Below are 57,671 nucleotides of genomic sequence, written 5' to 3' on the forward strand. Positions count from 1 at the left end.
GGGTAGTACCGAGTCGCCGTCCTGACATTGCTCGTCTAGGTTTCAAAGCCATTTTTGCTGCGACGCTGGCAAACCTAATGAGCGCAACCATTGCTGGTGTGTTTCTATCTGTGTAGTTGCAGGATAGACCCTTTTAATGGTTCGTGATGTTTTGATCAGGGAACACACAAAAAAACAGAGTGCGCCGCACTCTGTTTTTGTATATCAGCACCATAGTATTAATACCTTGGCACCTAAACTGCGTATAAGACCTAAGGACAAGTTAATCTTAGTAAGATATGATGCGGGAAACTGTCTCACCATTGATATTTTTGAAAAGTAGAAGCTGAAATGAAGTCTGATGTTGATAAGTTATTGAGTAATCACCGTGATCTTGTGCACTCCGAAGGCATGAAGGTGGCCTCGCATACTCAGCGAGAAGACGGTGATTGGGTGCTCCATACTTTGATGTTGGATGGCGTCGATGCGCCGTTTAAGTTTAAACGGCAAAAGAAATATAAAAACCTGAAAGGGGCAAAGGTCAATTTAACCTATTACCCCACTGTTGAGCAGGTTGCAGGCTTTGAAGTCGAAGTCATGAAAGTGGTACGTATTAAGCTGTATTGATATTGAACCTAAGTATAAGTATTTAACTTATTGTTCAAAAGAGCACTTACGGCCTTTTTCGTATCGGATGTTCCGATAATGTGCAGTATGGGTCGTGCGGCTATCAACATCGAATTCACCGGCCCAATTAGAAATTCGGTTATCTGTGGCCCACACGTTAGCCATGATTCTTAGCTTGCTATCGGCTTGTGATGGAATGGCGGTTGCCGCGGTTTTGTTACGCACTTTGTAAACCATTTTGCCATCGATGTACCATTTAATGGCCTTTTTAGTCCACTTGATACCATAGCGGTGGAAGTCTTCAGATGCATCAAAATCCAAGTAGATAAGATGCTCATTACTGTTTTCATAACGATCATCGTTAGTCCAGTAGTTTACCTGTAACAAATTGGTGTTGTTGCCAAGAAATTCAATATCAATTTCATTGTGCATGCCATTGCCGCCTTCTGGCGTATCGTAGGGGCCTGCAAATAAAAAGAACGAGGTGATAACACCTGACTCAGAAATCGGTTTGATTTCAGCTTCAAAACACCCATAACCGTAATATGTGTGGCTTCTAAGTTCGCCGGATCGAAACTCAACATCATTTCCGGCTTCGGGAGCATGCTCTAATGTGATCGCCATGCCTTCAGGACTGTTGACTATGGTTTCGCCTTCCCAGCGACTGTAAAACGGAAAACCATTACTCCATCCGTCAGATTTCCACCAAATAGCATGATTAAATTCGGATAGATCATCATTAAAACTATCTGCTGCCATACTTGTCCCTGAAAATAAACCGACTGCAAGTGCGATAAATGGTTTTACCAAAAACTGCTTTAACATAATGGATTCACTTCTTATTTATTTACCACCAAGGCAGTAATAAAGCTAGCAGTTATTAAATGGCTTTCACCCTCAAAGATGTCTCATATCTAAGATAGATTTCCATTTTGAGAAATACTTTGCAACGATGGCTAATTATTATTTTCAAAATGCAAATTTATTAATGAAATTGTTATTATATCAATGCATTTAATGAGTAATTTGAAATTAATTATTTTTAGGTACAATAAGGGGAATGTAGTTACGATGTTTGAACCAAAGGGAGGCTAAAACTAACGAGTTAGTGTTGATATTAAAGGCGGCGTTAGGCGCATTGTTTTCATAAAGGCCGGTAGGAATAGAACGGTAGGATAGGCTGTTGTTAACAACTTGATTATGTAGAGATTTTGCAAAATCATCGTAAGGGTAAAGCACACTCAGCCCTTGGGCGACCTTGTTACTAAAAACCTGTGGATTCTCAACGGGTTTTCCACCAGGCGAGGTGCTGACCCAGCTACGCCCATAAATAAAGATGTTGTTATAGGAAAACCACGGGGCTTTACTCATCGCATCTTCAGCAAACACCCAAAGTTGATTTTCTTGAGCTGATTTAGTTTTTTGTAATGTAAATAGAGTATCAAGTTGATCCCACCATTCATCTTTGCGTCCAAGCTCTATCGCATTCAACACATAAGGATCGGTAGTAAAATAGGGTAAATTACGCGTATCGATAAAAACAAGCTCATCATCTATTATTTCTGGCGAGATGTTTCTTATTTTATAAGCATCACTAACATCATAACCTGACAGTTGAAAGCCTTGCGCCGCATACTGTAGATAACCAAGCCGCCCTTCTTGGCGGTAGTGTTTCCTCTTACCAGACTTAAGCTCACCATATAACGTCTTATTATTTACCGCGTCTGCGAGTTGCCAAGTCTCTTTGATTGTCTCAATTTGTTCAGAAAATTGTGGCTTGTGTCTTGCGGTTATCTCCAGCCAGATCAGCAAGCGGCCCACATCCAATGCTGACCAACCATTGCCATTTGAACTCGAAGCACTATAACGCCCTGAAGGCAGTCCATCCACCGTACTGTACTCGCGGTTTGGTAGGCGGTCATCATATAAGGGAAGGTTCTCTAAGGTGTCTAATGTAATACTGAGTTTGCTGCTCACTTCTCGGCTTGGGATCATGCCAATCCCCTCTAACGATAAGATAGCAGCGATGGCACTGCCAACATCCCACATAGTGCTGTGATGGTAGCCTTGTACAGAGTCAATAAGCCCGGTTTCTTTATTCCAATTGCGGTCGATGTATTGCTTGGCCTTACTGGCAAGTAAAAGCTCCTTTCGAGTGAGAGGAATGGTCTTGCTTGCGATGGGCAAGACTTGCTTTGTCTGGTTTCCTTTTGCACTGCTGTCATTAGCTGTGTTTCCTTTTGCACTGCTGTCATTAGCTGTGTTTTCTATTGCGTTGTTAGCAGCCTTACTTGCGAGTTCTGTTTTTTTCTCTTTAGCCACTAATTCTTCTTTGGAACGCTCGGGAAGGATCGGCGGTGCAATTGAGCGTCGCTGGAATTCAATTTTTATTGTATTGGTTTGATTGGGGCTTTTTGTGACAGCCCTACTACCATAGAAACTCGGAGAATCATCTTCTTCAGTGGGACTTGGCTGCTCTAGGGCAGAGAGACTTGGTGCTTCTAACGTAGCGTAAACAGGTAAAGCAGCAACAGCACCACTTATTAGTAAGAACTGTAAACCTTGTTTTAAAAGTGAATGGCGAATCCCTTTTGCCATTGTTACTCCCTGCTGCTAGGAAACACCAATATAATTCAATCAATTATAAGTGATTAGTTTTATATAAGGTTAATCATTATTTTAATAACAACCAAAATTGTGACTGAATTCAACACGAGTAGAAACTAAAACTGTGACTTGCTTCTTGATTTCATAAACTAATGAAATTTATTAACTAATTTGCACCCATGTCTTTTTTTTCGTCATCTTAGCCTATAATTCATATACCACTAGTAGCTTATGGGGCGAGACTTTGCTCAAGGACAGATTAAGCCATGCCATGAAGGCATGTAAAAGGGATTTGCTTTTCGTTGCTGTATTCAGTTTGGCAATCAACTTTTTGGTTTTAACGTTACCGATATACAGTTTGCAGCTGTTTGATCGTGTATTGGGCAGCTCTAGCTTAGACACTTTGATGGCTTTGTTTGTTGTGGCAATAGGTTTGTTAACGGCCCAAGCTGTTATTGAGCATGTCAGAACACTCTTGCTACAGCGCTCTGGCCTAAAGCTGGATGTGGCATTAAGTGCTGATCTATTAGCAGATAGTATTCGACGATCTTCCAAGCTCAATCGAATCGAAAAACAAGGATTGCAAGACTTAACCGAGCTGCGTCAGTTTTTGGTGACACCGTCAACTTCGGCGATTTTTGATATACCGTGGGTGCCACTGTTCTTGCTTATCCTGTTTATCCTTCATCCGTACATCGGCGCAGTCGCGATGATCGGTTGTGCGATTTTTTGTGTATTAGCAGTACTAATGATGCTAACCGTGCGTAAGCCTACCGAAGAAGCGCAAGAGCTGGGCATCAAGACCAGCATGGAGCTGAACGACTTCTTACGAAATGCCCCTACGCTTAGAGCGATGGGCATGGCTGACAGCGTAGGTAATCTTTGGAATAAGCGTAATTTCCGGCTGCTAGATTTACAGTGGAAGCTGAACGCTAAAACCGGTCAACTATTGGCGGTGAGCCGCTATTTCCGAGCTATTTTACAAGCCATTATTTTAACCGTCGGTGTTGCTTTGGTGCTGCAAAACGAACTAGGCGCCGGGGCGATCATTGCCAGCTCGATCATCATGGCACGGGTCTTATCGCCTTTTGAGCAGGCCGTAAGTGGCTGGAAAAGCTGGTTCAGTGCGTTCCAAGCTTATCGTCGCTTGAAACAATACGATAACGCTCAATTGGCTGAACCGCAGACAGAGTTGCCTGAGCCCCGGGGAGAATTATTGCTCCATAACGTTGGCTTGAGATTTAACACCCATAGCCAACCAGTATTGCAAAATATCAGCTTTAAGCTGGGAGCGGGTAATGCACTGGCCATTATGGGCAATAGTGGCTCAGGAAAATCAACATTGGCCGCCTTGATCATGGGGATCCACAAACCCAGTATGGGATCGATAAAGATTGACGGCGCGGCTATCGATCTTTGGCCTGAAGAACAATTTGGTAAGCATATCGGTTACTTACCGCAAGAAGTTGGATTGCTGGCCGGTACTGTTGCAGAAAATATCTGCCGTTTTTCCGGTGCGCCCGCGGAAGATATCGTTCATGCGGCAAGGCTTGCTTGTATCCATGAGTTAATTATTTCGTTGCCACAAGGATATGACACTTATCTTGGTGAGGGTGGGGTACAGCTTTCTGGTGGTCAGAAACAGCGGATTGGTTTGGCTAGGGCCATCTTTTCTAACCCGAGCGTGTTGGTGTTGGATGAACCGAACTCCAACCTCGACCCTGAAGGTGAAGTGGCCTTGGCGATTGTGCTGCAGTATTGCAAAGAGAATAAAATCACTGTGGTGATGATTAGCCACCGTCCAGGTTTCTTGCGGCAAATGGACTGGGTCGTGGTGTTAAAAGAAGGAAAAATTGAAAAAGCAGGTACTTGCGACAAGTTCCTAGGGGCAATGTCAGAAGTTGATGCAATGGGCAATACCGGCCAGCCAGTTGAGAGTTCATCGCCACAATCTTCGCAGGTTAAGCAAGGAGCAAAGCATGGATAACTCACGGTTTAGCACTCGCAACATTATCCTTTTCGGCTGCTTTTTTATTGCTATGACCGTTGGGGGCTTTTTTGTGTGGTCGACAACGGCTGAACTGAGTTCGGCATCGATTGCCCAAGGTACGCTGGTTGTTGAATCCCAGCGTAAGAAAGTGCAGCACTTGCAAGGCGGGTGGGTAAAAGCCATTTATGTTCATGAAGGGCAGCACGTAAAAGCGGGCGATATACTTATTGAGCTTGCTAACAGCAAAGCTGAATCTGACTTTAGGCGACTATTGCTGCGCTCTGCCTCATTGCAAGCACAACATGACCGCATTAATACCGAGCTAGGCGGTGGCAAGCAGATTAATTGGTCACTGCAAGATCTAGCAATATACGATCAAGTGGATTCGGCAGAATTAAACAACATTCTTAATACTCAGCAATTGCAGTTCCAACAGTCATTGCTGAGGCAGGATTTACGCAATGGTCAATATAACCAACGCAAAGTACTTCTTGAGGAACAATTACGTGGCACCAGGTTTCAGCTAAAGGCTATTTCTCGTCAATTGGATCTTGTGACCCAAGAGATCACAATGACATCCGGTTTATTAGAGAAAGGCTTTGTATCGAAAACGCGCATGTTGGAGTTGCAGCGCCACCAAGCCGGAATTGAGGCCCAGGCAGCGGAGTTGAGTGCTGAATCTGAAGTATTGAATAAACAACTGTTGTCGCTTGAGCAGGAATTTAAAACCGAGTTGGTGGAGCAGGAGCAGCAACTTTCCAATGAGTTGGCCGCGGTAGAAAAAGAATGGCGTGATGTTAGCCAATCGCTGAAAGCGGCTCGAGATGTGCGTGCTCGCGTTACCATTCGCAGTGAGCATAACGGCACCGTAGTGGGTTTAAATGTTCATAGCATTGGTGGTGTCATTAATGCGGGCGATGTGATCATGGAAATTGTCCCCGATAGTGACGAGCTAATAGTTGAAGCCTTGGTTAAGCCAGAAGACATTGACGTGGTTCATGATGGGCTTGAAGCAAAAGTACGCTTAAGTGCCTACAACGTAAGGCGTACACCACCAGTTAACGGTGAAGTGATTCACGTAGCAGCAGATAGGTTGCAAACCCAGTCTAAAGATCAGCCAACCGGGTATTTGGTGAAGGTAAGGTTGAGTGTTGATGAGGTGGCGGCGCTAGGGGATATTGAGCTATATCCTGGGATGCCAACAGAGGTCTTTATCCTGTTAGAAGAGCAGACGCTTTGGGACTATTTTACCGCACCACTGTTCAATTCTTATTATCGCGCATTCAGAGAGTCTTAAATTTGGAGTCGTTAAAATGGAATTTAATATCTTTTTTTGGTTTTGTTTCTATTTGGTTTTCTTCTGTATCTCTGTTGCCATTGGTTATCAAAAAGGAAATCTAATAGCTGGTGTCCTATTGGGGTATGTACTTGGTCCTGTTGGCGCCTTGTTGATGTACATGAGCAAAGACAGGAAGCACATTGAATGTCCTGAATGTCATCAATCTATTCATAAGAATTCTTATTATTGTCCTAAGTGCCAGCATAAGGTGCGATTGAAGACGGCGCAGTAGTTAGGGGGAAGCAGGGTATGGCAGGTAAAAGAAGGCAGCGTCAGCAAAATCGTCAAGAGCAGCGTCAGGCGCAGTTTAAAACGGGGTTGGAACAGAACAGTCTACAGGTGCAGTCGCCGCTCAGTGATGGTGTGCTGTTGCTCCCGAAAAGAAAAGTACAATCAATTGGTGCAGTCATCACCGTTGCCTTTGGGGTATTGGTGTTCTCCTTGGCTTGGCAAGATCATAAACATGACCAAGCGATTCTTTCAAAAAAAGTACAGTTGGAAGAGCAGCAGTTGGTCATCGATGAACTGGATGATAGGCTGCTGGCATTTGATGAAAAGTATGAGTCACTTAAGAAAGAAATAAGTTCGGGGAGTATGCTAGCCGCAGATAAGAATAATGAGATTGCGTTGTTAAAAGAGGAGCTAAGGCGAACCAGACGTGCATTAAACAATAAATCGAATCAGTTGGTCGCTTACAAGAAAAACTACCAATCTGAGTTAAATCGTGAACTTGCAACTGAGCGTGAAACACTGGCTACTGTTCAATCACAATTAGAAAGTAAGCTTGCCGTGGTTCAGCAGCAAGAAGAAGAAGTGAATGCGAAAATTTCCGATGTTGATGAATGGGAGAAAAAGCGTGCCGAGTTCGATAAGCTTTATGCAAACTCTGCGTTAGAAGCTCAGAACGAAGAGCGGGTAAACGAGTTGATGGGGCAGTTTAACCAACTCCGTGTTGACCTTGATGTCATTAATGAGTGCGACAAAGATTACTTGTACCGCTATAACGAGGCTAAGAGCTTGCTGAATAATATTCGTACCTTTATTCAGAAGTATGAAATGGAGCAAGACTTTTACTTTTACGTCATTTCAAATGACAGCCTGATTAGCGCGCAGAACCGAAAGCTTTGCTTGACTGACTAGCTAAAAGCTAAAAACATAATGTCACTCTGCAATCTAATCCCGGGAAAATGAGCTAGATAATTTATCTAGCTCATTTTTTATTGCTATTCATTAAGTGCTAAGTGCTAAGTGCTAAGTGCTAAGTGCTAAGTGCTAAGTGCTGTTATCTAATAAGGAAGCCGTGTGCCAAATTTGTTAGCTTTCGGGTGTAGTAATACTTTAGCTACAAATAGGTATAGAGCGGGGGGGGAGTAACAACAGCAAGTAGCGTGAGGTTACCAGGGCTCGGCAACAAAAAGCCCAGACCGAAGTCTGGGCTAACTACACTTCATGAGACTAGGTAGTATTTAGATATCAGTACCATTGAAGCTGATTTCATCGCTGTTGTTATCACTCCATACCGTGACTTCTTTACCTTCATTGTTGGTGAAGGTATAGCCCTGCAGCGATGCCGTATCAATGTTGCTGGCTTCGTAGGCCTCACGCAATTCGGCAGACATTTCAGGGGCGTCTTGTGCCATTTCCCAACCGTAACCTTCCAGATCCAGCTTGCCAGCACCGGTACAAACGAATTGTCCGTTGCCTTCTTCTGCGGTGTCATTGGCAAGGATCTTATCTAAGCCAACTTTCAGCTCTGCATCTGTGGCGTTAACCACAACGGCTTCAAGCTCTTGGTAGGCGGTAGCTGTCATATCAATGATTTGACCATCAGCATCGCTACCAATCTCTAGTCGGTCGAAGCCTGCGCCACCACTGAAATGAACGGTAGAACCATCGGTACCATTGATGTCATCAGTATCAAAGATCAAGATGTCGTTACCGCTACCGGCAAAGATTTGGTCGACACCCTCACCACCATCAAGGGTATCATTGCCTTCCTGGCCGAACAGCAGGTCAGAACCTGAGCCGCCATCAAGGTTATCGTTACCGATACCACCATCCAGGTTGTCGTCGTTGTTGCCACCAAGCAGGGTATCGTCACCTTCAGCGCCACTAAGGGTATCGTTACCTGAACCACCGTCTAGTCGGTCATTACCTTCTGCGCCAAATAGGGTGTCAGCACCACCGTCACCATAGAGTTTGTCGTCGCCAGTTTCACCAAATAAGGTATCGTTATTACCGCCACCTTTCAGGGTATCGTTGCCTTCACCGCCGTAAAGCGTATCGTTGCCGCCGTCACCTTTGATGAAGTCATTACCTTCTTGGCCAAGCAACAAGTCATCACCAGAGCCACCGTACATGGAGTCATTATCGGCGCCACCTTCAAGGTTATCGTTACCAGACTCACCGTACAGCTTGTCTGCGCCAGCACCGCCTTTGATGATGTCATCGCCGCTGCCAGCTCGGATGGTGTCGTTACCTTCACCACCGTCGATATTATCGCTGCCGTTTTCGGTAGTAATGTTATCGTTGCCAAGGCCACCAAGTACGGTGTTGTCGCCGTTGCCGGTCGTGATCTTATCGTTACCATCACCTGCATCGATATAGTTCTGGCCGTCACCTACAGTGATGGTGTCAGCGCCAGCGCCTGCAGTAATGACATTGTTACCGTCGCCAGCGGATACGGTGTTAGTACCATCGCCCGTGATAATGGTGTCGTTGCCGTCACCGGTGGTGATATTGTCGTTACCACTACCTGCGGTCACCGTGTTGTCACCATCACCAGCAGACACGGTATTGTTACCTTCAGTAATATCGATGGTGTCGTTGCCGCTACCCGTGGTAATGCTATCGTTACCCGCACCCGCGGTAATTTGGTTATGGCCATCGCCAGCTTTGATGGTGTCATTACCGTCGCCGCCGTCAATAATGTCATGACCTGCGCCGGTAGTAATGTTGTCGGTACCACTGCCTGTCGTCACGGTGTTGTTACCGTCACCTAGGCTAACCGTGTTATCACCACTTAAGTCGTTGACTGTGTTGTTGCCATCTGCTGCTACGATGCTGTCGTTTCCTAGGCCGCCGTCGATGATGTTATCGCCAGCGCCGGCATCGATAGTATCGTCACCTTCGTTGCCTTGGATATTGTCATCGCCAGCAAACGTCTCGATTTTATCGTTGCCAGTACCGCCATCAACGGTATCAGCACCAGTGCCACCATAAATGGTATCGGCACCTGCACCGCCATCAAGGGTATTGGTACCCGCCGTGCCATGCAGCTCATCGTCGCCCTCACCACCAGAAAGTGAGTCGTTACCTTCACCTGCAAACAGCTTATCGTTGCCGATACCACCTGTGATTGTGTCATTGCCTTCGCCGCCGACTAACGTATCGTCGCCTTCGGCTCCTGCCATGGTGTCGTTGCCTTCACCACCTTCGATAAGGTCATTACCCGCGCCACCATCTAGGTTGTCGTTGCCGCCTGCCCCGTAAAGGGTATCATCGCCAGCACCTGCAACTGCGGTGTCTTTTCCAGCACCGCCATACAGGGTGTTGGTACCTTCACCTAGGTCAATGGTATTGTTGCCTGCTTCGCCATAGACAACATCATCGCCTGAGCCTGCTGTCACCGTATCGTTACCATCGCCTGCGTAAAGAATGTTGTTACCTTCACCGCCGGAGATCGTATCGTTGTCGGCGCCACCATAAAGGGTGTCAGCTGCATCGCTTCCGATAAGGGTATCGTCACCTTCACCACCGTAAATCTGATGGCTACCACCGGCTGCGGCAATCAGGGTATCGTCACCACCTTCACCCAGTACGGTATCTGTACCGTCATCGGCAATTAAATCGTTACCTTCACCCCCGGCGAGGTAGTCGGCACCCGCACCACCCATCAAGTTATCGTTACCGGCACCGCCAAACACCGTATCGTCGCCTTCACCTGCGTTGATGGTGTCATTACCTGCGCCAGCATCAATGTGGTCAGTACCCACACCGGTACTGATGTTATCGGCTCCGTCTCCGGAAAAGACTTGGTCGTCACCCTCGCTGGTTGAGATAGTGTCTGCATTGATACCACCGTAGACGGTATCGTTGCCTTCACCTGTTTCGATTTGGTTGGCACCCGACTCACCGTAGACAGTATCGTCACCGTCACCGGTATCAATGATGTCATCACCCGCGCCAGCATAGACGGTATCGTTACCTGCGTTGGCAGTGATGGTATCGTTGCCTGTACCACCGCCAAGGATATCGTCCTCATCACCACTGATCAGGATATCGTTGCCATCTTCACCATACAGTTGAGAAACACCTGTACCGCCATCAAGAGTATCGTTACCCGTGCCACCAATCAGCACATCTTCACCAGCACCACCGGAGATGACATCATCACCAGCATCACCCAGAATAACGTCGTTACCTTCACCCGCAGTGATAGTATCGTCGCCACTACCAGCTTCGACATAGTCGTTGCCTGTGCCAGTATCGACCGTGTCATTACCGTCACCGGCCAGTACCGTGTCGTTTCCGGTGCCAGTGGTAATGTCATCTTCATCTATACCACCATAAACGGTGTCGTCGCCTTCACCCGTATTGATGGTGTTTTTACCCGCGTCACCAAATACGGTGTCATTACCTGTGCCTGAATCGATAACATCATCGCCTTCACCAGCGAAAATGGTATCGTCACCGGCATTTGAAGTGATGGTGTCGTTACCCGTACCACCACTCAATAAATCGCTTTCGTCACTACTGATGAGGGTATCGTTACCTGCATCGCCGTAGAGTTCAGAAATGCCTTCGCCGCCGTCGAGTAAGTCGTTGCCTGCACCACCTGCGATGATGTCTTTGCCTTCTTCACCGTAGAGTTTGTCATCACCCGTGCCACCAACTAGGGTATCGTCGCCAGTGCCACCAGTGACAGTATCATCCCCAGTACCGGCAAGTAGGATGTCATTACCTTCACCACCGCTCATGGTGTCGTCGCCAGCGGCCCCCTCAAGGGTGTCATTACCTTTGTTGCCGATCAGGACATCATTGTCTTTTCCGCCATGCAGGTAGTCGTTTTCGTCGGAGCCGGTAAGGGTGTCTTCACCCTGGCCGCCGTATAGAATAGAGGAGTTGGCTCCGGCATTGATGGTATCGTTGCCGTCTTCACCGAATAGTTCATTGTTACCAGAAACGCCCTCGATAACATCGTCGCCAGCACCTGCGTATACTTGGTCGTTGCCGCTACCCGCATTAATGGTATCGTTGCCCGCACCAGTAAAGACTTGGTCGTCACCCGCACCGGCTTGGATGTCGTCGACACCTTCGCCAGAGAAAATTTGATCATTACCAGCGCCAGCTGTCACTGTGTTGTCACCGTCGCCGGCATAAGCGATGTTGTGGCCTTCACCCAGATCAATGGTGTCATCGCCAGACTCACTGTATACGGTGTCGTTATCAGCGCCTGTAGCGATCTGATTGTTACCAGCGCCAGCGTAGACAGTATCGTGGCCATCACCAGTATCAATGGTGTCATCACCCATATCGGTGTAAACGGTATCGTCACCCGTACCCGCGGTCACCGTATTGTTACCTGTTTCACCAAAGATAGTATCGTGACCAGCACCACCATCGATGATGTCGTTACCGTCTCCAGCGAAGACAAAGTCATCACCATCGCCCGCACTGATGACGTCATCCCCTTCATTGGCGTGAAGGTTATCGCTGCCTTCTCCGCCATCAAGTACGTCATTGCCTTCACCACCGAACAGGGTATCGTGGCCTGTGCCCCCTGTTAGTCGGTCATTACCGAGGCCACCGTAGACTTCGTCGTCACCTGCGCCCCCGTCCACAATATCATCGCCGACTTCACCCAAGACCTGATCGTTACCTTCACCGCCGAGGATAGTATCGTTACCATCACCACCAAGTACGAGATCATTGTCAGCGCCGCCGTCAAGGGTGTCGTTACCGTCGCCGCCCATGATGAAGTCTTCACCCGCACCACCGGCAATCTGGTCATCACCGGCGTCACCGTGGATTTCATCTTTACCTTCGCCACCGGTCGCAATGTCGTTGCCTAAACCACCAAACAGCTTGTCATCGCCAGTGCCGCCAGAAAGAATATCGTTGCCATCATCACCGACAAGAATATCGGCACCCGCACCACCTTCTAGTCGATCGTCACCCAGCTCACCGAGTAGTAGGTCATCGCCGTCGCCACCGTAAATGGTGTCATTCCCGTCACTACCAAGCAGGGTATCGGCACCTTCGTCGCCATGAAGGACATCATCACCACTACCGCCGATAATGACGTCATCACCTTCGCCGCCATGGAGGGTATCGTCGTTGATGTCACCATCTAGGAAGTCGTTGCCTTCACCGCCGAAGATGGTGTCTGAGCCTTGCTGGCCGAAAATCGTGTCATCACCTTCACCACCAGTAATGGTATCGTCGTAAATGTTATTGGCGATGATTTCAACAGAGTCGATGTCAGTGATTGGGTTGTTATCACCATCAACAAGGTTGAAGGCTATCAGTTCATCACCGCTAAATTTTTCGTTGGTGTAGGTATAATCAAGTGAGAGTGAACCGTCTTCTTCAACGGTAGCGGGAACAGTGTCAATGACAGTGCCATTGCTGTCGACGAGTTCGACGAACACCGCATCGTAGGCATTCGTGGTAGTAAACTTGGCATTGATAGAACCCGTATTGTCAACCAAGTAGTTGCCAAGGCGAACACTGTGGGTAACTTCTTCTGCTTCCTCTGCAGGCGCGGAATATTCATAAACAGATTGCGCGTTACCCCAGCTGTCGTCTGGTGCCGGTTCGGCTGGTGGTTCTTCACCGTATTGAACATCACCGAAAATGGTATCGTTGCCGGCATTTCCGTCGAGCTTATCGCTGCCTTCACCGCCAACGACAAAATCATCACCGCCTTTCGCTTCAACTTCATCACTACCTGATAAAACATCAATGCTATCGTCGTTGTCCGTGCCAGTGACTTTATCGTTGTACTTTGTTCCTTCCATAATGAACCTCACTTGGTGTTAGCATCCGATATGTGTTTAGTGTTACTAAGCATATAGGCATATAGTGTGCCTAAATTTAAATCGTGTTAACGAAGGTGGAGTTAAGGTCCTGATTTGAAAATCAAAAAATAATTAAAACCTAACTTTTTACAACCCTTATGCAACTTGATTTATAACTATCTAAATCAAGAATAGACGGATTAATAGACATTGCTATATGGTTTTTTGCAATTTGCATCATCATTTTGCAAAAGTGCTCGAGAGGAGAGGGGCATACCGGGTTTTTATTGATAAATCAGAAAGAAAACGAATAAGCGATGGTAATGGAGCCGTCTTTTAACCGTCCTGTGCCTTCACCTCGCTCAGATGGGTGCCAGCGGTTACCAGAGTAGTTGTTATATTGGATGGTTATGGTACCAGGGCGCCAGTCGAAATAACCGAAGCCATAGGTGAAATCAGGGTTCCAAGGTTGTTTTTGGCTACTGTCAAAATAGTAGAAGGCTGTGCCGTTCACATACCAGTTACCGACGATGGAGTATTTACACCCTAAACTGAGGGTTTGGTGCCCCTTCATATAGGAGGTGGTGGCAAGGTCGAAATACTCGGGGGTATAGTTGTAATCAACCTGGCAGCCGATTGCACCTTCATCGGTAAACGACAGCCAGTCGACAAAAGGTTCACCAACCGGAAACTTCCAGCCCAAAGACCATGTTCCCTGATTAAAATTAGTGACAGGTTGTTCGTCTGTTGCCTTAAATCGGTTCCCACCATAGTTGGCGTACATTAGGCTAAACGTATATGGCCGCCAGTCGCTATAGCCAAAGACATAGGTGAAATCGGGGTTCCATGGTTGCTGTTGATCGGAATCGTAATAGTAGTAGAGCGTACCAGAGACAAACCAGTTACCCAAGATCGTGTATTTTAGCGAAAGGGTGGTAGTAATGTTGTTGTTTGTCGGGCCATTGGTTGCGTTGGCTGGAATATTGGCGGCAGCGGTTTCAAGCAGTGGATAGCCTAAGCCAAGGTTACCACTTAACCCGTCAAGAAAAGAGGTATCCTCTTTTTCTGCCCACTCCTCAAAAGGAAGTGAGAATGAACTAGATACCCCTTTCCATATCAAGTCCGTTTCAGTTTCTTCTTCGTCGTCAGCATCAAAAACCCGAATTTTGCTTGGGTCGGTCAGGTTTGGCGATTGAGGATCAGGCGCACGTTTGCGTGACTCAGTAAGGTACTCACTGGCCAAGCTAGATGTTGATGTTATGACGCTAATTAAAACCAATACTCGATAGAGCATATGACATCCATATCAGGCCAATTCAGAAGATCAATGAGTTACGTGAAAATTTGTGGCACGTTATACATCCGTGAATTCCAAAGTCGGCGAAAAAATACTGACCTTCCTATCAGTAACATAAGTGACTGATAAAATTGGAAATTTGATATCAGCAGGCCATCATGGCCTTGTACCATTTACTAACAATATCCTGATCTTTTTGCAATCATTTGTTGTGCAAATATATGCCTAATTCATTGTTTGCGTGTTGAATTTTTGATGCTACGAACAAATTATGACTATTTTTTTGTGACTACTTGTAAATGTTACTAGACTGTTGAGTATAAGGGAGTTGTTGTATATGAACTAGTGGGATGCTAACGTTATGTGCAACTTGATGATTATTTGCTGTAAATATAAGCGGAAGGGTGTTTCAGAATGAAGAATATCCTGTTAGTGGATGATAACAGAACCATGCTGCTTTTTATGGAGAAGATGCTTTCCAAAAGAGGTTATGAAATTACCACAGCAAGTGATGGAGCCCAAGCTTTACAGATTTTAGAACAACGTCCAGATATTCAGTTTGTATTGAGTGACTGGATGATGCCGGAAATGGACGGCATCGAGCTTTGTCATCGCGTAAAATCGGCTGATTATTCGCGCTATTTATTTTTCGTTCTGCTATCAGGTAAGGATGATCAACAATCAATAATTAGTGGCATTAATGCTGGTGCTGATGATTTTGTAGTTAAAGATACCCATGTTGATGAATTGGTGGCCCGCATAAAGGCAGGCTTTCGAACCCTCGCACTGCACAATGAAATAACTAACAAGAATAACCAACTCGATAATGCCTACGCCACAATGAAGAAAGATTTAGAGTCGGCAGGGGATTTATTAAAACGTTTATTACCCACTGAGAATAAACTGTCGGGTGTTGAATTAAGTTATGTATCAATACCAAGTGCCCAAATAGGCGGGGATATGCTGGGCTACATGCAGCTTGACGAAGACAATGTGGGCTTTTACTTGCTCGATGTTGCCGGGCATGGGGTGTCTTCAGCGTTAATGTCTTTTTCCGTTCAGCAAAGTATCACGGTGAACTCAGATAAAGGGTCAATTATAAAATCATCAATACCTGAGCCTCCTTACTATCGATTAAATGAGCCTCATGAAGTGCTCAAGCAATTAAATGATTTATATCTCAGCGATGATCAGAACCTGCTTTATTTCACCATGGCCTATGCCAAATTAAATATCAAAACGGGCAAGCTGGCTTTTTCTATCGCGGGACACCCACCGCTGGTGTGGTTACATAGTAAAACCGGTGAGGCCGAATTTATTGGTCAAGATAGCTTTGTTGTCGGCGCCTTTGACTTTGTTGACTATGAGAGTGCTTATCTTCAATTAGAGCCAGGCGACAAAATTTGGATTTACTCAGATGGAATTACTGAGGCAGAAAAAGGAACAGCTCAGTTTTCGGAAGAAGGATTTAAAAATGCGGTGGTTGAGTTAAAAGACCACCCAACAACCGTGCAAACGGAATTGCTCGTAAACAGAGTAAGAGACTGGCAGCAGGCCGTACAATTTGATGATGACGTCAGTGTGCTTGTTGTGGAATGGACCGGTTATCCAAAAGGGGAAGAACCATGCAATACGAGATTATCAACCAAGGTCAATGCACAATTCTTCAAATAAAAGAAGAACGTTTTGATGCGAAGTTAGCGCCAAGTTTTCGTAGTGAGCTTGAGCAGTTATCTGAGTCAATTGGCACACATCTAGTAATGGATTTATCAGAAGTACGTTTTATGGATAGCAGTGGTCTTGGTGCTGTGATGGCTGTCTACAAAATGCTTCGTGGTAAGAAAATCAGTGTGGTAAATCCACAGCGTGCAGTCAAAGAGCTTTTAAAGCTTACTCGCATGGATAAGCTGATCACCAGCTTTGATTCCATCGAAGATGCTGTTGCAACTGTTGCGTAAAGGAGTCTCTGATGAAAGGAATGATCCTTGCGGCAGGGAAGGGGACAAGGGTTAAACCCATTACCCATACCATACCAAAGCCGATGATCCCAATTTTAGGCAAGCCTGTGATGGAATCGATGATTCAACTATTTGCATCACATGGCATTGATAAAATTGTCGTGAATACGAGCCATTTAGCTGAGGTCATCGAAAACTATTTCAGTGATGGTCACCACTTTAATGTTCAACTTTCATATTCTTATGAAGGTGAAATGGTGGATGGCAAGTTCGTGAGTAAGGCTTTGGGCTCTGCTGGCGGTATGCGAAAAATCCAAGACTTCTCGGGATTTTTTAATGAAACCTTCGTCGTAGTTTGTGGTGATGCTTGGATCGATCTTGATTTGACTGAAGCGGTGCGACGCCACAAAGAGCGTGGTGGTATCGCGACCATTGTGACTCGCGAAGTGGATATTGATGAAGTTAACAAATACGGTGTTGTCGTGACTGACTCTCACGGCAAAGTCACCAGTTTTCAAGAAAAACCAGCCAAAGAAGAAGCACTATCGACTCAGATAAATACGGGTATCTATATTTTTGAGCCGGCCATTTTCGACTTTATACCGGAAGGCCAAGAGTATGATATTGGTAGTGAACTGTTCCCGCGCCTGGTGGAAGAGAATATCAACTTCTATGCAACCAGTATGGAATTCCAGTGGCTAGATGTCGGTAATATTAGTGATATCTGGACGGTGACCAGCGATATTCTTCATGGCAAAGTGCCCGGTTATCCGATCCCTGGTACTCAGGTAAAGCCTGGTGTATGGGTGGGCATTAACACCGTGTTTGACTATAACCAGTGTGAAGTGACTCCGCCTGTGATTATCAGCAGTGGTTGTGAGGTTCAAAGTGGCTCTGTGATTGAAGGACCGGTTGTTATCGGTGCTAACTGTAAAGTCGAAACCGGTGCTGTCGTTAAACAAAGCCTTGTCAGTGATTATATTCATGTTGCTGCCAATGCGTTTGTCGAGAATAAAACGGTCTTTGGTGATTACTTCATCAGTCATGATGGCTTTACCCAATCACTGGCTGAGCTGGATGCCGTGCATATGCTCAAAGATAGGCGTCAAGTCCAACCTATTGTTGGCTCAATTGGTAGCATTCCGGCTTATGTTTCTTCCTCCAAAGCGAGTTTAGAGGAAAAAATATTAACTAAGTAATAGGGGCTGCCTGATGGAAATGACAACCGAACGTTTTAGCAAGCAGTATAATAGTTCACCTGAAGTATCTCGCTTAATTGCGGATGATATGCAACGTTATTTAAATGATCATGCTGTGACTCAGGATGTTATCGACCAAGTAGAGTTGTGCTTAGTTGAAGTAGTCAATAATGCTTATGAGCATGCATATCAATATTCTGATCAATGTCCTATCGAATTCTCGTGTTTTTTTAATGCAGAGCAGGAGTTAGTGATAGAAGTATCAGACTATGGACAGTCGATGACACAAGACGAATTTAGCCGCGCGATTAAAGGGGAATTTATTGAACCGGATCCTGACGATCCGGAAACATGGACCACATCTGGGCGAGGGTTTATTATTGTTGTCCAGCTTACTGATGATCTTGAATATACAACATCCGGAAAGAAGAATACGTTTAAGTTTTTAAAGCGGGCTGAAAGTTAGTAAATTAAACGAAGGGAAATATGAGAATAATATTATTATTGACGTTATTCTCATTATCTTCTTGTGCGTTAAATTCCCATAAGAGTGAATGGACTATTCAAACTCAATCTTTAGATGGAACATGGCGACTTGAGATAATTGATGAAGAACAAGGACGTTCTGACATTCATGATGTCACTGTACCGGGAAACTGGCAGTCTTCGGGAATTGAACATGCTGGTGTAGGTTATTACAGTCGCAGTTTTAGTATTGACAATAAACACATTAAATCGCGTTATTGGATAAAGTTTGATGCAGTAGATTATGAATCTGCTGTGAGTGTAAATGGTAAACTGCTTAATCGACAAACTGGCTATTTTATTCCCCTCGAAACAGAAATTAGTCACGTCATCAGTGAAGGCGATAACGATCTTAATGTATGGGTCAACAGCCCTGACGAACCATTGGTTCAAGATTGGTCGCTACACAAATCACTCGTTAAAGGTGTACTAAACCATCACGACACTCGTCCTGGAGGCGCTTGGTCTGATCGTGGACAAGATATGAACTCAGGCGGGATCTGGGGGAGTGTCAATTTACGTGAAACAGGGCCAATCGCGATTACTCAGTTGAAAGCCTTGCCTACAGTAATTGACGCAGCTAACAGAACGACGGGGGGGCAAGTTTCGTTATCCCTTGATAGCCGATTAACTCAGTCTGTTGTTGTTGAATTATCTTTGACGTTGAATGGGGAAAAAACAGCAGAAAGTTATCGTTATGAACGTCAGGTTAAATACGGTAAGCAGGATTTAATTATCCACTTACCTCAAACCACAAGGAAGCTATGGTGGCCTTGGGATTGGGGCAAGCCAAATTTATATCAACTAGAAGCCAGGGTTTTATTGGATGGCCATGCTTCAGATGTTGCAATAGACACAATAGGTTTTCGTAAGGTACAGCTGGATGAGCAAGCTAAACGCTTCTATATCAATGACAAGCCCTATTTTATCCGTGGAACCAACTATATCGCCAGCCAGTGGCTAGGCGAAGTCACATCTCAGGATTACCAAGACGATCTCGCCTTGATGCGCGAAGCAAATATCAATAGTGTTCGCGTGCATGCCCATGTGGCGGGTCAGTCGTTTTATGATGCTGCTGATAAGGCGGGCATTATTGTTTGGCAAGACTTCCCATTGCAGTGGGGGTATAGCGATGATCCTGTTTTCATTGCAGAGGCATCGCGCCAAGCGCATGCGATGACCGAACTGCTTTATAATCATCCATCGATAGCATTTTGGTGTGGTCATAATGAACCCCCGTGGGATGCAACCTGGATGCAATATAAATACGAGAGCTATCGCCCTGAACAAAACCTTACTCTGACAGAAAATGTGTATCAGCAGCTACAAAAAGCACAGGATGGACGCGTTGTTCGTAAAGCCTCTTATACCTATGAGCATCCATGGCTGGGCTGGTACTCAGGCCACTTTACCGATTATGCCACTTATCAGCCGTCAATGATCGTGAGTGAGTTTGGTGCTCAGGCTATGCCTAGTTGGGCGATAATCGAGGATATCGTTGAAGATGTTAGGCAATGGCCGTTGAGCTCCGAAACAATAGCTGAGTTGCAGTACCATAACTACCAACCACATGAAACATTGAAACTTGCTGCTGTGCAACAAGGTGAATCTCTGTCACACTTTTGGACAAATTCTCAGGAATATCAAAGGGTAGTCACGAAATTTGCGGCCGAACATCTAAGATTAAATAAAGATGAAGGTGTCGCAGCTATCTACCAATTTATGTTTGTAGACAGTTGGCCTTCTATTACATGGTCTGTGATGGATGTCGGACGAGACGCTAAGCCTGGTTATGATGCGCTGAAAAAAGCATACCAACCCGTATTAGCAGTAGTTCAGTTGGATAAGAAACGCTTGAGTCCTGAATTTTCTCTCACAATCATTAATGACACTTTGCAAGCATTTGATGGCGCCAAAATTATCGTATCGAATGCTTACAATGATGATGAATGGGTATTTGAAAACATCTTAATACCGTCAAACACCAAAATAAAAGTGGTTGAAAGTGAGTTAATTGCTGGTTTGTCTGAGTATCTAATTATTCAAATCTTAGATAAACAAGGAAACCTGATAAGCAGCAACCAGTATCAACCTAAAGATTTTAAAGGCTAGGTAATTATGACAAGGATGTTGGCTATAATCTGTGGCGTTTTAGCCTCGGGTGCATTACAGGCTGAAACCATCGCCGTGAACCAATTGGGTTATTTCCCAACAGGCGATAAGCATGCCTATATTATGTCGAGCAACATCAAAACAGTCGCTTTGCACTCGTTGGAAACAGGCAAGGATGTACTTGAATTAGATGTTGTTGATACCACCACATTGCCCGATGAAAGGTCGCTAGGAAAAATTAAATTCTCAGATTTTTCTCAACCGGGTTGGTACCAACTCACTAACGGTGATTTTCAATCTGTCCCATTTTTGATTGCCTCGGATGCGTATCGAGACCTCAATCAGCGTTTGGTGCACGCTTTATATTTGCAGCGTTCAGGTGTTGCAGTGAATGATACGTCGACAGGTATGCGTCGCCCTGAGAGTCATATGGCGGATGGCTTGATATTCCGTTCGGATAGTTTCCATAAGCAGGGGGCATTCCTGGATGTAACAGGCGGTTGGTATGACGCGGGTGATTTCGGTAAATATGTGGCTACAACGACGATAACAGTTGCCCGTTTACTTGAAGCCTACCGTCAATCACCAACATTGTATTCGTCTGGCGATACCATGCCAGCGGTGTTGCAAGAAGCTGTCTACGGGTTGGATTGGCTGCTCAAAATGCAGCGAGAAGACGGCGCTGTTTACCGCAAAGTGTCAGGTTCGAAATGGCCAGCGAAAATCGGCCCATGGCAAGATTTACAAACTCGTTATATTTATGGGGTCAGCTCACCAGAGACCGGAAAATTTGCAGGTGTCATGGCATTTGCCTCTCGTATTTTAGCGCCTTACGACGCGCAATTAGCTCGCCAGTACTTGAAGGCGTCAATTCATGCTGCCAATTACTTAGAATTACAGCCTGAGCAATACATTGACTGGCAGGCGGGTGATGACAGCGGCTCTGGGCCTTATGTTAAAAATAAAATTGATATCGAAGACTCGTTAGAAACTGATGCCGATGACCGTTTATGGGCATTTGCCGAGCTTTATATCACGACAGGTCAGAGTAAGTACCTAGACCTCTTCAAGCAAAATTACGATCCGAAATGGATTGATATTTTTGAATGGAAAAACCCAGCCTTAATGGGAGTTTGGCACCTGATCCTTGAAGAGCAGGGCGAGTTTCGAGATACGCTAGCAAAAGATTTGCAAGTGGTGGCGGATCGCTATGTCGCGCAAGCAAAATCGTCACCATTCCAGATTGCTAACCAACGATTTATTTGGGGATCGAACAAGATGACAGCTGAGGCTGGCATTTTGGTGGCATGGTCAGACTTCGCTAATGCGGATAAAGCGAATCGTACTACGGTGCAAGCCCAAATTGATTACCTACTCGGTGCGAATGCATTTGATATGAGCTTTGTTACCCAGAGTGGTACATATGCGGTTCGTAACCTACATCACCTTTATCAAATCGGCACAGGTGTGAGCTTACCTGGCTTCATGGTCGGAGGCCCTAATGAACTCGCTCAGGCGGGTGTTGCCCCGAAAAATATGGGCATGCTCAGTTATGTCGATAGTAATAAGTCTTATGCGGTAAATGAGTTTGCAATTGACTACAACGCGAGCCTAATCGGCTTGCTTGCGGTGCATAAAGCGTACTTTAACTAATAATAACCGGAGTTAAAGAAATGGATTTTTATTTTAAGGAGTTTGAGCATCGTAAGCCGCCCGAGCCGGTGCCTCACAGCATTCCGAGGGAGTTGCTATATCAGTATCTGGCAACCTGTAACCTCACCCTTGGTATTTGGTACTTATGGTGGCGATGGACGTATGCCCTAAACTACGACGCGATGTGGTTTTCATTCCCGTTAGTTTTTGCCGAGTCGTGTGCGTTTATTGGTTCGGTGTTGTTTACATTTAACCTATGGAAAACCAAAGACGAGCCGAAGCGTCCGCCGCCGCATACCATCGATGAGTGTGTGGGAGAGGGGAGCCCTGAAAGCGGTGAACAGCGACCAATCAGCATTGATGTGTTCTTTCCTTCCTACGATGAGGAGCCGGAACTGGTTCGCTTGAGTATCGAAGATGCACAGAAGATCCGGTATCCCCATGATATTGACATCAAGATCTTTATTCTTGATGACGGTAAGCGACCGGCTATGAAGGCCTTGGCTGAAGAAATGGGCGTGGAATACATTACCCGTGAGAGCAATATTGGTTTCAAAGCGGGTAACTTACGTAATGCACTAGAGCAGACGTATGGTGACTTCATAGTTATTTGTGATGCAGATACCCGTCCTTTCCCATCAATTCTAGAAAACACCATGGGCTATTTCCGAGACCCTGATGTGGCTTGGGTTCAGACGCCACAGTGGTTCTTTGATCTTCCTGCGGGTGAGCGTTTACCAAAATGGTTGAATCGCAAGGTAGGTAAAATCGGTGCCATGTTTGGTCGTGGTGTTGAGAAGGTATACGGCCCAGTCACTCTCGGTGAAGACCCGTATGTTAACGATCCGCAAATGTTCTATGACGTTATCCAGCGCCGCCGTAACTGGGTAAACGCATCGTTTTGTTGTGGCGCAGGTTCGATTCACCGCCGTGAAGCAGTAATGGAAGCGGCTCTTCGTAGTTACAGTGAGCAGATCAGCAAAGAACATCGCGAAGTCGAGAAGCAGATCCGTAAGATCACTAAAGAAAAACGGGTTGATCAGGATGTGTCAGATAACTTGCGTCAGGAAATTATCTTCGACACAGAATTTACCCCGTATAAATTCCACGTATCGGAAGATATCTACACATCCATTGTTTTGCACTCAGATACTGAGCGTAATTGGCGTTCGGTTCAGCACCCTGAGGTAGAAAGTAAGATGCTATCGCCGCAGGATCTGCAAACATGGACCGTACAGCGCTTTAAATATTCGGGTGGTTCCATTGATATTTTCATGAATGATAACCCGTTGTTTAGAAAGGGTATGAACTGGAAGCAAAAAATGATGTATGGCGCGAGCTTCTGGTCAAATCTCTCGGCCATCTGGAACATCATTTTCTTGTTATGTCCAATAGTCTATTTCTTCACCAGTATTGCGCCGGTGAGTGCCTATGATGTGACGTTCTATTTGCACTTTATTCCATTTGTACTGACTGCGGAATTGGCAATGATGGTCGGTACATGGGGGGTTGCTGGCTATAAGGGTAAAACCAACTTCTTGTCTTTTTTCCCGGTCAATATGCGGGCACTTTGGACTGTATTGCGAGGCCGCAAGATCAGCTTCCCGACCACGCCAAAAGAGCGACAAGACGGAACATTTGGCCAGCTAGTGTATCCGCAAAAAATAGTCTTCGGCCTTAGCCTAATCAGTATGGTTTTCGCGTGGGTTTGTTATTTCACCGGTGCGTTTGGTAACTATTCATTGGGTGGGCTTATTTTTAATAGCTTCTGGACCATTAATAACATGATGGCGATGTGGGGAATGATCGCAGCCGCTTACTGGACACCGCCGCCAGCAGACGAAGAGCAGGAACAGCAGGAATCTGAGGAATTAGAATATGGAATTTAAACAAGCATTTGTTAATGCCCGGCACCATGTTGTGTTTTTATTGGGGCTATTCACTGCTCTTGTCATCGCTTTTAGTATCGAAACGCGTGATTACGGGCGTATTTTAGGCAACATTACCTTTGAGTCCACGGAAGAAATTCCGGTAAGGGAAAGCCGTGTACTAAGCGAAGAAGAGTTTGTCTGGGCCAATACCGCATGGGTGTATTTTGAAAATAACTACCAAGAAAATACGGGGTTGGTGAACTCGGTAGATGGTTACCCATCAACCACCATGTGGGACACCGCTTCTTACCTGATGGGGTTGCTTGCGGCTCAAAAGCTTAATGTGATCAGTAATGCGGAGTTCGAGCTTCGAATGGAAAAAGCGTTACACACATTAGCACGTATTCCATTGATTGACGGTAAGTTACCTAACAAAGCCTATAACACACAAACCCTTGAAATGGTGGACTATTCCAACAAACCGGTAGAAAACGGCATTGGTTGGTCGGCCATCGATATCGGCCGTATTTTGGTCCCGCTTAATATCATGGTTTGGCAGTACCCTGAATTTAATAAACACGTCAACGATGTGCTTAACCACTGGGACGTGAGCGTGATGATTAAAGATGGTTATCTATATGGTTCTCGACCAGCTGCTGATGGCGAAGGCATGGAGTTGGTGCAAGAAGGTCGTATTGGTTATGAAGAATATGCCTCAAAAGCCATGTCATTGATGGGACGTGACGTATTCAACGCCATGAAATACATCGATTACCTTGAGCTGGTGGAAATTGATGGTGTGGACATCCCAACCGACTTGCGAGACCCAGCCAAATACCACGCACATAACTATGTGGTAAGCGAATCATACATCTTGGACAGCCTAGAGTTTGGTGCTGATAGTGTGTCAAAAATCTTTGCTCACCGTGTCTACAAGGCACAAGAAAATCGTTATGAGCGCACAGGTATCTTAACGGCAGTCAGTGAGGATAACGTCGATGAAGCACCTTACTTCGTCTACAACACGGTGTTCTCTGACGGTAAAGAATGGAATGCTATCTCGGATCAGGGGGATGATGCTTCGCATTTAAAAACCCTGTCGACTAAAGCCGCATTTGGTTGGTATGCACTTTATGATACACCTTATACAGACCTGCTAATTGAGGATGCACAAGAGCTGTTCTCTGATGAAAAGGGCTGGTATTCAGGTCGTTATGAAATAGATGGTCGAGTAAACAAAGCAATTACAGCAAACACCAATGGGATTGTTCTGGAGTCTTTGGCTTATATCGAAAACGGAGCACTGTTGAGTGTTGGCGCGAAGTAAACCGCAACTATGATAGGGAGTGTCGTATGCGTTATATCATTGTTTGCCTTTTAGGGGTATTGGCTGCCGGTTGTGGTAATAAATACAACCAATTTTCTGATGATGTGGTGGAAAGGAAGAGTCACTGGACCACGCCTAAAGCTCGTCAGGGGAAATTGACAGAGAAAGAAATGGATATGGCTCGGATTGCCTGGAAGTATTTTGAAAATAACTACCAGGAATCAACAGGGCTTGTAAATGCGGTAAATAATTACCCTTCTGTGACCTGGTGGGATGCTGCCTCGTACATGGCGGGAATGGTAAGCGCATACGAGTTAGGAATCATTGAAAAAGAGGAATTTGACCGCCGCTTTATTCGAATGCTTACGACGTTGAACACGCTTGATCTGTTTATGAACGAGCTGCCCAATAAGGCGTATAACACACAAACTGCTGCGAAGGTGGATTACGGTAACCAACCTGGTGAGATTGGCTATTCTGCACTCGACCTTGGTCGCTTGCTGATTTGGCTACATATTATTAAGCATCGTTATCCTGAATACGCCACGGGTATTGACTCGGCAGTGCTGCGTTGGAACTTCTGTAATGTTGTCGATGAAAACGGCACCATGTTCGGTGCGCTGCTTGAAAAAGACAAGCCCGTTCAGTACTTACAGGAAGGGCGCTTGGGCTATGAGGAATATGCGGCGAAAGGTTTCCAATTATGGGGCTTTGACACTACTCAAGCTTCACTTGCAGAACCCTATAGCACCATCAACCTCTATGGTTACGATGTACCTTATGACACCCGAGACCCGCGTAAGCTGAAAGCGCACAGTTACGTTGTAACGGAAAGCTATGTCTTGGATGGTATTGAGATGGGGTGGGATGAAGTCGACGATCGTTCACCGCACGACTATAACTATTCAAGTGACTGGATTGCGGAGTTTGCCCTGCAGATCTATCGTGTTCAGGAAGAACGTTATAAGCAGACGGGTATCATCACGGCACGTACCGAGCATCAGTTAGCCGGGCCTCCATACTTCGTTTATGACACCATCTACACCGATGGCTTTGCCTGGAATACCATTTCAGAAACCGGTGAATTCCTTCCTCAATTCTCTGCTGTCGCGATAAAAGGTGCGATGGGAATGTGGGTATTGTGGGACACAGAATATACCGACTTACTTTTCGACCATATTTCGCACCTTTATGATCGTGAAAAGGGTTTTTATGAAGGGATATTTGAAAATGGTACTGGCTTAATCGATACCTTCACTTCGAATAATAACGGTATTACGCTGGAAATCTTGCTTTATAAAGAGCAAGGGAAATTACTTCAATATCAAGACAATGTTGCACCAAGCTTATGGGAGAAAGCACTAGAATCACCATTTGGCTACGAAGGCCAGTGTTTACCGCGTAAAAAACGGCAGCAATAAACTGTTGTTTCTCAGTTAAAGGGATGTAGATGTTGAGAAAAGCAGTCATTGTCGCTTCGGTATTCTACCTCGCATCATGCGGGGTAGTTTACCAAGGCGTGCAAAGTGGTATAACGAGCATGAACGAATCCCAAGTGATTCGCCAAGGCCGATACGGCGAGCTTACAGAGCAAGAACTAGAATGGGCAGAAATTGCCTGGACCTATGTTGAAAATAATACCGACCTCACTACGGGGTTGGTAAACTCCCTCGATAATTTTCCCACTACCAATTTGTCTAACCTTGCTGACTATCTTATTGCGCTGATGGCAGCACGAGAATTTGAATTTATTACCAGTAAAGAGCACGACGAGCGTTTGACACTCGTGCTTTCTTTTCTTAATGAAATGCCCCTAGGACTTACCGGTGTCCCTAATAAGGTATACAGCACGGGTACAGGCATGATGGTGGACTACGGTAATCAGCCTGGAGAAGTGGGGTGGTCATCGATTGATATTGGCCGGTTATTGATTGTGCTGGCGATGACGAAGCAGCGTAACCCAGAATTTTCTGAATATGTTGATAAAGCTGTGCTTCGCTGGAATTTCTGTGAGCTGGTCACTGAAGATGGCGAGCTATACGGTGGTGTTGTTAATAACGGCCAAGTACAACGCTTCAAAGAAGGCCGACTAGGTATCGAAGAGTACACTTCGTATGGTTACCTGGATTGGCAGATAGTGCCCGAAAAAGCCATGATGCTTGATCCTTATGAAGTCGTGACAATTAACGGCATCGACCTGCTATTCGATGGCCGTGACCCAAGGCACTATGATGTACTTCGGCCTGTGTATAGCACGCCTTATTTATTGTTAGGGTTAGAGTTTAACTGGGACAATATTGCAGATACACAGTCGAACGATTCGCAACACAGCAATGAAGTATTGGCGGCGATGGCAGATTCGATTTACCGGATACAAGAATCTCGCTGGGAAGTCGATAGGATCTATACCGCAAGAGGAGAACATATCGTAACGGGTGAGCCGTACTTTGTATATGACAGTATTTATGCTCTTGGTACACCTTGGATAACGGTGGCAGAAGACGGCAGTGATCACGACGAGAAAGCCTTGGTATCTACCCGTGTTGCATTCCAGATGTGGGCATTGTGGAAAACGGACTACACCAAGCGGTTAATGACTTTGGTCAGGGAGCTCTATGATCCTGAGCGGGGCTGGTATGAAGGCCGTTATGAGCTTACAAGTAGCTATGAAAAAAGTATTTCCTTGCAAACCAATGCCGGGGTATTGGAAGCGTTGATGTACAAGGCGAACGGTAAACTTTATCAACCACGTGGAGATAAAGAGTATCGTGATGTGCAGTTTGATTCGCGTTTTTATCATCCAGGCCGCTGTTTGGTGGAGACATTCCGATGAGAATATACGTGTTATTCGCTTTTATTTCGGTTCTTGTTATTACACCTGTTTCTGGCGTTAAGGCAGCTGCTGTTGATGTGGAGCTTTCCCATTATGCTAAGGCGACCCACCTTGCGAACCTTGGACGGTATCAGCAAGCATCGGAGCAATGGCATCGGTTGACCATTATATTTTTAAGCTCGGAAGCCAAGTTAGGGCGTAAGCGTATGTGGCAATATGCTGGCCTATCAGAGGCTCTAGCTGCTGCCGCGGCGGATAAAGCGAATAGTGCTGATGCCTACCAGTATTGGGCCGACAGTACCCGTTACCTAATGACAGGGGGAACCAACTGGGATCAAATGCGCAAGAAATTACACCGGCGGTATGAAAGGGCCAATACCTTGTTATCGACCCAATTGCAGGTAGCAGATCTTGCCTCGAGTGTGGATGCGGAGTGGCAACAAGAGTTAAGTACACTACAAACATGGGACGAAAAGCTGGGCTTATATCGCTTTAGCAGTCCAAAGTTAGGACTACAAGATACGCGACATGATCAGGCGGTTAAAGAGGCTATTCCACCGCCAAAGCCAATGACGACCTATCAACCGCGCGGCGGGGCAAAAAAACTAAGTGGTCTAAGCAAAACGTTCAGTAACGAACAGCAGTTTGTTCCTGTGGTCGCACCTTCGGCTTCTGCATCTGCCCAAGAAGAGGAAGGAATTATTACCCCAACGCTCAAACAGAATCGCCCCCAGCAAGTTAATAATACTGTTTCGATTGAACTTGCCGAAACGTCGGTGACTCGCCACTTGGTGGTCTCTGATGCTGACATCAAACTTGATACCGCGCCCGTGATGAGCAAAGGGATAGTTATTTCCTCGCCAACGTCATCAGCAGCGGGCACGAGGCAGAAAACGATTTCACTTCTTCCTGATAATGGGGATCTTGACGAAGTAGTACCTGAGAAAATCTTGCCAAAGAAAGTGGTGAAAGCTAACTCAATAGACGCTGCACCGGTCCAAGCTCCTGTTGAGCAAACAGCGGAAGTCGCGACTGGGCAAGCCATTGAAAGCGAAGCGAGCAATGGGGTGGTTGTGACGCCAATAGAGGCCATTGAATATGATGAGCAAGTCGTTACGTCACCAGTATCAAATGTATCACCGACGATAGATCTTCAACAAACAGATACAAGCCCTGAAACGGAGAATAAGACGGATAGTATTGTTAATCCGGTCCTTCCCCGCGCCAATATTGCAAGTGAAGAAAGCCGAGGTGTTGAAGCCCAACAAAGAAGAAGCTTTGCCCCAGTGAGCTCAAACTAGATACTCTTTTTCAGTGTTAAGCATCGAGTGAAGCTTTAGCTATTAACTAAGCTGATGATTGCATAATGATAAAGAAGTGTGATGGCTTTATCGTTTCAGTAACTATATGAAATTAGTTGTGTAATTTTTTTGTCTTTATAGTCCCTCTTACTATGATTAATTTAAGCCCTGTTGTCGTTGTGGGTGAGTACCTAAGGAGTTAGTTAAGAAGGAATATAGGCAATGACAGCATCAGAGAAAATAGTGCACACTGCATTGAACGAGGCGAGCGATTATTTTGATTTAACCGATTCAAGTCACCAAAAGAGGTTATTAGCGTTAGCCAATACGCTTTATTGCCTGAAAGATATTTCTAATAGCTACTATCAAGAATTGCTTGCCAAACAACAATGTCCATTAGAGTTTAGACTCGCTGTTAAATTAGTTGAATCTCGTCGTTATATTTTAAAATTGACGAAGCCTGTTACTGTTGGCGTTGTATTTGCCATGTGGGGTGAACATAATCGCCTGAATGAAAAAAATGTCACCAACCCAAATGGGGAAGATTCGTTACGCGTTAAAATCAACCAACTTAACTGGGTGACCCAAGGCACAGTGGTTGATTGGCATTTATATCCTGTCGATGACGGATGCCCTCATGGCAGTGCCAATATTGCCGAAGGGATCTTGAATGACCATCCAGACAAGCAAAAAGTAACCGTTTTACGCTTAGCTGACGCACTGCCTGCTGAAAGTGGCCCGCTAAGCAACTTAGCGAGTGCGGATGATTCACGTAAAGGTGGGGCAATCATTTATGGTTGTGATCAAGCAATTAAAGATGGCGCAGATTGTGTCATGTATACCGATGCTGATAACTCAGTTCACCTTGGTCAACTTGGCCTCTTGCTGAAACCTTATGTAAGCGACAATGCCCAAGTTGTATTAGGTAATCGCAAACACCAAGACTCAATATTGGTTAAGCAAGAAGAACGTTGGGGTGTCGGCATTAAAACCTTGCGTCATATGCAACGTATGTTAGGTAGGGCCATTTTCTCTAATGGTATCAAAGACACCCAAGCTGCATTTAAACTTTACGATAAGCAAGTGATCAAAGACATTCTTGTAGCGCCTTCGGTATACGACTTCTCGTTTGATACTGATTGGATCTTTGCCGCGATGAAAGGGGATTACGATTTACAAACCGTACCATTTGCTTTCATCGATTCTGCTGCCGAGTCAGCTTCGATTGTGCAGGGGCCAATGACAACATGGTATACGCTGCTAAGTGGTTTGGTCAAAGCAGCACAAGATAGAGATGTTGATCATAATATTCATATGGCAGCGATATTTGATGAACAAATCAAAAGCCATAAAGATCTTGAGCTAATTATTGATATTTTGCCGCCAGCTTTGGCTGAGATAGATGATCAATTACTTGGCGATCCTTTGGTATTTTCTCCTACCGAGCTGGAAGCTTGGTTGGAGGAAATAAAACAGGCGGATGTTGCCACCGTTTCTTAATTATTTTGTGTGATCACTACGTGTAGAAGTGAGTTTGTAACTATAAAAATAACAAAGAAAACAAAGCGTATAGATGAACTCTATACGCTTTTTCTTTTTATACTTACTGGTCAGGGTAGAGAATATCGTTGTATTGGTCTGCTTTGACATCGGAGAACCGGTCTTCAAGACAAACCGCCTCTTTGGCGTCACAGTAGACCTTGTTACTTAATGAGTAGCGTGTGGTATCAAAATTATCGCTGCCCACATCGTTAATGAGCTTCATCATTTTATCTTGTGCTTCTTGACCCAAGTACTCTTTGGTAAACCCCATCGAGATACCGTAGCTATCAACGCAAAAGCCTGCTTTCTTATCACAAATTACCCCACTATCAGGCGAATAAACGTTCTCTGACAGGGTTGCTTGGGCCTGAACCAGCCCGTAACTGAAGAAAAACGCAAGGTGAAAAAAGAGTAGGATGATCACTTTCATACCGCCACCAATTAGCAATGCCAAACCTTGTTAATAATAGCGTTTATAATGAGTACAAGTGAACGGAGGGCAAAATGATGAACTGGTATCTGTTGGTTTTAAAGAAATATGCGGTGTTTTCAGGGCGAGCGAGACGCCAGGAGTATTGGTATTTCATTCTTATCAATATGGTGATTGGCTTTATTCTGCAAGTGATTAACCAGCAGTTCATTAACCCTGCGGATGCCGGAGGCGGTGTACTTGGAATGATCTATTCACTGGCAGTGTTAGTGCCAACACTGGCTGTTGGTGTACGTCGATTGCACGATACTGGCCGGGCTGGTTGGTGGCTACTGCTTGGCCTCATACCTGTTATTGGGATCCTTGTTCTTATTTTCTTTTTTATTCAGGATAGCGAGGCGGGAAACAATGAATATGGTGCTAACCCTAAGCAAGAAGATAGCGCGCATATGAGTGTGTAAGTTGAACTCAATATACTGATCTCGCCATAATCGTAATTTGTGTTTTTACTAAGAATCTATTCTCAATTACGAGAATAGAGACAGTTATTTCATATTTAAGTAAGCCTTTCTGAAGGCTTACTTTGTTGAGAATCAATAAGCTAGCAGTTTGGGCTGCCAATCTGCCTTCGCATAGGCATATTCTACATTCTTCTACACTTAAGCAGGAAAATTGCACACATGTTCTGTCATGCAGGCTGCATGGCGAAGTAACATGCTTTAGTTGGCTGAAAAGATGCTACAGATTTCTGTGGAGTATCAAATGAAGATTAACAAGATAACCCTGACGTTGTTGGCGACTTTTATTGGTTTTTCCTCCCATGCGATAGCTTCTGGCAAATATGGTGGTCATTACGATAGTGGAGATGGTGATTCGTATCATAGTGAGCACGACACCAGCAAAGGGAATTACTACAAGAAAAAAACCTATAAGCATAAAGAACATTACTATTACGAGTCTTATTCTGAGTATGTCTATCCTTATGGTGATGATAGCCATGTTAGCGGCTCAGGCGATGATAGCTCTGGCGATCATTATAATGATCACGATAATGGGCATGAGCCAGATGACTCAGGGGCGGGAGATGGGTACTCTCACAGTGATGGAGAAGATACAACGAAACGTTTAGCGCTTCGTTTGATTGGGGCTGGTGAAATGAAAGAAGGGACAGTGCCTGATTACGATGGTGATAAATATCCCGACCCGGCCATTTGCTTCGATGTTGATCTACAAGATATTGCCACAGGAGAGGTGATAGGTAGCGCAACAGATTGTTTATCTGAAATCATGAACGTGGGTGATGGGCTTAAACTTATCGGCACCACATTCTTTTACCTTGATGGTGGCACTATCATTACGCGCGGAATCACGACAGTTCAGCCTGTTGCTGATGAACCGGGCACAGATCCAAGTTCAATCATTACCCCAGAAGGCCGTGAAATCACCCATATTACGGGGGCATCCAGCACCGAAAATGCTGTTTTGAAAGCATATGGTGATTATGCTTGGCACCAAGGTACGGTGCGTTTATCTGGCATGGTGGACATGGCGAATTTCACGGGTGCGGTTGGTTCAGAAATCTACTTTGATTGCTTGTTCTTGCTGAATCTGGAAGAGAAGAAACAGACCAAGCCGTATTGGTGGAACTGGTATCGTCGCCATTACTACCAAGATAACCATTATGATGAGAAAGGTGACGATAGCAAAGGCAGCTATAAACATGAAAGTTACTCATCAAGCTCGAATGGTAACCACAGCTATCGCTCGTCTACGACATATAGTTCAAGTTCTTCAAAAGGCTATTAGTTGCTTTTGATCTTTAGCTAGATAGTTGAGTGAAATAAAACAGAGCCCCAGATGTTGTCTGGGGCTTTGTGGTTATTAGCGATTGCCGCTAAAAATAATTAGGCTTTAGCAAACTTATAGGTACGGTAACCACCAATTAGGTTACGTGCCTTATAGTCGTTGTTAACCAGCTGGCGGTACGCGACGTTGCCTCGTAAGCCAACTTGGCAGTAAATCACGATTTCTTTGTCTTTTGGCAGCTCATTCATTCGGTCACGTAATTGATCGACAGGAATGTTGATTGCGCCTTCCAAGTAGCCGACATTTTTCAGCTCGTTAGGGTTGCGAACATCAAGTAGCAGTTGGTCTTCTGACAAGTTGTCGATTTCGTCGAAGTGGATAGGTGTCGCATCGCCTTTGATGATGTTGTTGGCGACAAAGGCAGCTTGGTTGATCACATCTTTGGCGCTGCCAAACGGTGGTGCATAGGTCAGCTCTAGGTGTTGGAGTTGTTCTACGGTCATGCCCGCGCGTTGGGCGACGGCCATAATATCAATGCGCTTATCGACGCCGTCTTTACCTGCGGCTTGGGCACCCAAGATCTTACCGTTCTCAGGATCAAACAACATTTTGAATGAAACCACTTCAGCGCCAGGGTAGTAGCTCGCATGACTTGCAGTGTGAACGTAAACCTTCTCGTAACGAACATTGTCGCGCTTAAGCTGCTTTTCATTCTTACCGGTAGAGGCAATCGCTAAGTCAAAAACTTTACAGATAGCTGTGCCCTGAGTGCCTTGATAGGTTTCTTGGCGACCCAGCATATTGTCGGCAGCCATACGGCCTTGTCGGTTAGCCGGACCTGCAAGTGGTACCAGTGTTTGTTCACCAGTGACAAAATCGTGTTCTTCGACAGCATCACCCACTGCATAAATCGCGGGATCATTGGTCTGCATAAACTCATTAGTACGAATACCACCAAGCTCACCTAAATCGAGTCCGGCATCGACGGCCAGCTTAGTTTCGGGTTTCACCCCGATAGCCATGATCAGAATATCAGTATTAAGGGTATCGCCATTACTGAGTGTCAGTGCCAGTTCGCCCGTTAAGTGCTGGTGGTCACTGTCTTCACCAGCATCTTCGTTGGCAACAGATTGAGTAGGCTTATACTCGACAGCTTCCAAGGCAACACCCAAACGAAGATCGACACCCTGATCTTTGATGGTTTGGTGAACAAACCCTGCCATTTCACGATCAACTGGGGTCATGACTTGATCGGCCATCTCGATAAGCGATGTGTTGATCCCCAATTGGTGGAAGGCTTCCATCATCTCTAAACCGATAAAACCACCGCCGACAACCGTGGCGTGTTCAGGCTTGTTTACCGAGATAGTCTGAATGATCTTATCCATATCTGGAATATTGCGCAGCGAGTGGGTCAGCGGGTTATCGATACCCGGAATGATTGGGATAATTGGGGCTGCGCCTGGGCTAAGTAGCAAGAAGTCATAGCTTTCTTGGTATTCGGTATTATCAAGCGTGTTGCGAACAGTTACGCACTTTTCTTCACGGTTAATAGCAACGACCTCGTTCATGACACGAACATCAACATTGAATCGAGCCAAGAAGCTTGCTGGTGTTTGAAGAAGCAATTTGCTGCGATCCTGAATATCGCCACCGATGTGGTACGGTAGACCACAGTTGGCAAAGGATACAAACTCACCACGCTCGAACATGATGATTTCTGCATCTTCACTTAAGCGCCTTGCGCGGGCCGCTGCCGAGGCACCACCTGCAACGCCACCAACAATCAGAATCTTACTCATTTTATTCTCCATTCAATCTAAAGTGATATCACTATCAAGTATCTAAACTATCAATATCACAGCATTGTATCCGATTACTATAAAACCTTAAATTAGCAATGTCTAATTTAAATTTTGCTTAATTAGTGTTGACTGAATAAATAATTTTAGTAACCTCTAATATATAGAGTTAAGCATTAGGGCTAAAGACATGAATTTTACTATTCCATGGGATGCATTACTCGGCGGCATGTTGCTAGGGGTCTCTGCAGTGTTGTTGTTACTAATGAGTGGCAGAATCGCAGGGATCAGCGGGATTGTATCGGGGTTGTTACAGCCTAAGTCAGGGGAGACGAGCTGGCGGGGACTGTTTGTGATCGGTATGGTTGCCAGTGGTGCCGCCGCGCCGTTGATTGGGTTTTCATTACCAGAAGCTCTGCCGGTATCTTCACTATTGTGGGTCTCGCTAGCAGGCTTGCTTGTTGGCTTTGGCAGTAAGCTGGGTAATGGTTGTACCAGCGGTCATGGTATTTGTGGCATGGGACGGTTCTCAACGCGATCTATTATCGCGACATGCACATTTATGGTAGTCGCGATGGTAACCGTTTTTGTTCGACTGCACGTGTTAGGGAAGTAGTGATGATGAAGAAATTTGTACCTAATTTGGTGGCATTGTTCGCTGGCCTGCTGTTTGGTTTGGGCATGATGGTCTCGGGCATGGTTGATCCCGAGCGAGTGATTGGTTTTTTGGATGTTGCAGGAAACTGGGATCCTAGTTTGGCATTTGTGATGGGGGGAGCACTGCTGGTGTTTGTACCAAGCTACCAGTTGTTGATAAAACCCCGCCAATCACCGGTTTGCAGCGCTGAATTTAAAGTATCAAAAAGTAAAACAGTGGATAGCCGATTAGTAACAGGCGCAGCGTTGTTTGGCTTGGGGTGGGGGATTGCCGGAGTCTGCCCGGGCCCTGCAGTTACTTCACTGTCAGGTTTTAATCCCGCGATGATCTTGTTTATTGCCACTATGCTAGCCGGCATGCTGGTTGGAAACTATGTTACTAAGGCGAAGGGTTGAATACCTTATTCACAGGATTACTGGCTTAGATAAACGGGCAAAGAATAACCAGAGGCACCCATGAAGAGCCGTGGGTGCCCCTCGGGTTTCACGAAATCGCTTCAAAATTGTTGTTGAACCACTGCAATGGCTCGCTCAGTTTGGTGACACTACCGATGACAATCAGGGCGGGGCTGACTGCTGTTTTGGCTGCCCTTGGTAAGTTAGCCAAGTTAGCGGTTATCACACGTTGCTCTTTGCGGGTGCCGTTTTCGATGATGGCACAGGGGGTATCAGGGGCAAGGCCGTGAGTGATCAGCTTGTCGCAAATGTGCCCACTTTGCTTAAGGCCCATGTAGAACACCAAGGTGTTGTTGGATTGCGCCAGCGATGACCATTCAATTTCGCGGCCATCTTTTTGCACGTGGCCAGTAATAAACTGGACACTCTGCGCATGGTCACGGTGGGTGAGCGGGATCCCGGCATAGGCAGTTGCGCCTGCTGCGGCTGTGATCCCCGGCACAACTTCATATTCAATACCGTGTTGAGCAAGTTCTTCCAACTCTTCGCCACCGCGACCGAAAATAAAGGAATCGCCGCCTTTCAGGCGCACTACATGCTTACCTTCTTTGGCTTTTTCGACCAAAATTTGGTTGATCTGATCTTGCGGTACACAGTGGAAATCAAGTTTCTTGCCAACATAAACCATTTCTGCGGATGTATCTGCCAGCGCCAGGATCTCTTTAGATACGAGTCGGTCATAGACGACCACGTCTGCAGCTTGTATGACCCTCAAGCCTTTCACCGTCAGTAGGTCAGGATCGCCTGGACCTGCACCAACAAGGGATACGAAACCGTTATTTAATGATGTGTGGTTGATGGTCATAGCAAGGCCTGTCATTTGAAATTTGAATATACCAAAATCACTTTGCTTGTTATAAAAGTGACTTTGGTATAGATAAAATCAAAACTCGGCAAGCTACCACAAGGGCTACTACTTTATACTTTAAAAACAATATAATACGCCAGTATGTTTAGTGGCCCCACCAAGTTGAGGCCACTTGATGTAGATTATCGAGTGCTTAATGCAGGCTCAGCATTCACATCCGCTTCAGTGTTAAGAGCTGGTGCTGTTTTTGCGTGAGTCAGGTAAAGTGGGATACACGTAAATAGCAGGCCACCGACTAGGTTACCTAGAATGGTCGGGATAAGGTTGAAGTTCAACCAGGTTGCAATGCCGAAGTCAGCGCCTAGCATCATGCCCAGCGGGAACAAGAACATGTTGACGACTGCATGCTCGAATACCAATGCGAAGAAGATAAAGATGGGTAGCCACATTGCCGCAATTTTGCCTGCGACACTGCGTGCCGTCATGTTACCAATCACACCTAGGCAGACCATCAAGTTGCAAAGGATGCCGCGTACGAAACAAGTGATCCAGCCGTTTGCGCCCAACTCTTCAAAGCCCACTGTACGTGCTGTTGCGGCTTTAATGAAAGTTTGGCCGACGGCGCCAGGTTCAACGCTGAAGTTCATCGTGAACGACAGGGCGATGAGGAAGGCAACAAGCAGTGAACCGATTAGGTTACCAAGGCCAACCAACCCCCAGCAGCGAAGGACACGGCTCCACGTTATTCCCGGGCGGTTTTCAAATTTCGCCAACGGGGCGAGTCCAAACACCCCCGTGACGAGGTCGTAGCCCATCAGGCTCAAGATACAAAAGCCAACAGGGAAGACAATAGCGCCCACCACGCCAATGCCGGTTTGGGTAATGGTGGTGATCGCGACCACCACCGCTAATGAGAGAATGATGCCTGCCATCGTGCCGCGTAAAATCAAATCACGTGCCGAGGTCCGTACCTTTGCTTCGCCAGTGTTGATCATCGTCTGGATGAATTCAGCAGGTTTTGAGTAAGACATAATCTTCCTTATTGTCTAAAGTTTAAAATTTAAAAATTAAGATTGAATAGACAAAGGCTCCAAGCACCGAACTTTCATTCCGAATCAACGTTACTCCCGAATCAATACGGGTTCGGATCAAGAAGCCTTTTTGCTATTGAATCTCAGCGATTAAGCGGCGATTTCCACCTTACTATCGCTAACACGGGCTTTGAACGCTTTGATATTAAAGCGCTCGTCTTCCATGCAAGCACCGGTTGCGAGGTTAAAACGTTGCTTTTTCAATGGGCTTGCTACCCAAAGCTCGCCCTGGTGCTCGCAAATCATACCGCGTGACAACACGTTAGAGCGAGCAAACGGGTCCATATTGCTGATAGCAAATACCTTTTCTTCGCCGCTTGGACGAAATACCGCTACCTGCTGGCCTTTTACGAGTGCACAAACCCCAGTGCCTGGAATGATGTCATTGATGTTGCAGATGTGTTCGAATGCCATGATTAGTTCTCCAGTTCCACGTGCAGGATGTCGCCTTTGGCTTCAGGGTTTTTCTCGGTGAAGGTGGCAGGGCGGTGCTGGTCACGCTCAGAAACGAATACCACGTTGTCATCGCGCTTATCAGAGTTGATGAAGTGGCTGAAGCGCTTCAACTGGTCTTCGCTGTCTAGCGTTGACGTCCACTCACACTGGTAAGTGTCGATGAGCTTGTTGATGTCCGCTTCAAGCTGGTTATTGATACCCAGTTTGTCGTCGATAACCACTTCACGCAGGTATTCAATACCGCCCTCAAGGTTTTCCAACCATACCGATGTACGCTGCAGCTTGTCAGCGGTGCGAACGTAGAACATCAGGTAACGGTCGATGTACTTGAGCAGGGTTTCTTTATCCAAATCGGTTGCTAACAACTCTGCATGGCGCGGCGTCATACCGCCGTTGCCGCCAACATACATGTTCCAGCCCGCATCGGTAGCAATCACACCTAGGTCTTTGCCTTGTGCTTCAGCGCACTCACGGGTACAACCCGATACACCGAACTTCATCTTGTGCGGGGTACGGATACCCTTGTAGCGGTTCTCTAGCTCGACCCCCAAGCCAACGCTGTCTTGCACGCCGTAACGGCACCAAGTGCTACCGACACAGGTTTTCGCCATGCGAAGGGCTTTCGCATATGCTTGGCCAGTCTCGAAGCCTGCACCGATGAGCTTTTCCCAGATGGAAGGAAGGTCATCTTTTTGGGCGCCAAATAGGCCGATACGTTGTGCGCCGGTGATTTTGGTGTATAGGCTGTATTCGCTTGCCACTTCCGCCACTGCCTTCAAGCCCTCTGGCGTGACTTCACCGCCTGCCATACGCGGAATGACTGAGTAGGTGCCGTCTTTTTGCATGTTGCCAAGGAAGATATCATTGGTATCTTGCAGTGGGGTGTTCTGTGGCGTCAGTACGTAATCGTTCCAGCTAGAAGCGAGGATAGAGCCCACAGCTGGTTTACACACTTCACAGCCATAGCCTTTGCCGTATTTCTCAAGCAGCTCATCGAAAGATTTAATTTCTTCCACGCGGATCAGGTGGAATAGCTCTTGGCGAGAGTATTCGAAGTGTTCACAAAGGTGGTTGTTAACCTCGATACCGGCTTTGGCAAGTTCGGCATTAAGCACTTGGGTGATTAACGGCAAACAACCGCCACAGCCGGTACCGGCACCTGTTACCGACTTGATTTCGCCCAATGTGGTGTGGCCATCAGCCACAGCAGCGGCCACTTTTCCCTTGGTCACGTCAAAGCAAGAACAGATGACCGCGGTATCCGGCAGAGAGTCAGCGCCCATTGCCGGCTTTTCGGCACCCGCGTGGGCAGGGAGAATGAGCGTGTCTGGGTGCTTTGGTAGTTCAATTTCGTTCAGTTTAAGCTGAAGTAGGTTACCGTAGTCAGAGGTATCGCCAACCAGTACCGCGCCTAATAGCTTCTTGCCGTCTTCAGACACGATGATGCGCTTATAGACTTCTTCGCTCTCATCGAGGTAAACATAGCTTTTGCAGTTCGGTGTACGGCCATTGGCATCGCCGATACTCCCGACTTTCACACCCAGCAGCTTAAGCTTGGCGCTCATGTCTGCACCCTCGAACTGGTTGTCTTCACCAATGAGGTGGCTCACCGCGACCTGCGCCATTTTGTAGCCCGGTGCAACCAGGCCGTAGAATGTTTCGTTCCATGAAGCACACTCACCGATAGCGTAGACGTCTGGGTCTGAAGTCACACAGCTATCGTTAACCGCAATACCGCCACGGCGACCCGTTGCTAGGCCGCATTGCATGGCAAGTTTGTCTTGAGGGCGAATACCGGTAGAGAACACGATGAAGTCCACTTCTAGTGACGTGCCATCGGCAAAGTTCATGGTATTTCGGGCATTGTCGCCAGATGCGACGATTTCGGTGGTGTTTTTGCTGGTGTGGACATTCACGCCAAGCTTTTCGATTTTCTTGCGAAGCTGCTCGCCGCCTTGAGGGTCGAGCTGCTCAGCCATTAGTACAGGGGCAAATTCGATAATGTGAGTTTCTACCCCAAGGGCTTTGAGCGCGCCAGCGGCTTCTAGGCCGAGTAAGCCGCCGCCAACCACGACGCCGCTCTTACTGCGTTTGGCTGTTGCTTCGATAGCTTTGAGATCTTCGATGGTGCGATATACAAAGCAATCTTTGCCTTCGTTTCCTTTGATTGGTGGAACCCATGGGTATGAGCCGGTAGCCATGATGAGCTTGTCGTAGCGCACTTCGCGGCCAGAGCTGGAGTGGATGATTTTTTGTGCTCTGTTGATGGTGATGGCACGTTCGCCAATTAAGACATTGATGCCGTGTTTTTCGTAGTAGCCTTCTTTGACTAGAGAAAGCTCATCAGCGGTGTGGTGGGAGAAGTAGGAGGAGAGGTGGACGCGGTCATAAGCGACCCGGGGTTCTTCACAAAAAACGGTAACGTCAAAATTATCCAGTTCCGCTTTATCGACTAACTCCTCGATATAGCGATGGCCTACCATGCCGTTGCCTATTACAACCAATCTGACTTTGCTCATAAGATCCTCTAGTAACAAAGACTGCCAATATTTATTTTGCGCAGTGTAATAATTCAGATTGTGTAAAAAAATGATGCAAATCAATTGCAATTTCAAATAGCCCCAAAGGGGTAATTGTCTTACAATTCAGCTGGTTGTGCTAATGGTTGCAAGTATTAAATTGTTGCATATGAAGAGGGGTGGCTAAATTGTGAGCGATAAGTGTTGCACAGTATATTAAGTCATACATGCAAATTAGTCACCTGTGTTTGTTTTTTGTACAAAAAGTGATTTTTTACAATCTAAAAATATAAAATATAAAATATAAATTAAATCATCGTGTTATGAGCGGTATTTTACACCTCTCTGACCATTTTAAGGTAGGGTACCCATGCGTCTGAAAATAGTCTCATAAGCAAATGGAACCCGAATATAATGACTAAGAACAAATTAGCACTTTGTATGATCCCACTGATGGCGGGATCGTTGACAGCTTGTCTCGATGAGGAACTCACCTCAGATACAAGCCAGTTTGTGCCTTACAACCTTGATAATGTCACTTATCCGAACGACCTGTTAAAAACAGATGCTGACGGTACGTTAGAACTGCCAGTTGAGTCGAGTGGCGACGAAGTTGATTATCGCAACTATGAGAATGTGTATGGTGCCCTCGATGGCTGGTCGACTGGCTACCCAATCGTACTGCCGATTTCTGGTCCAAGTGTTGAGTTAGAGACCGCTACTTTAACAGCCAACACCTATATTCTTAATGCCAAAACCGGTGAGTTACTTGTACCGAATGACGATTATGTCGTCGAAGTAACAGAGTCTGGTGATATTCAGATCCTGCCTAAAATTGTACTGCCTGAGTCTACACCGTTTATTATTGCCCTATCAGATGGCATAACTGATATTGCTGGTACAGGATTAAAGCGTTCGAATGACTACCAGCGCTTGCTTGATGGTAATAATCTAGGCCACTCAAAGGGCGATGCTGCCGTTACTCAAGTTCAGAGTAACCACAGCCAGCTAGAGGCTGCTGGTGTACAGGGCGAGATTGTCTACAGTGCACAGTTCACTACCCAGAGCATTTATCCAGTAATGGATGCGGCGATTGGTAATATTCCAGATCAAGCTGTAGAAAATGTTGCAGCAATAAATAACAAGCCTAATGCTAAAGTATGGTCGTATTCGGCCACCATTAAGGTGCCTTATTACCTTGAACTACCTGAAAGAAATGGTGAAAACGGCACTTGCGAAGTTCCTCAATTGTACAGTGATAATACTGACGGTATTCAGTATAAGACGGTTGCAGCCGATAAGGTAAGCCACTGTGAGGCTCTGTATAGCTGGTGGAAGGGCGCAAACGGCGAGTTTGTCCATAGTGGTAATCCAGAGCCAGTTGCAACCATTGAAGAGCTAGAAATCCCGGTGATTATCTATGCGCCAAATGGCTGGACACCTGGTGCTTCAGCACTACCTGCCACGATTATTGTCCATGGTATTACCGGTACGAAAGAAGCGGCTATGACAATGACTGAGCGAGGGACAGGGGCCGATGACCAAGACCCTACGAATGATCGTTTGGTGATTGCTATCGATCAGCCTCTGCATGGTGAGCGTGGTATCGACCTAGATAAAGATGGCACAATTGATATTACCGCTTCAGCTGGAGAAGTTAATCAAGAAAAGTCGGTATACCTTAATTTGCTAAGTGCTTTGACCCTACGCGATAACCAGCGCCAGGCAGTACTTGATCAGCTAGTATTGAGAAAAGCACTTAACAATACTGGCTTTGTTGACTCAACAGATGTTAGCTTAATCGGCCACTCTTTGGGTGGGATTATCTCAACCATGGTGAGTGATTTATCTCAGAATCAGCCTGAGCTTAACTTTAACACGGTTACCCTGGTTGTTCCGGGCATGCACCTAACCGACTTGGTGATGAACTCACCACTGCTCGGCGGTGAAGTTGAAAATGAAATTAGAAGTTCAAGCGATATTCAGCTAGCCGTTGCTAGCATGGTTGGGGTCTATGATGAAGAGACGCAAACTAAGGTTGAAGGCTTAGATGCCCTGGAAGCCTACAAGGCGGAAAGCACGGAAAACGCAGAAAACGCTGCTGGAATTGAAGATATGGTGTTCGATATGGTGGCGGCAGAGATGTACCCTGGCGTGCAAACAGCAGTCGATGGTGGTGATCCAGCGAACTTTATTAAGCGTCAGTTTGAGAATAAGCAACAGCCTATTTTGTTAGTTGAAGCAGCCGGTACTTGTGATTATCACAACCCAGAGACTTGTGAAGAAGGCGTGGACTACATTCCGGATAATGTTGTAGTGAATGATGTACCGGGTAAGCCACTGGTAGGTACCGAGCCTTTGATTAAGCACTTAGAGCTTGAAGCTATTTCGGAAACAACGAGCAGTGTAACCAATACTGGGCTTCGCGGTGTGCTTCGTGCTAAGCACGGTGGTCATGGTACTTATCTGTTCCCGTATGAAGGGCCAGTAACCTACAAAGATCCGCTATATCCACAAGGCCGTCCGATGACGTATGGTGATACAGGCTTTACGGGTCACCTTGGTGATATTAATGCTTCAATGTCAATGCAGCAGCAAGCGATTGTTAGCTTCATTGAATCTGGTGGTAAAACTATCGAAATTGAAGACAGCAACATTGTACACTAAGCACAATATTGGTAAAAACTAGCTAGTGAATCGTCTTGGGGTAATCACGGACGTGATTATCCCTTGCAACTCAGCATGATTTTGGTAAAACATCAGAATAGTTGAGTAATACGGAGACAGGGATGACTGCGACAGCCAAGTCAGTGGCGGAGAAGTTATTAAGCCCAGCAATTTTAGAGCAGGTAAAAAAGCAAGGTGCAGTGAATGCCCTTGAGGAAGTCTATAGCAAAGCACGCTATGCCAGATTTACACGCGTGAAGTGGGGAGCCAACTTTTACGATGGCCTTCAGTTTGATGACGGTAGCACAATCAGTGTATATCCAACGTCATTTAACAAGCTTACGCTGATTGCTTCTAAAGTCGGTATTGCAGTAACGTCGTAACCGTATTCAATAAGCAAAAAACGTCAATCTATTGAGCCCTTTAATGGTTTTATGCCACTAAAGGGCTTTTTTATAACTGGTATAAATCAATGCGCATCAAATTCGAAAACAAAGATTTCATTTTTGGTGGTTGAGGTTAAGTGCTATGCAATATAAGTTGCTCCATGACCAAACAAAATCAGGGCAATCAACGGAAGGTTGCTGAAAATTTAGGGAAATATTGTGTATTTGGAGTACAATAAATGACCATTCTACTGCAGGGGCAAATGCTGCCGCTGGCAACGGATGTTTGCGCACATCTCAATGCTAACAACCCGCTTTCTCTTTCCCAATCTTCTGATTCTCAGTATTTCGGCTATTTTGCCGCATTTCGATTTAGCACTTCTCGCTATTAATCACTGTTACCTTTGTTGGTAATTGTGTTTGAAATCAAATAACTCATTCTTTTTATTATCTATTGGCGTAGCGTTTGAGCGATAGGCTAGGGCGCGATGGCGGATAGAGTTTATCTCGAGTAAATATTGTGAATCTTAAACTTCTTGGAAGCTCTCTTATTATCGCAGGTACCGCGCTTGGTGCCGGTATGTTGGCAATCCCTATGGTTTTGGCCCAGTTCGGCCTTGTCTGGGGGACATTATTGATGCTCGTCATCTGGCTTGGTACAACTTACGCAGCATTATTGTTGCTTGAAGCGAGTATCAAAGCCGGTGGTGGCCTCGGTATGAACACCATTGCCCGTAAAACCCTAGGCAAGGGTGGGCAGGCGATTACCAACGGTTTGCTATATGCACTGTTGGTTTGTCTGTTAATGGCCTACATCATTGGAGCTGGCGACTTAGTGGTTAAGTTGCTCGATGGCATTGGTGTAGAAGTCAGTATGATGCAAGCACAAATTGCATTTACTCTATTGGCTGGCCTGGTTGTTGCTGCTGGTACTGGTGTGATTGATAAAATTAACCGTGCTTTGTTTGCGATTATGGTGGTGATGTTGCTGATCACGCTATTCTCACTAGTGCCATCGATTTCTGCTGAGAACTTGCTGATAGCAACCAGCGACAGCAAAATCGATCTTATCAAAACCAGTTCTGTGCTATTCACGAGTTTTGGTTTTATGGTGGTGATCCCATCCCTTGTCACCTACAACAAAGAAGCGACACATAAACAGCTTCAAACCATGGTGGTTGTTGGCTCGCTGATCCCACTGTTCAGCTACTTGCTATGGCTATACGCAGCGATTGGCAACTTGAGCGCAGAGCAGATGCTGCAACTCCATAATGTTTCTGAGTTAATTGCCGCACTTGGTTCAAACCACAGCATGATTAACTTCGTTCTGTCGGTATTTACCGGCATGGCATTGCTGACTTCATTCCTAGGTGTTGCGATGGCACTGTTTGATCAAAACGCAGATGCATTTAAGCAAAATAAAGCCGTTACATATGCGCTAACTTTTGTACTGCCATTAGTCGGCGCACTGGCAGCTGCCGATAAGTTCCTGTCGGTGCTGGGTTCTGCGGGTATTATTTTGGTGTTCTTGGCCGTGTTTATTCCAATGGCGATGACGATCAAGCTACGTGGTGACAAGCTGTTTGACGAAAATGCAGTGGTTGACACAACAGGGACCGTTTACCAAGTCGGCGGTGGCCAGATGGCAATGGGGTTAAGCTTCTTATTTGGTTGCTTCTTGCTGGTGGCTGAGCTTATCTAAGTTTTATCTAAACTCCACGCATGACTAAAAGGCGTTTACCGTAAGGTGAACGCCTTTTATTTTGAGCAAAGCTCTAGGTTGGAGTAGCAAGTTGCGACCAAACAAAATTGCTATAGAAACCTTAGCGACCAAACAAAGATTTCAAACTGCTTTGGAGTACTTCTGGTGCTAAGTTCACCAGGGAATAGGATTAAGCAGTGTTTCCAATGGCATAGATAATACAAACTTTCTTAATTTGGGGCTAGCGAAGGGGGAAATAGCAATATCGCTAAAATCGTCATGTTTTGTCAATAATAGTTTACAGTGGCTGTAGGTATACCGAAGTGAGCAAACAGGTATAGAGCGCTGGGCTAGAAACATTGCTTAATGTGTTGCTCTTCAACAATAGAATCATTCACATATGCTTAAATTAGTAGAGGCTGAATGCAGGCCTTTATGCCGGGCAAAGCAGGATTAAGAAGAGTAGGGAGCCGAATATGTTTTGGCAAACAGCAAACTTTGTTACACAGAAGGCGTTAGAGGACGGTGCCCTGTTGCCCATCGCGACTGAAGCTATCACCATTGCCGAGAATGGGGTTAATTATCTTGTTCATACCTTATCGGCTAATGCTCAAAGTAAGCCGATAGCCACGCCACAACGATCACCATTGGATAAGATACCTGCAAACCCATTTCTACCTTATGAACCCGCCCTCTATGTTGCCGAGGCCGGTGATCATCATGTATGTCTTCTCAACAAATTTCCGGTGCTGTCGCCCCACTTGTTGATATGCAGTAAAACGTTTGTACCACAATCAGCCTTGCTTGAGCGAAGTGACTTTGCAGCGTGGCTGCTTGGTTTAAAGTCAGATTCATCGCTTGGATTTTTTAATAGCGGCCCCGATGCAGGAGCAAGCCAAACACATCGCCACATGCAACTGGTTCAAACAGGCATACCGCTAGAATCAGTTATTGCATCAGGTGAGCTGCCTTTCAAACACTGTTTATATCTGTTTGAGACTGAACAGGATGCTGGGTATCTCTACCAATGCTATTTGGATGCGGTTGATAGGCTGGAGATGAGTCAGCATGTCGGTAAGGAGTGCGAGCCTTATAATTTGCTGCTGACCAAGCGGTGGATGTTGGTCTTGCCCCGAAGCCGAAACAATATCGAAGGTGTGTTTGCCAATGGATTCAATTTTACCGGACGTTTTTTGGTGAAACGACCGGAGCAGTTAGCATGGCTAACCAAGTATGGCTTGATGAACTACTTGAAAGACTGTGTGGAAAGGCAGGAAGGGTAGTGGTGGATTTCCACCCGAAGTTAGATAAAAAATAACCCCAACAATTTTCATTGTTGGGGTTATATCAACTAGAGATTAAGAAAGAATTACTTCTTCTCTTCTTTAGCTGCTTCGATTACTGCTTCAGCAACGTTTGCTGGACATGGTGCGTAGTGTGAGAACTCCATAGAGAACTGACCACGACCAGAAGTCATAGTACGTAGAGTACCGATGTAACCGAACATTTCTGATAGAGGTACATCAGCCTTGATACGTACGCCAGTAGTACCAGCTTGCTGATCTTTGATCATACCGCGACGACGGTTAAGGTCACCGATTACGTCACCAACGTGGTCTTCTGGAGTGAACACGTCAACGTGCATGATTGGCTCAAGAAGCTGAGCACCTGCTTTAGGCATAGACTGACGGAATGCACCTTTCGCTGCGATTTCGAATGCTACTGCAGATGAATCGACTGCGTGGAAGCCACCGTCGAATAGTTCAACTTCAACGTCAAGAACAGGGAAACCAGCTAGAACACCAGTGTCCATCATGCCAGCAAAACCTTTCTCGATTGCAGGCCAGAATTCTTTAGGTACGTTACCACCAACAACAGTTGAAGAGAACGTGAAGCCTGAGTTTGGCTCACCTGGCTTGATGCGGTAGTCGATCTTACCGAACTGACCAGAACCACCAGACTGCTTCTTGTGCGTGTAGCTGTCTTCGATTGCTTGTGTGATAGTTTCACGGTAAGCAACCTGTGGCTGACCAACGATTAGGTCTACACCGTAAGTACGCTTAAGGATGTCTACCTTGATGTCTAGGTGAAGTTCACCCATACCTTTCAGGATAGTTTCACCTGAATCTTCGTCAGTCTCAACCTGGAAAGATGGATCTTCTGCAACCATTTTACCGATCGCGATACCCATTTTCTCAGAACCACCTTTGTCTTTAGGTGTAACAGCAATCGAGATTACTGGTTCTGGGAAGATCATTGGCTCAAGAGTACATTCGTGCTTAACATCACATAGAGTGTGACCAGTTTGAACGTTCTTCATACCAACAACAGCGATGATGTCACCAGCTTGTGCTTCAGTAAGCTCGTTACGGTCATCTGCCTGCATCTCAACCATACGGCCGATACGCTCAGTTTTACCTGTCGCAGAGTTAAGGATAGTGTCACCCTTCTTCATGCGGCCAGAGTAGATACGGATGAACGTTAGTGCACCGAAACGGTCGTCCATGATTTTGAACGCAAGCGCTTTTAGTGGCTCATCAGCAGATACTGTAGCAACTTCACCAGTTGGCTCACCAGTTTCTGGATCTGTTAGCGGCTGAGGATCTACTTCTGTTGGTGCTGGTAGGTAATCTACAACAGCATCAAGGATAAGCTGCATACCTTTGTTTTTGAATGCAGAACCACAGTATGTTGGGAAGAACGCGATATCACGAGTACCTTTACGGATACAACGCTTGATGTCTTCGATAGAAGGCTCTTCACCTTCCATGTAAGCTTCCATTAGGTCATCGTCTTGCTCAACAGCAGTTTCGATTAGCTCTTCACGGTAAGCTTCAACGTCGTCAACCATGTCCGCAGGAACATCTTTGATTTCGTAGTTTTCTGGAAGACCAGTTTCGTCCCAAACGTATGCTTTACGGCTTAGTAGGTCAACAACACCAACGAAGTCGTCTTCACGACCGATTGGTAGAACCATAACTAGTGGAGTAGCACCTAGAACGTTCTTAACTTGGTCAACAACGTTGAAGAAATCTGCACCCATGCGGTCTAGTTTGTTAACGAAGATCAGACGAGATACTTCTGATTCGTTAGCGTAACGCCAGTTAGTTTCTGACTGAGGCTCAACACCACCAGAACCACAGAATACACCGATACCACCGTCAAGAACTTTAAGAGAACGGTATACTTCAACTGTGAAGTCAACGTGTCCCGGAGTATCGATAACGTTTAGGCGGTGGTTGTTCCAGAAACAGCTAACTGCTGCAGACTGGATTGTAATACCACGCTCAGCTTCCTGCTCCATGAAGTCAGTAGTTGATTCGCCGTCGTGTACTTCACCAGTCTTGTGGATCTGACCAGTAAGCTTAAGGATACGCTCAGTAGTAGTGGTTTTACCCGCATCAACGTGCGCGAAAATACCAATGTTTCTGTATTTAGATAAATCTGCCATTGTTTTTCTCTATAAACAATTACTGTCACTATTCGGTGGGGGAGTATATCACTGATTCCAGCAAACATTACATAGGTCATTTAAGATAAAATGAACATTTGCTTGTTTTTGCTCCGTCTTTTCAAGATTTAAAGCTCAAATGCTTAATAATCCCACAGGAGGAGACCGACATTAGCACAAATTACCGCCTTAATAACGGCAAATGTCGTACCAACATCTCAGGCAGAGTCCAAAAAGTTGGGCTCGATCACTAAATTCCTCCATGCATCGCTTGGAATTATGAACGTAATTGGCTAAATCGGGTTAAGTCTAGTCGTTATCGCTTAGGGCTACCAGTTCGTGAGGTTAAATTGCCTTCGCAAGCAGTTATCAGCACCAAGGGGCTTTTTCCTACCCTCTGAACCACCAGTAAATGTAATGACGGGTTTAACCAAAAGTGTGGCGAGGAGCGTAGGTAGTTTGATTTGGCTAGGGAAACGGGTAAGCCAAATAAAATAAAGGCACCGAGGTGCTCGATGCCTTCATAGCGATGTTTAAACCATAGCCTGGACGAAATCGCTCTTTACTTAGCTCGTACTTTGGCTAGTGATTTGAAAAATTTTCGCCCTTAGCCATGCGATCGTAAAGGATGACGTTAACGGCAGCGGCAAGGTTCATGCAGCCGTTGGTAGGTACGTAGATAGTCTCGCGGCAGAAATCAGTGATCTCTTTTTTTAACGTATTGTCTTCCGGGCCAAAAATATAGAAGGCCCGCTTCGGGTGCTTGTAGTCTGGTAGCGGCTTGGCACCTTCAATCAAATCAACGGCAACGGGTACACAATCGTGAGGGATGATATCTTTTAGATCCTGTACACCAATCAGCGGGATGTCTAGATACATGTTCTTGGTATCGGTGCAGAACTTCTTCGCAAGGTCATATCTTGTGCCAGTATAAAACACGGAGTTGACCCCGTAGCAGCCAGCGGCACGCATAACTGAACCAACATTTTCTGGGGTTTTTGGGTTAAATAGCCCAACACAGGAGTAGCCTTTGCTCATATCGCCTTCATTATCAAACTTACAACGAGGCGCGATTATACGGATTTTAACGTAAATGTGCAGTTGTAATCCCAGTTACGCGTTGTGGCCTGTTAGTGACTGTTAAATGTGCTGCTATATAAAGGAGGGAAAAGATGAAGGGAGTAAGAAGTTGCCAGCAAGCAAATGCTTACTGGCAAAAGTGTCGATGAGTGCGGTCGATTAGCCGCAGCATTTTTTGTATTTCTTACCGCTGCCACAAGAACATGGGTCGTTACGGTTCGGTGTTTTGTCGAATACAGTGGTCTTCGGCTTGTTAACGAGAGTGTCTAGCTCAACAAGGTTCTCTTCGGCTTCGCTATTCACAGTAATGCTCGCAAAAATACCATGCTGTTCCAGCAGGGCTTCAACTTCTGCTTTTTTCTCTTCACTGTTCACAACAAGTTGTAGCGGGTTAACTTCAGTTCCAAGCTTCTTGGCCTGCTTGGTGTTGTAGCCATAGCTCTCGTGCTTTGGTTTCTTTTCGATGCGGCCTTTATAGAAGAACTTAGACATCTGTTTATCCTATATCGTGAATGTAGTACTGAAAATCGGGATCGCTCGCGCGAAAGCACGCGATATTAGCGGCTTACGTATATGGCTGCAAGCGGCTTTTATCCTCAACTCAAACTTCAAGTAGAAACGGTATCCCTCTGATTGCTTGCGTAGAAATGCATTGCTGAAGATTTAGGCATGCGTGCCGCTTATAACTGATTAAGGATCACAGGTTCACCACCATACTATTGAGTGGTTGTTGAATCCTTATTAGTGTCCTATCGTAGAATAATGAAAACCTTAAATTTTCTTGATAAGTGTTAGCAGGGAGGCGCAGATGATGAAGCGCATATCATCAACCGTGATGATGTTATTGGTCTCAGGTTCTATCAATGCCGCAGAGGTGATAGAAGCCACATCATTAGTCGGTTTTGGTGAAGCTAAATATGCTAGCGACTTTAACCACTTCGATTATGTCAATCCAAAAGCCCCAAAAGGCGGGCAAGTCACCTATGCCCAGGTAGGGACGTTCGATAGTTTTAACCGTTATGCCTCCCGTGGTGTCTCTGCCGCGGGTAGCGAAACGATTTACGATACCTTGTTTGTACCTTCAAGCGATGAAATCGACAGTTATTACCCACTCATTGCAGAAAAAGTACGCTACGCTGACGATTACAGCTGGATGGAAGTGGATATCAACCCTAAAGCCCGCTTCCATGATGGTGAACCAATCAAGGCGTCTGATGTGGCTTTCACCTTCGATAAGTTTATGACCCAAGGGGTGGCACAGTACAAAGTCTATTTTAAAGACGTTAAATCGGTAACGGCAAAGTCGCCGCTAACCGCCCGTATTGAAATGACAACGCCAAACCGTGAGGTGCTACTCGCTTTAGTGCAGGGCATGAATGTTCTGCCAGCGCATTTTTGGCAGGATAAGAACCTTAGCGAGCCTTTGAATACACCACCACTGGGTAGCAGTGCTTATAAAATTTCAACTTATAAGCCGGGACAAAGTGTCACCTATACCTTGGTAGACGACTACTGGGCGAAGGATCTACCCGTTAACGTTGGCCGCAACAACTTTAAAAACATCAAATACGATTACTACCGTGATGAAACCGTTACCCTTGAAGCCTTCAAAGCAGGGGAGTACGACATCCGTGAAGAAAACGTCGCCAAGTTTTGGGCGACCATGTACCAAGGAAGTAATTTTGATAAAGGCTACATTATAAAGGAAGAGATCCCGCACCAAATTCCGCAATCAATGCAGGCTTTCGTCTTTAATACGGAAAGTAGCTATTTCAGCGATCCAAAAGTGCGTGAGGCATTGTCTTATGCGATGGATTTCGAGTGGATGAACAAGAGCCTGTTTTACAGCCAGTACAACCGAACCCGCAGTTATTTCCAGAACACAGAATATGAGGCAACAGGTTTACCTTCTAAGGGTGAATTAGCCGTACTTGATCCTATCAAGGATAAAGTGCCGCCTCGTGTGTTCACCGAAACCTATGAACCACCGGTAACCGACGGTAGTGGCCGTATCCGTGTTCAACTTCGTAAAGCGCTTGCCTTGATGAAAGAGGCGGGCTGGGAAGTACAGAACAAGGTGATGACCAATGTTGAAACAGGCGAGGCCTTTAGTTTTGAACTCTTGATGTACAGCCCAACGACTGAGCGCTTGGCTATTCCGGTTCAGAAGAACCTGAAGTTATTGGGCATCGACATGCGTTTGCGCACAGTGGACACCACCCAGTACATTAAGCGACTACGAGATCGTGATTTCGATATGGTGTCGGCAGGCTACGGTGCAAACCCATACCCGAGCCCGAACTTGCTAATTGCTTGGAACAGTAACTTTATCGACAGCACTTACAACACGGCTGGGGTGAAAGACCCATCTATTGATTACCTGACTGAGCAGATTGCCAACAGCCAGGAAGATCCTGAAAAGCTGTTAGATCTTGGCCGTGCGTTGGATCGGGTGCTGCAGTGGAACTTCTTTGTTATCCCCCAATGGCACATCAGTAAATTCCGGGTAGCGAGCTGGGATAAGTTTTCCCGACCTGAGTTACGCCCTAAGTTTTCTTTGGGCAAAGACACATGGTGGATAGACCCTGAGAAGGCAGCGAAGTTGCCTGAGAAGCGTCGCTAACGGAAGTGACTGACTAAAATAAAGAAACTAAATTAAAGAAGGTCGGTCTGTTATTACGACCTTCTTTTTATTAGCCCTTATGGGTGTTGTTTAGGCAAAGGAATTATGTCCGCATATATTATCCGCCGACTGTTATTGGTGATCCCGACACTGTGGGCGATCATCACCATCAACTTCTTCGTTATCCAGATCGCGCCTGGTGGTCCGGTTGAGCAAGCTGTCGCACAACTTGAAGGCCATAGCTCGGGCATCATGGAGCGCTTTACTGGTGGAGGGCAGGAGGTTGGCAGTCTTGAGCCTTCTGATAACGGCACTGGCTACCGTGGCTCTCGGGGGTTGGATCCTGAAGTTGTCGAAGCCATTAAGAAACAATTTGGCTTCGATAAGCCCATGCACGAGCGCTATTTCGATATGTTGAAGAACTATGCCACCTTCAACTTTGGTGAAAGCTTGTTCAAAGGCGGTAATGTCATTGATTTGATTATCGACCGTTTGCCAGTCTCAATTTCACTGGGACTGTGGAGTACCTTGATTATTTATTTGGTGTCAATCCCATTGGGGATAGCCAAGGCCATTAAGCACGGCTCGCGGTTTGATGTTTGGAGTAGTGCGGTTGTGATTGTCGGCTACGCGATTCCGGGCTTTCTATTCGCCATTTTGCTGATCATCTTCTTTGCCAGCGGTAACTACTTCAGTTGGTTCCCATTGCGCGGCTTGGTGTCGTCAAACTTTGATGAAATGACCCTGTTCCAGCAGGTTGTTGACTACTTCTGGCACTTGGCTCTGCCTATCTTGGCGATGGTGATCGGTGGTTTTGCCACGTTAACCATGCTGACAAAAAACTCATTCTTGGACGAAATCAATAAGCAGTATGTGGTGACTGCCCGCGCGAAAGGCTTGGATGAGCGAAGCATTCTTTATCGCCATGTCTTTCGTAACGCCATGTTGATCATTATTGCCGGCTTCCCCGCGGCGTTTATCAGTATTTTCTTCACCGGCGCCATGCTCATTGAGGTGATGTTTTCGCTAGAGGGCATTGGCTTACTGGGGTTTGAGTCAACGATTCAGCGTGATTACCCTGTGGTATTTAGCTCGCTCTATATCATGACGTTGTTGGGTTTGTTGTTGAACATTATTTCGGATATCACCTATACCTTGGTGGATCCTCGTATTGATTTTGAGGCGCGCTAGTGAAAATGAATCCATTGACGAAGGAGCGTTGGAACCGATTTACCGCCCACAAGCGGGGTTACTGGTCGCTTTGGATTTTTTCGATTTTATTCTTTGTAAGCCTGTTTGCGGAAATCATCGCCAATGATAAGCCATTGGTGATCAACTTCCAGTCGAACTGGTATTTCCCGATTGTTGAGCAGTATTCCGAGACAGAATTTGGTGGCGAGTTTGATGCCGAGGCGGATTATACCGATCCCTACGTGGTCGATTTGATCGAGGCGGAAGGTTACATGATCTGGCCGATCATCCGTTTTAGTTACGACACCATTAACTACAACCTATCTGGCCCTGCGCCATCGCCGCCAGACAGTGTGAACTGGTTGGGAACCGATGATAAAGGGCGAGACGTACTGGCGCGTATCATCTACGGATTTCGTGTTTCTGTATTATTCGGCTTTGCCCTCACAATCATTTCCACCATTATAGGTGTCATTGTTGGCGCCTGTCAGGGCTACTACGGCGGTTGGGTCGATCTGTTCGGTCAGCGATTTATTGAAGTTTGGTCGGGGATGCCAACACTGTTCTTGCTGATTATCTTATCAAGTTTCGTGGAGCCCAATTTCTGGTGGTTGCTCGGTATTATGGTGCTCTTTAGTTGGATGGGCCTGGTGGGCGTTGTTCGGGCTGAATTCCTGCGTTGCCGCAACTTCGACTATGTTCGTGCCGCCCAAGCGCTTGGGGTAGGCGATGGCCGTATCATGCTGCGGCATATGTTACCCAATGCCATGGTTGCGTCATTGACCATGATGCCATTTATTCTTAGCGGCTCGGTAACGACCTTAACTTCGCTTGATTTCCTCGGCTTCGGTTTGCCAGCTGGCTCGCCTTCATTGGGTGAATTGCTGGCACAAGGGAAAACCAACCTGCAGGCACCTTGGCTGGGGCTTTCTGCTTTTGTAATTCTGTCTATCATGTTGAGCTTACTGGTGTTTGTCGGTGAAGCAGTACGTGATGCGTTTGACCCTCACCATCAGAGATAAGTTATGGCTAAAGCAATTCTAACCATCGAAAACCTATCGGTAGGGTTTCAAAACGGCAACGGGACGAATCAGGTCACCCATGATGTGAGCCTGGCGATTAATCGCGGGGAAACATTGGCGCTGGTTGGTGAAAGTGGCTCGGGAAAATCGGTGACTGCAAATGCCATACTGCGCTTGTTACCTAAGTCGTCGGCGCGCTATTTGGGGGGCCATATCATGTACGACAACATTGATATGCTCAATTGTAGCGAGCGCGAGATGCGACGGATGCGCGGTGATCGTATCGGTATGATTTTCCAAGAGCCGATGATGTCACTGAACCCACTCCATAAAATCGGCCGGCAGCTATGCGAGACGTTGGCAATCCACCGTGGTACCCGCCAGCGTGAAGCGCAGAAAAAAGCCCTTGATTGGCTAAAAAAAGTTGGGATCCGTAACCCTGAAAAACGCTTGGAATCTTATCCCCACGAATTATCGGGGGGAGAGCGGCAGCGTGTCATGATTGCAATGGCACTGATTAATGAGCCGGAGCTCTTGATTGCCGACGAACCAACCACTGCACTTGATGTGTCGGTGCAGGCTCAGATCCTCGATCTGCTTAAAGAGCTTCAACAAGAGCTCGGTATGGCCATGCTCTTTATTACCCATGATTTGAGTATCGTCCGCAAAATTGCAGATCGGGTCGCGGTGATGCAGTTGGGCAAGCTAGTCGAGACCAATACCAAGGATGAGGTGTTTAATAATCCGCAGGATCCTTACACGATAAAGCTGATTAACTCAGATCCTAAAGGCGAACCAGTTCCTGTCGATATGAGTGCCGACCCGATGTTCAATGTTAACGATCTGCGGGTTTGGTTTCCGATCAAAGGCGGTGTGCTTAAGCGGGTTAAAGATCATATCAAAGCGGTAACCGATGTAAGTTTTACTTTGCGCAAGGGGCACAGTGTCGGGTTGGTGGGAGAAAGTGGGTCTGGAAAATCCACCACAGGTATGGCTATTCTCAAGCTGCTGGAAAGTGAAGGGCATATTGAGTTTGATGGCATTGATATTTCTAAGCTTAACCGCAAGGAAATGCTGCCATACCGCAGTAAGCTTCAGGTCGTGTTTCAAGATCCGTTTTCGGCACTGAACCCGCGGATGTCAGTGGCGCAAATCATCAGTGAAGGCTTGAAAATCCACAAGACGTTGACGCCAGAGCAAGAAGACAAGGTGATTTGTGATGCGATGGCAGAGGTTGAGTTAGATCCACAGACCCGTCACCGTTATCCCAATGAATTTTCGGGAGGGCAACGACAACGTATTGCTATTGCGCGGGCGTTGGTATTGAAGCCAGCGTTTATCCTATTGGATGAGCCAACGTCTTCGTTGGATAGGACTGTGCAGTCACAAGTGCTGGACTTGCTAAAATCATTGCAGCAAAAGCACGGCCTTAGCTATTTGTTCATTAGCCATGATTTGAATGTTGTACGTTCACTGTGCCATTACACACTAGTGCTTCGCCAGGGACAGGTGGTTGAGCATGGCGAAACCGCGACACTTTTCACCCAGCCGCAACAGGCATATACTCAGCAGCTCGTATCGTTATCATCTTGTTAGCTGGTAATACCAGAATTTTAAGATTGTTAAATATACGCTGCTGGTGTGTTTTTTGTGCGTATCTCACTGGTGTTGTCTATTCTTTCACCAGCTTAAGGTTTTGCCTATCATTGTCATAGGTAAAACCTACTATCACTTTTATCAGTTAGTGATACTATCTGCCGATATCAATAAAATGAATAACTTGTCCTGATGGAATCAGGCAAGTAGGAAAGCATTATGGTTAAGCCTGAAAATAATTGTATTGTCATCTTCGGTGCGTCGGGTGATTTAACCCATCGCAAGTTGATTCCAGCCTTCTATCATCTCTTTGCTAACGGATTATTGTCAGAAGAGTTCGCTATTCTTGGGGTTAGCCGTACATCTTTCTCTGACGAGGAATTTCAGCAAAAAATGAAAGCCTCGTTAATGGCAAATGAGAAAGTGGATGAGGCAACGCTTGATGCCTTCTGTCAACGTCTTCATTACCAGGCGATTAACACCTCAGATGTTGACGACTACGCCAAGCTCAAGCAGCGCGTTGACGAAATCGAAAGCATCTACCATACCCAAGGCAACACCACCTTCTACCTAGCAACACCACCAAGCCTATACTCTGTTATTCCGCAAAACCTCGCCGCCCATGGACTTAATGACGAAAGTCATGGTTGGAAGCGTTTGATTGTTGAAAAACCATTTGGCTACGATCTGGCGACAGCCGAGCAGCTGGATAAAGACTTGCATGCCTACTTTCAAGAACACCAGAT

At 46.0% G+C, this 57,671-nt stretch carries 44 protein-coding genes (1 of these 44 running past the window's edge); 31 read left to right on the forward strand and 13 right to left on the reverse strand.

The features are described from left to right. A partial coding sequence (locus C9I98_RS17245; RefSeq protein ID WP_146153886.1) for a nucleoside transporter C-terminal domain-containing protein occupies positions 1 to 116 on the forward strand: 116 nt, incomplete at its 5' end. A 214-nt stretch (positions 117 to 330) separates the two neighbouring features. Beyond that, complete coding sequence (locus C9I98_RS17250; RefSeq protein WP_036829202.1) at positions 331 to 606, forward strand: hypothetical protein; 276 nt, start codon at positions 331 to 333, stop codon at positions 604 to 606. A 27-nt stretch (positions 607 to 633) separates the two neighbouring features. Here C9I98_RS17250 and C9I98_RS17255 read toward each other — a convergent pair whose 3' ends face one another. Then, entirely contained in the window at positions 634 to 1,431 is a 798-nt protein-coding gene (locus tag C9I98_RS17255; RefSeq protein ID WP_051902572.1) for a family 16 glycosylhydrolase, read from the reverse strand. Between the two features lie 207 nt (positions 1,432 to 1,638). Further along, complete coding sequence (locus C9I98_RS17260) at positions 1,639 to 3,204, reverse strand: DUF3131 domain-containing protein (RefSeq protein WP_107272257.1); 1,566 nt, start codon at positions 3,202 to 3,204, stop codon at positions 1,639 to 1,641. Positions 3,205 to 3,484: 280 nt separating this feature from the next. Between C9I98_RS17260 and C9I98_RS17265 the strand changes: the two genes are divergently transcribed. The 3 genes from C9I98_RS17265 (at position 3,485) to C9I98_RS17280 (ending at position 7,682) form a co-directional block, all read left to right on the forward strand. Then, positions 3,485 to 5,200, forward strand: coding sequence for a type I secretion system permease/ATPase (locus C9I98_RS17265; protein ID WP_051902326.1), 1,716 nt, complete (start codon positions 3,485 to 3,487; stop codon positions 5,198 to 5,200). Next, positions 5,193 to 6,500: an HlyD family type I secretion periplasmic adaptor subunit gene (locus C9I98_RS17270; RefSeq protein WP_036826543.1), complete on the forward strand. Its 1,308-nt coding sequence runs from the start codon at positions 5,193 to 5,195 to the stop codon at positions 6,498 to 6,500. Before C9I98_RS17265 ends, C9I98_RS17270 begins: the two co-directional genes overlap by 8 nt. A 291-nt stretch (positions 6,501 to 6,791) precedes the next feature. Then, positions 6,792 to 7,682, forward strand: coding sequence for a coiled-coil domain-containing protein (locus C9I98_RS17280; RefSeq protein WP_036826538.1), 891 nt, complete (start codon positions 6,792 to 6,794; stop codon positions 7,680 to 7,682). Positions 7,683 to 8,008: 326 nt separating this feature from the next. On the opposite strand, the gene C9I98_RS17285 is transcribed toward C9I98_RS17280, so the two are convergent. Both C9I98_RS17285 and C9I98_RS17290 read right to left on the reverse strand, forming a co-directional pair. Further along, positions 8,009 to 13,564, reverse strand: coding sequence for a beta strand repeat-containing protein (locus C9I98_RS17285; protein WP_107272258.1), 5,556 nt, complete (start codon positions 13,562 to 13,564; stop codon positions 8,009 to 8,011). Between the two features lie 295 nt (positions 13,565 to 13,859). Further along, the gene (locus C9I98_RS17290) at positions 13,860 to 14,858 is read right to left on the reverse strand and encodes a hypothetical protein (RefSeq protein WP_170111224.1); all 999 of its coding nucleotides are present in this window, start codon (positions 14,856 to 14,858) and stop codon (positions 13,860 to 13,862) included. Positions 14,859 to 15,275: 417 nt separating this feature from the next. Here C9I98_RS17290 and C9I98_RS17295 point away from each other — a divergent pair, with 417 nt between their 5' ends. The 12 genes from C9I98_RS17295 (at position 15,276) to C9I98_RS17350 (ending at position 31,140) form a co-directional block, all read left to right on the forward strand. Then, positions 15,276 to 16,535, forward strand: a complete 1,260-nt coding sequence (locus C9I98_RS17295) for a PP2C family protein-serine/threonine phosphatase (RefSeq protein ID WP_107272259.1) — start codon at positions 15,276 to 15,278, stop codon at positions 16,533 to 16,535. Beyond that, the gene (locus C9I98_RS17300) at positions 16,487 to 16,819 is read left to right on the forward strand and encodes an STAS domain-containing protein (protein ID WP_036821469.1); all 333 of its coding nucleotides are present in this window, start codon (positions 16,487 to 16,489) and stop codon (positions 16,817 to 16,819) included. Before C9I98_RS17295 ends, C9I98_RS17300 begins: the two co-directional genes overlap by 49 nt. Before the next feature lie 11 nt (positions 16,820 to 16,830). Further along, positions 16,831 to 18,018 (forward strand): nucleotidyltransferase family protein, encoded by a 1,188-nt coding sequence (locus tag C9I98_RS17305; protein WP_051902139.1) that lies wholly within the window; start codon positions 16,831 to 16,833, stop codon positions 18,016 to 18,018. A 13-nt stretch (positions 18,019 to 18,031) separates the two neighbouring features. Next, positions 18,032 to 18,484 (forward strand): ATP-binding protein, encoded by a 453-nt coding sequence (locus C9I98_RS17310; protein WP_051902138.1) that lies wholly within the window; start codon positions 18,032 to 18,034, stop codon positions 18,482 to 18,484. 20 nt (positions 18,485 to 18,504) lie between these two features. Continuing rightward, a complete protein-coding gene (locus tag C9I98_RS17315) occupies positions 18,505 to 20,655 on the forward strand; it encodes a glycoside hydrolase family 2 protein (protein WP_107272260.1) in 2,151 nt (716 codons plus the stop codon). Positions 20,656 to 20,670: 15 nt separating this feature from the next. Then, complete coding sequence (locus C9I98_RS17320; protein WP_051902213.1) at positions 20,671 to 22,308, forward strand: glycoside hydrolase family 9 protein; 1,638 nt, start codon at positions 20,671 to 20,673, stop codon at positions 22,306 to 22,308. Positions 22,309 to 22,328: 20 nt separating this feature from the next. After that, positions 22,329 to 24,197: a glycosyltransferase family 2 protein gene (locus C9I98_RS17325; protein WP_107272261.1), complete on the forward strand. Its 1,869-nt coding sequence runs from the start codon at positions 22,329 to 22,331 to the stop codon at positions 24,195 to 24,197. Then, positions 24,187 to 25,506: a DUF3131 domain-containing protein gene (locus C9I98_RS17330; protein ID WP_107272262.1), complete on the forward strand. Its 1,320-nt coding sequence runs from the start codon at positions 24,187 to 24,189 to the stop codon at positions 25,504 to 25,506. The genes C9I98_RS17325 and C9I98_RS17330 overlap by 11 nt, the downstream gene beginning before the upstream one ends. A 26-nt stretch (positions 25,507 to 25,532) precedes the next feature. After that, on the forward strand, positions 25,533 to 26,927 hold the full coding sequence (locus tag C9I98_RS17335) for a DUF3131 domain-containing protein (RefSeq protein WP_107272263.1): 1,395 nt from the start codon (positions 25,533 to 25,535) through the stop codon (positions 26,925 to 26,927). 29 nt (positions 26,928 to 26,956) lie between these two features. After that, complete coding sequence (locus tag C9I98_RS17340; RefSeq protein WP_036819680.1) at positions 26,957 to 28,339, forward strand: DUF3131 domain-containing protein; 1,383 nt, start codon at positions 26,957 to 26,959, stop codon at positions 28,337 to 28,339. Continuing rightward, positions 28,336 to 29,640: a hypothetical protein gene (locus C9I98_RS17345; protein ID WP_107272264.1), complete on the forward strand. Its 1,305-nt coding sequence runs from the start codon at positions 28,336 to 28,338 to the stop codon at positions 29,638 to 29,640. The genes C9I98_RS17340 and C9I98_RS17345 overlap by 4 nt, the downstream gene beginning before the upstream one ends. Before the next feature lie 222 nt (positions 29,641 to 29,862). Further along, complete coding sequence (locus tag C9I98_RS17350) at positions 29,863 to 31,140, forward strand: glycosyltransferase (protein WP_036818929.1); 1,278 nt, start codon at positions 29,863 to 29,865, stop codon at positions 31,138 to 31,140. 103 nt (positions 31,141 to 31,243) lie between these two features. Here C9I98_RS17350 and C9I98_RS17355 read toward each other — a convergent pair whose 3' ends face one another. Beyond that, positions 31,244 to 31,612, reverse strand: a complete 369-nt coding sequence (locus C9I98_RS17355) for a YcgJ family protein (RefSeq protein ID WP_051902008.1) — start codon at positions 31,610 to 31,612, stop codon at positions 31,244 to 31,246. 77 nt (positions 31,613 to 31,689) lie between these two features. Between C9I98_RS17355 and C9I98_RS17360 the strand changes: the two genes are divergently transcribed. Further along, the gene (locus tag C9I98_RS17360) at positions 31,690 to 32,073 is read left to right on the forward strand and encodes a DUF805 domain-containing protein (protein WP_036818933.1); all 384 of its coding nucleotides are present in this window, start codon (positions 31,690 to 31,692) and stop codon (positions 32,071 to 32,073) included. 301 nt (positions 32,074 to 32,374) lie between these two features. Then, positions 32,375 to 33,418 carry a hypothetical protein gene (locus C9I98_RS17365; protein WP_107272265.1) on the forward strand — a complete coding sequence of 348 codons (1,044 nt, stop codon included), beginning with the start codon at positions 32,375 to 32,377 and terminating at the stop codon, positions 33,416 to 33,418. Between the two features lie 98 nt (positions 33,419 to 33,516). Here C9I98_RS17365 and C9I98_RS17370 read toward each other — a convergent pair whose 3' ends face one another. Beyond that, positions 33,517 to 35,220 carry an FAD-dependent oxidoreductase gene (locus C9I98_RS17370; RefSeq protein WP_107272266.1) on the reverse strand — a complete coding sequence of 568 codons (1,704 nt, stop codon included), beginning with the start codon at positions 35,218 to 35,220 and terminating at the stop codon, positions 33,517 to 33,519. 190 nt (positions 35,221 to 35,410) lie between these two features. Between C9I98_RS17370 and C9I98_RS17375 the strand changes: the two genes are divergently transcribed. Together C9I98_RS17375 and C9I98_RS17380 are read left to right on the forward strand one after the other, a co-directional pair. Next, entirely contained in the window at positions 35,411 to 35,836 is a 426-nt protein-coding gene (locus C9I98_RS17375) for a YeeE/YedE family protein (protein ID WP_107272267.1), read from the forward strand. 5 nt (positions 35,837 to 35,841) lie between these two features. Then, complete coding sequence (locus tag C9I98_RS17380) at positions 35,842 to 36,273, forward strand: YeeE/YedE family protein (protein ID WP_036825833.1); 432 nt, start codon at positions 35,842 to 35,844, stop codon at positions 36,271 to 36,273. Between the two features lie 88 nt (positions 36,274 to 36,361). Here the strand turns inward: C9I98_RS17380 and cobA are convergent, their stop codons facing one another. The 4 genes from cobA to nirB all read right to left on the reverse strand — a co-directional run bounded on the left by cobA (position 36,362) and on the right by nirB (position 41,207). After that, entirely contained in the window at positions 36,362 to 37,138 is a 777-nt protein-coding gene (cobA, locus tag C9I98_RS17385) for a uroporphyrinogen-III C-methyltransferase (RefSeq protein ID WP_036825831.1), read from the reverse strand. Positions 37,139 to 37,323: 185 nt separating this feature from the next. Then, positions 37,324 to 38,172: a formate/nitrite transporter family protein gene (locus C9I98_RS17390; protein ID WP_107272268.1), complete on the reverse strand. Its 849-nt coding sequence runs from the start codon at positions 38,170 to 38,172 to the stop codon at positions 37,324 to 37,326. A gap of 150 nt (positions 38,173 to 38,322) precedes the next feature. Continuing rightward, entirely contained in the window at positions 38,323 to 38,646 is a 324-nt protein-coding gene (nirD, locus tag C9I98_RS17395) for a nitrite reductase small subunit NirD (RefSeq protein ID WP_107272269.1), read from the reverse strand. A gap of 2 nt (positions 38,647 to 38,648) precedes the next feature. Further along, positions 38,649 to 41,207, reverse strand: a complete 2,559-nt coding sequence (gene nirB, locus C9I98_RS17400; protein ID WP_036823584.1) for a nitrite reductase large subunit NirB — start codon at positions 41,205 to 41,207, stop codon at positions 38,649 to 38,651. 414 nt (positions 41,208 to 41,621) lie between these two features. On the opposite strand from nirB, the gene C9I98_RS17405 reads away from it, so the two are divergent. The 5 genes from C9I98_RS17405 to C9I98_RS17420 all read left to right on the forward strand — a co-directional run bounded on the left by C9I98_RS17405 (position 41,622) and on the right by C9I98_RS17420 (position 47,245). Then, entirely contained in the window at positions 41,622 to 43,874 is a 2,253-nt protein-coding gene (locus C9I98_RS17405) for a hypothetical protein (protein ID WP_036818190.1), read from the forward strand. Between the two features lie 122 nt (positions 43,875 to 43,996). Further along, complete coding sequence (locus C9I98_RS17410) at positions 43,997 to 44,257, forward strand: hypothetical protein (protein ID WP_036818188.1); 261 nt, start codon at positions 43,997 to 43,999, stop codon at positions 44,255 to 44,257. Positions 44,258 to 44,499: 242 nt separating this feature from the next. Next, on the forward strand, positions 44,500 to 44,652 hold the full coding sequence (locus C9I98_RS26555) for a hypothetical protein (RefSeq protein ID WP_158262692.1): 153 nt from the start codon (positions 44,500 to 44,502) through the stop codon (positions 44,650 to 44,652). Between the two features lie 128 nt (positions 44,653 to 44,780). Next, positions 44,781 to 45,962, forward strand: coding sequence for an amino acid permease (locus C9I98_RS17415; RefSeq protein ID WP_036818186.1), 1,182 nt, complete (start codon positions 44,781 to 44,783; stop codon positions 45,960 to 45,962). Between the two features lie 452 nt (positions 45,963 to 46,414). Beyond that, complete coding sequence (locus C9I98_RS17420; RefSeq protein ID WP_275451427.1) at positions 46,415 to 47,245, forward strand: ATP adenylyltransferase family protein; 831 nt, start codon at positions 46,415 to 46,417, stop codon at positions 47,243 to 47,245. An 86-nt stretch (positions 47,246 to 47,331) separates the two neighbouring features. Here the strand turns inward: C9I98_RS17420 and fusA are convergent, their stop codons facing one another. The 3 genes from fusA to C9I98_RS17435 form a co-directional block, all read right to left on the reverse strand. Further along, entirely contained in the window at positions 47,332 to 49,413 is a 2,082-nt protein-coding gene (gene fusA, locus C9I98_RS17425) for an elongation factor G (RefSeq protein ID WP_107272270.1), read from the reverse strand. A gap of 582 nt (positions 49,414 to 49,995) precedes the next feature. Next, on the reverse strand, positions 49,996 to 50,451 hold the full coding sequence (locus tag C9I98_RS17430; RefSeq protein WP_036821614.1) for an RNA methyltransferase: 456 nt from the start codon (positions 50,449 to 50,451) through the stop codon (positions 49,996 to 49,998). 201 nt (positions 50,452 to 50,652) lie between these two features. Then, positions 50,653 to 50,985 (reverse strand): PBPRA1643 family SWIM/SEC-C metal-binding motif protein, encoded by a 333-nt coding sequence (locus C9I98_RS17435; protein WP_036821609.1) that lies wholly within the window; start codon positions 50,983 to 50,985, stop codon positions 50,653 to 50,655. 316 nt (positions 50,986 to 51,301) lie between these two features. Between C9I98_RS17435 and C9I98_RS17440 the strand changes: the two genes are divergently transcribed. From C9I98_RS17440 to zwf, 5 genes are all read left to right on the forward strand, one after another. After that, positions 51,302 to 53,116: an extracellular solute-binding protein gene (locus tag C9I98_RS17440; RefSeq protein ID WP_107272271.1), complete on the forward strand. Its 1,815-nt coding sequence runs from the start codon at positions 51,302 to 51,304 to the stop codon at positions 53,114 to 53,116. 105 nt (positions 53,117 to 53,221) lie between these two features. After that, entirely contained in the window at positions 53,222 to 54,307 is a 1,086-nt protein-coding gene (locus C9I98_RS17445; protein ID WP_107272272.1) for a microcin C ABC transporter permease YejB, read from the forward strand. A 5-nt stretch (positions 54,308 to 54,312) separates the two neighbouring features. Further along, complete coding sequence (locus C9I98_RS17450) at positions 54,313 to 55,329, forward strand: ABC transporter permease (protein ID WP_036822052.1); 1,017 nt, start codon at positions 54,313 to 54,315, stop codon at positions 55,327 to 55,329. A 3-nt stretch (positions 55,330 to 55,332) separates the two neighbouring features. Then, the gene (locus C9I98_RS17455) at positions 55,333 to 56,925 is read left to right on the forward strand and encodes an ABC transporter ATP-binding protein (protein ID WP_036822050.1); all 1,593 of its coding nucleotides are present in this window, start codon (positions 55,333 to 55,335) and stop codon (positions 56,923 to 56,925) included. A 219-nt stretch (positions 56,926 to 57,144) separates the two neighbouring features. After that, positions 57,145 to 57,671, forward strand: the start of a protein-coding gene (gene zwf, locus C9I98_RS17460; protein ID WP_036822048.1) for a glucose-6-phosphate dehydrogenase. 973 nt of this gene lie beyond the right edge of the window; only the first 527 of its 1,500 coding nucleotides appear in the window; its start codon is at positions 57,145 to 57,147; its stop codon lies beyond the right edge, outside the window.

The organism is Photobacterium sanctipauli (genome assembly GCF_003026495.1).
Classification (GTDB): Bacteria; Pseudomonadota; Gammaproteobacteria; order Enterobacterales; family Vibrionaceae; genus Photobacterium; species Photobacterium sanctipauli.

Bases quoted from the DNA above. Each gene is read 5' to 3' on its own strand.
- C9I98_RS17250 (WP_036829202.1), top strand. From the start codon at position 331: ATGAAGTCTGATGTTGATAAGTTATTGAGTAATCACCGTGATCTTGTG.
- C9I98_RS17255 (WP_051902572.1), bottom strand. From the start codon at position 1,431: ATGTTAAAGCAGTTTTTGGTAAAACCATTTATCGCACTTGCAGTCGGT.
- C9I98_RS17260 (WP_107272257.1), bottom strand. From the start codon at position 3,204: ATGGCAAAAGGGATTCGCCATTCACTTTTAAAACAAGGTTTACAGTTC.
- C9I98_RS17265 (WP_051902326.1), top strand. From the start codon at position 3,485: ATGAAGGCATGTAAAAGGGATTTGCTTTTCGTTGCTGTATTCAGTTTG.
- C9I98_RS17270 (WP_036826543.1), top strand. From the start codon at position 5,193: ATGGATAACTCACGGTTTAGCACTCGCAACATTATCCTTTTCGGCTGC.
- C9I98_RS17280 (WP_036826538.1), top strand. From the start codon at position 6,792: ATGGCAGGTAAAAGAAGGCAGCGTCAGCAAAATCGTCAAGAGCAGCGT.
- C9I98_RS17285 (WP_107272258.1), bottom strand. From the start codon at position 13,564: ATGGAAGGAACAAAGTACAACGATAAAGTCACTGGCACGGACAACGAC.
- C9I98_RS17290 (WP_170111224.1), bottom strand. From the start codon at position 14,858: ATGCTCTATCGAGTATTGGTTTTAATTAGCGTCATAACATCAACATCT.
- C9I98_RS17295 (WP_107272259.1), top strand. From the start codon at position 15,276: ATGAAGAATATCCTGTTAGTGGATGATAACAGAACCATGCTGCTTTTT.
- C9I98_RS17300 (WP_036821469.1), top strand. From the start codon at position 16,487: ATGCAATACGAGATTATCAACCAAGGTCAATGCACAATTCTTCAAATA.
- C9I98_RS17305 (WP_051902139.1), top strand. From the start codon at position 16,831: ATGAAAGGAATGATCCTTGCGGCAGGGAAGGGGACAAGGGTTAAACCC.
- C9I98_RS17310 (WP_051902138.1), top strand. From the start codon at position 18,032: ATGGAAATGACAACCGAACGTTTTAGCAAGCAGTATAATAGTTCACCT.
- C9I98_RS17315 (WP_107272260.1), top strand. From the start codon at position 18,505: ATGAGAATAATATTATTATTGACGTTATTCTCATTATCTTCTTGTGCG.
- C9I98_RS17320 (WP_051902213.1), top strand. From the start codon at position 20,671: ATGTTGGCTATAATCTGTGGCGTTTTAGCCTCGGGTGCATTACAGGCT.
- C9I98_RS17325 (WP_107272261.1), top strand. From the start codon at position 22,329: ATGGATTTTTATTTTAAGGAGTTTGAGCATCGTAAGCCGCCCGAGCCG.
- C9I98_RS17330 (WP_107272262.1), top strand. From the start codon at position 24,187: ATGGAATTTAAACAAGCATTTGTTAATGCCCGGCACCATGTTGTGTTT.
- C9I98_RS17335 (WP_107272263.1), top strand. From the start codon at position 25,533: ATGCGTTATATCATTGTTTGCCTTTTAGGGGTATTGGCTGCCGGTTGT.
- C9I98_RS17340 (WP_036819680.1), top strand. From the start codon at position 26,957: ATGTTGAGAAAAGCAGTCATTGTCGCTTCGGTATTCTACCTCGCATCA.
- C9I98_RS17345 (WP_107272264.1), top strand. From the start codon at position 28,336: ATGAGAATATACGTGTTATTCGCTTTTATTTCGGTTCTTGTTATTACA.
- C9I98_RS17350 (WP_036818929.1), top strand. From the start codon at position 29,863: ATGACAGCATCAGAGAAAATAGTGCACACTGCATTGAACGAGGCGAGC.
- C9I98_RS17355 (WP_051902008.1), bottom strand. From the start codon at position 31,612: ATGAAAGTGATCATCCTACTCTTTTTTCACCTTGCGTTTTTCTTCAGT.
- C9I98_RS17360 (WP_036818933.1), top strand. From the start codon at position 31,690: ATGAACTGGTATCTGTTGGTTTTAAAGAAATATGCGGTGTTTTCAGGG.
- C9I98_RS17365 (WP_107272265.1), top strand. From the start codon at position 32,375: ATGAAGATTAACAAGATAACCCTGACGTTGTTGGCGACTTTTATTGGT.
- C9I98_RS17370 (WP_107272266.1), bottom strand. From the start codon at position 35,220: ATGAGTAAGATTCTGATTGTTGGTGGCGTTGCAGGTGGTGCCTCGGCA.
- C9I98_RS17375 (WP_107272267.1), top strand. From the start codon at position 35,411: ATGAATTTTACTATTCCATGGGATGCATTACTCGGCGGCATGTTGCTA.
- C9I98_RS17380 (WP_036825833.1), top strand. From the start codon at position 35,842: ATGAAGAAATTTGTACCTAATTTGGTGGCATTGTTCGCTGGCCTGCTG.
- cobA (WP_036825831.1), bottom strand. From the start codon at position 37,138: ATGACCATCAACCACACATCATTAAATAACGGTTTCGTATCCCTTGTT.
- C9I98_RS17390 (WP_107272268.1), bottom strand. From the start codon at position 38,172: ATGTCTTACTCAAAACCTGCTGAATTCATCCAGACGATGATCAACACT.
- nirD (WP_107272269.1), bottom strand. From the start codon at position 38,646: ATGGCATTCGAACACATCTGCAACATCAATGACATCATTCCAGGCACT.
- nirB (WP_036823584.1), bottom strand. From the start codon at position 41,207: ATGAGCAAAGTCAGATTGGTTGTAATAGGCAACGGCATGGTAGGCCAT.
- C9I98_RS17405 (WP_036818190.1), top strand. From the start codon at position 41,622: ATGACTAAGAACAAATTAGCACTTTGTATGATCCCACTGATGGCGGGA.
- C9I98_RS17410 (WP_036818188.1), top strand. From the start codon at position 43,997: ATGACTGCGACAGCCAAGTCAGTGGCGGAGAAGTTATTAAGCCCAGCA.
- C9I98_RS26555 (WP_158262692.1), top strand. From the start codon at position 44,500: ATGACCATTCTACTGCAGGGGCAAATGCTGCCGCTGGCAACGGATGTT.
- fusA (WP_107272270.1), bottom strand. From the start codon at position 49,413: ATGGCAGATTTATCTAAATACAGAAACATTGGTATTTTCGCGCACGTT.
- C9I98_RS17430 (WP_036821614.1), bottom strand. From the start codon at position 50,451: ATGAGCAAAGGCTACTCCTGTGTTGGGCTATTTAACCCAAAAACCCCA.
- C9I98_RS17435 (WP_036821609.1), bottom strand. From the start codon at position 50,985: ATGTCTAAGTTCTTCTATAAAGGCCGCATCGAAAAGAAACCAAAGCAC.
- C9I98_RS17440 (WP_107272271.1), top strand. From the start codon at position 51,302: ATGATGAAGCGCATATCATCAACCGTGATGATGTTATTGGTCTCAGGT.
- C9I98_RS17445 (WP_107272272.1), top strand. From the start codon at position 53,222: ATGTCCGCATATATTATCCGCCGACTGTTATTGGTGATCCCGACACTG.
- C9I98_RS17450 (WP_036822052.1), top strand. From the start codon at position 54,313: ATGAATCCATTGACGAAGGAGCGTTGGAACCGATTTACCGCCCACAAG.
- C9I98_RS17455 (WP_036822050.1), top strand. From the start codon at position 55,333: ATGGCTAAAGCAATTCTAACCATCGAAAACCTATCGGTAGGGTTTCAA.